Below are 56,143 nucleotides of genomic sequence, written 5' to 3' on the forward strand. Positions count from 1 at the left end.
GCGGTCGGCGTGCAGCACCAGGACACGGCGGCGCGAGCCCGTGGCGGCCAGGTGGTCGAGCATCGCCACGATGGGCGTGCAGCCGATGCCCGCAGAGATGAGCACAAGCGGCTCGTCCCCGTCCTCCAGCGTCACATCGCCGAAGGGCGCCGACAGAGTCAGCTCGTCGCCCACCCGCACGGTGGTGTGCAGCAGCGTGGACACCTCACCGGCCGGATCGCCATCCACACGCTTGATGGTGATCCTGCGCAACCGGTCCCCGTCCGCGCTGGACAGCGTGTACTGGCGCAGCTGATGCACCCCGTCAGGCATCCGGAGGCGGACGCTGACGTACTGACCGGGCTGCGTGGGCGGGACCGGGGCATCGTCGACCGGACGCAGCAGGAACGACACCGCGTCGGGGGTCTCCTCCCGACGGGCGACCACCCGCCACTGCCGCCACGTAACCCCGTTGCGGGCGCCGGCCTCGGCGTAGATGCGGGCCTCCATCGCGATCAGCGCACCGGCCATCAGCCAGTACACCTCGTCCCAGGCCGCGGCCACCTCCGGGGTGACGGCCTCGCCGAGCACCTCGGAGATGGCGCCGAACAGGTACTTGTGCACGATCACGTACTGGTCGTCGGTCACGCCGACGGCCGTGTGCTTGTGGGCGATGCGGGCGAGCAGTTGGTCTGGCCGCTGGTCGGGGTGGTTCAGGAGCATGGTGGCGAATGCGGCGATGGACCCGGCCAGCGCCTTCCGCTGCTCGCCGTTGGCCTGGTTACCGCGGTTGAAGAGACCGTCCAGCAACTCGGGACGCTCGGCGAACATCGTCTCGTAGAACCGCGCGGTGATGGCGTCGAGCGAGGCGCCGACGACCGGCAACGTGGCACGGACGATCGCGGCTGAATCCGCGGACAGCATGGGAACCTCCGGACAGAAGGGGACATGAGGCCCGAGAGACTCAGTGGGCCCGCGAATCACACTAGGAACCGGAGCAGACGGATCATCTGGGCAAACGTCCGCACTTTCGGGGCCGAAAGTCCCGAATCGGGAAGCGTGGCTGAGGGACTTTCGTCCCTGGAGCTCCGAGCTGGGCCCTTACGGCAGAGAAGCGGACTCGACAACGTCGGACAGCGGGCGGCGGACCGCGCCTTTGGTGTCGAACGTGATGCCAAGCCGCATGATCATCTGCGGGTACTCTCCGAAGCAGAGCTCCTCGCGCAGGAACTCCCGCAGATGGTTTGTCTCCAGCGCCTGGGTGTGGAAGGCAGCGCTCACCCCGTATGCGCTGGCGTGCAGCAGAACCCGTTGGAGGGCCTGTCCCGCGGCGATCCATTCCTGGCGGGTGTCGCCGGGGGTGGTGAGTAGGGCCACGACTCCGGTGGAGGTCGACGCGGCTTGGCCGGCCGTCGTGCCCCAGTCATGCCGCCAGGCGTAGTCGCGTTGGGCGAAGGGCGGATGGATCAGGACGTGCTCGGCGGGGTAGGCGTCGGCGGGCACGCCGTCGGTGCGGGCGCTGCCCGGCGGGCGGGCCCAGCGGATGACCTCGAGGGCGAGCAGCCGGTTCTGCGACTGCGCGTTCTGGGCGGCGTGGGTCAGCGAGGCGATGACCCGTATGGCTTCCGGCTCGCGCACCGGCGTCAGCCTGGCTCCTTCGGCTGCCGCCTGCTGGATCAGCGTCTCCACCAGCCGGTCCGGGACGGGTAGATCGGTGAAGGCCGCCCGATGGGTCCGGCGCTGTTCGATCTCGGCGTTCAGCGCCGCGGTGTGCTCGTCAGGTGTGCTGCCCTCGCCCAGCCGTACCGTGGCCAGCAGCGCGGGCCGGTCCGGGTCGGGCAGGACCCGCACCACGGGCTCGTACCCGTGGCAGCGCAGCGCCGTGGTGAGGTTGAACAGCGCGGCCCCACAACTGATCAGCTGCTGCCTGCCCTCGGGGTCGCTGAAGCGTAGTTTCCTGTTGGCGTCGGCGCGTACGCTGACCTCCTCGCCGGAGACGGCGAACGTCCACGGCTGGGTGTTGTGGACGGACGGCGCCCAGGCGGCGGCCTTCAGTGCCGCGTGGATGGCGAGGGCGTTCTGCTGTGCCGTACGGGTGCTCATGGCGATCCACCTCCTGCTGGATCCAGCACATCACCGGCCGTCAACCGGCATCAGAGACGAAGGTCCCACGTCCGGCGGGCCAACGGGCACGTCGGACGGTCCGGTGAGGCGACGGCGGAAGACCCAGTAGGTCCAGGCCTGGTAGGCCAGCACCACGGGCGTGAAGACGGCCGCCACCCACGTCATCACCGTCAGCGTGTACGGGGTGGAGGCGGCGTTGGTCACGGTGAGGCTGTTGGCCGGGTCGAGGGCCGGCAGCACGTTCGGCCACAGCCCGGTGAACAGCGCGGCCACGACCGCGACCACGGCGAGCGCGCTGGCGGTGAAGGCCCATCCGTCGCGGCCGCGCATCGTCGCGGCCAGGGCGCCGATCAGGCCGAGCGCGACCAGCGCGACAGCGGCCCACCAGACCGGCCTGCCGCCACCGCCCGCGGCCAGCAGGAACGCCATCACGACCAGGATCGTCACGGGGGCCAGGCTCTTGGCCATGCGCGAGGCACCCAGGCGCAGCTCACCGGTGGTGCGCAGGGCCAGGAAGATCGCGCCGTGCAGGGTGCACAGCAGCAGCGTGGCCAGCCCTCCGAACAGCGCGAACGGGTTGAGCAGCGTCAGCAGGGTGCCGGTGTACTCGTGGTTGGTGTCCAGCGGCACGCCGCGCACGATGTTGGCGAAGGCGACGCCCCACAGGAAGGCCGGGCCGAGCGAGCCCCAGAAGAAGGTCCGGTCCCAGCCGCGCGTGCTGTCGGATTTGCTGCGGTATTCCAGTGCCACCCCGCGCGCGATCAGGGCCAGCAGGATGAGGAACAGCGGCAGGTAGAAGCCGCTGAACAGGGTCGCGTACCACTCGGGGAAAGCTGCGAACGTGGCCCCGCCGGCCACCAGCAGCCACACCTCGTTGCCGTCCCACACCGGGCCGATCGTCTTGACGATCGTGCGCCGCTCCGCCTCCGCGCGACCCAGGAACGGCAGCAGAATGCCCACACCGAAGTCGAAGCCCTCCAGCACGAAGTAGCCGGTCCACAGCACGGCGATCAGGACGAACCAGACGGTGGTCAGTTCCATGGCGGGTCCTTCAGTAGCTCAGGGCGGGCAGGGCGGCTTCGGGCTCGGCGGCCTGCTCGTGCGGCCCGATCCGGATGAACTTCAGCAGCAGCCGCACCTCGATGACCGCCAGCACGGCGTAGACGAGGGTGAAGCCGGCCAGCGTGATGGCGACCGAGGCGACGTCGGCTCCCGGGGAGACCGCCGCGGCGGTGCGCATGAGGCCGAAGACGGTCCACGGCTGGCGGCCCATCTCGGTGAAGATCCAGCCCATGGTGTTGGCCAGGAAGGGCAGGCCGATCCCGGCGATGGCCAGGCGGTAGGCCCAGCGCCCCGCGGGCAGCCGGCCGCGCCGGGTCAGCCAGAGGCCGGCCAGCGCCAGCAGCGCCGCCAGCGCACCGAAGCCGATCATCAGCCGGAACGACCAGTACGCCAGGCCGACGACCGGCCGGTAGTCGCCCGGCCCATAGAGAGCCTGGTAGCGGGCCTGGATGTCGTTGATGCCCTCGACCTTGCCGTGCAGGGTGTTGGTGGACAGCAGGCTCAGGCCGTACGGGATCTGCAGGTTGACGTGGTTGCGGCCGTTCTCGACGTCGCCGACGGCGAACAGGGAGAACCCGGCCGCGCTCTCGTCCTCCCACAGGGCCTCGGCGGCGGCCATCTTCATCGGCTGCTGCTCGGTCATGATCTGCGCCTGCCAGTGGCCGGAGAACGACACCCCAATCGCGGAGACGAGGCTGACGACCAGGGCCAGGCGGGCGGAGGTGCGGAAGAGATCGACGTCCCTCTTGCGGAGCAGGAACCAGGCACTGATGCCGAGGACGAAAGCCGCGGCGGTCAGGAATGCGCCGAAGATCACGTGGGGGAAGGTGACGAGCGTGGTGGGGTTGGTGAGCACGGCCCAGATGTCGGTCAGCTCGGCCCTGCCGTTGTTGATGCGGTAGCCGACCGGGTGCTGCATCCACGAGTTCGCCGCGAGGATGAAGTAGGCGGAGACATTGGTGCCGATCGCCGCGACCCAGATCGTGGCCAGATGGAGCTTCGGCGACAGCTTGTCCCAGCCGAAAATCCACAGTCCGAGGAAAGTGGACTCCAGGAAGAACGCCATCAGCCCTTCCATGGCCAGCGGCGCGCCGAACACGTCACCGACGAAGCGCGAGTAGTCACTCCAGTTCATCCCGAACTGGAACTCCTGCACGATCCCCGTCACCACGCCCATCGCGAAGTTGATGAGGAACAGTCGCCCCCAGAACCGGGTCAGCCGCAGGTACTCCGGCTTCTTCGTCCGGTACCAGGCCGTCTGCAACCCGGCCACGATGATCGACAGCCCGATCGTGAGCGGCACGAACAGGAAGTGGTACACGGTCGTGATGCCGAACTGCCAGCGCGAAAGGTCCAAGACATCCATGGTCGACAGCGTCGATCACGGCCCCGCGATCTCGTAGAGTCGAGCGTCCCCGTCCTCAAGGGACCTTCGGCACCTGTCCCGGAGCCATCCGGCCCTGACGCCTCACAGCCCCGGTGCGGCAGCGTCAGCGGCGGGAGGTGTGTCATGTCCCCTGCACTCGCCACCGATCGCGGCATCGGGCGGCTGCTCGTCGCGGCCGGTCACGCGCCGTCGGTGCACAACACCCAGCCGTGGCGCTTCCACGTGGCCGGCCGCGAGTTCCTCGAACTGCTGGCCGACCAGGACAGGCGGCTGCGAGTGAGCGATCCGCGCGGCCGATCCCAGATCGTCAGCTGCGGGGCCGCCCTGTTCAACCTGCGTCTGGCCGCCCGGGCGGCTGGGCAGCGCCCGCAGGTCTGGCTGCTGCCCAACCCCGAGGAGGAGCCCGACCTGCTGGCGGCCCTGCGCATGACACCTGCGGCACCCGCCTCCGCCGAGCAACTCGACATGTACGACCTCATCCCGGTACGGCGCACCTGCCGCCTGCCGTTCACCTCCCGGCCCATACCACCGCGGGTGCTGGACGATCTGCGTATCGCGGCCTCCCGGGAAGGCGCCGGCCTGACCCTCCTTGACCCGGACAGCGTGGCCGAAACGCTCGAGTACGCCGCCATGGCCGAGGACGAGCTGGCCTGCGATCACGCCTACCGAGCCGAGGTGGCCGCGTGGACCATGCCGGGCGCGCGGTTCGACGGCCTACCCGATTACGCATTGGGACCGCGCCCCGCACGCGAACCCGCGCCGGTACGCGATTTCGGGCGGCACCAGACGACGGCGCGTTTCGAAGAACGCCCCCAACTCGCAGTGCTCACCACGCCGGGCGACCGGCCCCTCGACTGGCTGCGCGCAGGCCAAGCCCTGCAACGGCTGCTGCTGCTCGCGACCAGGCACGGCCTGTCGGCGTCGTTCCTGAACCAGCCGCTCGACCTACGCGACATGCGCCACCGCCGGGATCCGTACCACCGGCGCGGCCACCCGCAAATGATCATCCGGTTCGGGTACGGACCATACGTGGCCCGCAGCCCCCGCCGCCCCGCCACCGAACTGGCGACCCTGGAGGCATGACGGCGACGGTTCAAGCCTGAGATTCGGACATCTAGCGCTGATCTTCGCTTTTGTTGTGATCGGCGATATGTCTACCGTTGTCGCCCGCGCCTGTGGGGTCTTTATCTGATGACCATGTCAGGGCGTACACGGCGTTCGAGGAGTTACCGTCGGGCCTGAATGTTCCGTTGGGCCCGTGTTTGGGGAAAGGCGTCGCGAAGGAGACGTGGCCAGCATGTTCGCCAAGCCCGAGTTGCCCGAAACCCCTGACGACAACCGGCGGGTGCGGCGGTACTCGCCTACCTGCGCAGCACGGTATGGCAGTGCCAAGCCGACCACGTTCTCGCCTCAAGACCCAAGCGGACAGTAGCCGCTTCGTCGTCGTGAACGCACAGAGCCCGCTCAACGCCGTGACCGTCAACCTCTTACGGGCAACCGCCTGTCTGGCGGCCGCGAGCGTCATCGGCATGTGGTTCGCCACAGCCCGGAGGCAACGGCCCGCCACGAGGCAGCAGCGGAACGTGTTCAGCCGTGACCACCTGATCGTCGTCGCCGCGGAGGCAATCCTGCTCTTCGGCGGCCTTCGGGTGCTGGCCGCCTGGAGAAGGCCTCAACAGGCCAACGTGGCTTGGGTGGCAACGGCGGTCGGCGTGCATTTCATCGCGTTGGCGCCCGTCTGGATGGGCTGGGGCATCGCCGTGCCCGGCGTGCTCCTCACCCGGCTCGGCGCTGGCGGTCTGGTTCTGGCGTCGAGGGCCGCCGTCGCCTGGGTACCCCTCCTCAGCGGCAGTGCTGTCCGGGGTGGTGCTGCTGACCGATGCCGGCGCCTTCGGCTGGCGCGCTGTGACGACTGGATAGCTTAGTGGTCCAGTTCGTAAGTCATTCAAGGTTTCACGTGGTTGCTGGTAGTGCGGCAGGCTGGTGGCCGCAGCCAGCGAGCTGCTGGAAGTGGCGCTCTTTCTGTTCGTGCCGCTCGATCCGGGCCATCAGGTCCTCGAGGTCGGCCGGGGTGAACTTCCATTTGAAGGGCCGGGCGGTCTCGTTGTAACGGCGCTCGAAGGCGATCAGCCGGTCTTCGACCTGGTCAAGGCTGGTGAAGTCGTTGGGTGTGACTACTTTGCGCTGCACGATGGAGAAGAAGATTTCCACTTGGTTCAGCCAAGACGCGTGCACAGGGGTGTGGACCATCACCCCATTGGGGAACCGCGCGGTGAGCCGGTCGGTGGCCGCCTTGCCACGATGGGAGGAACCGTTGTCCACGACCCAGAACACCCGCCGGGCCGAGGCGTACGGTTCTTGCGTCATGACCTGCTCGACCAGGTCCATGAACGGGATGATGCCGGTTTTGGGCGAGGCCCGGAGGAGGTCGACGAACGGGCGGAGCGCGACATCGGCGAGCACGGCGTGCAGGACCTCGCGCAATTGCTCGCGCTCGTCGGCCTCGGGGCGACGATGACCCTGCTTCCGAGATCGGTCGCCGCGCGGTATCCCCGGCAGGCGGTGGCGTACGTCCCCGTCGAGGACTGTCCTCCCGCCTCGCTGGTGATCGCCTGGCCGGAGCGGTCCCGCAGCCGTGCCGTGGCCGCGCTGGTGCGCGCGGCGGTGGCCGTCGCCGAGTCGCGGGGGATGGTCGCGGCCGTCGAGGCGTCGGGGTGAGGGCGGTGCGTCCGCTGCGGCACCCGGGCGGACGGCCTGCGACGCCTGCTACCTCGTCGGTGGTTCAAACACGCGCGCCGTTCGCCGTGAGGACTGTCGAGGCGTCCTCCTCGAAGTCGAACCTTGGCTATTCACGCTGCCCCACGCGAGCCTCCGCGGGTAGGCGTTCGCCATCACTTTCAGGCCCCAGTGCTACGATCTCCACCATAATTCGTACATGCTTGTTCGAGTTGCCGGAGAGACTGTCCGATCATGGATGGAGGCGCGCGGTCGTGGCGCTGAGCATGGCTGCCAAGATGGTTCTGCTGGCGGCGGGCCTGACCTTTCTGCTGGCGTTGCTGCTGGGCGTATGGAAATACCGCCAGATGGCCACCTCGGCGGAACACGTGGCTCACCCCTATGTGGACATCGCACATCGAACCGCCTTGCTCTATTCGTTCGCGACGCTGCTGCTCACGGCGTTCGTCGCGCTGAGCGACTGGCCGTCGTTGGTTAACCTGGCGGCGGCGGGGATCATGATCTTTTTCTTCGTGGCCGCGATCGGGACCTATGTTTATCACGGCTGGCGTCGTGACACTGACAATCAGTTGCGCCATCCCGTACGCGGCACGAGCGCGTTCATGGTCTCTCTGATCGTCGGTGAGGTCGGCGGCTTCGCCGTACTGCTGGCTGGATTCGTTAGGGCACAGCTTTTGTGAGTTGGGCGTCCTCATGAACGCTGGAGCTCCGGCGCAGCCAGCGGGCCGAAGCCCTCGACTGCGCCCTTGCGGCCTCTACCTCGGCCAAACGTTGACGGCCCCACCCCCGACGGACTTAAAAACGGGACCACTTAGGACGGCGATGCCCTCGGACGACGGCGGTCACCGCTCTCCTCAAGCTCGGTCCCAGATCGGCGGTAGCTCGAGCCGGTCGTCCCGTTCCCAGGAGAGACTCTCGCGGACACCGACGATACCGCCGAGCCCTTTGGCCATGTGCACCGCGGCCGCCGCCTCGGTGCGGGTCGAGGTGTGGCCGGACAGCGTCACGATGCCGTCCTGCACCTGCACCACGATCCCGGTGTGGTCGTTCCACCGGGCCTGCTCGGGGATGGCCTCCTCGACCCAGCTCTTGAGCTCCGCGTCGTCGCGCACGTACGCCTTGAGCAGGTCTCGCCTGCTCACGATGCCGATCAGCCGCTCCTCCTCGTCCACTACAACCAAGCGCTTGACGCCGTGCTCGTCCATGAGCTGGGCGGCCGTCACGGTGGAGGTGTCCGGCGCGACCGTCACCGCCGGCGCCGACATCAGCTCGGCCGCCGTGGCTGCGTCGGCCTTCTCCTGTCCGTCCTCACCACGCCCGGCGAGCCTGCGGCGCAACCGGGCACGCAGGCGGGGCCGATAGTCCTCCCCGTAGTACTGCTCCCGGAACTCCTCCTTACGCAGCAGATCCGCCTCCGACACCACGCCGGCGACCCGCCCGTCCTCTTCCAGCACGGGAACGGCACTGACCCCGCGCCGCACGAGCAGCTCGGCGACGTCCTTGAACGGCATGTCCGATCTCACCGAGGCCACATGTGTGGTCATCACGTCTCTCACACTGATCCGCACCATCGGTTCCTCCCTTCCTCTGCATGGCCATGGCACCATCGCTCCGAAGCCGGCCTACAGGGCCGGAAGTCCCCTATGCCGGAGCTTCGGTCAGGGTGCTTTTCCGCGACAGGACCCCGGCATACAGGACGAACGACCATGCGGAGCGGGACTTTCGCCCCTGATTCCCGGGCCACCCGACGGCGAAGGTGAGCACAGGACCAAAGGAGAGTGAAGAGCATGCGCGCTGCCGTCGTGACCGGCTTCGACAAGCCCCTCGAGATCCAGGAACTGCCTGTCCCTGAGCCGGAGCCGTACCAGGTGCTCGTCCGCATCGAGGCGAGCGGCCTGTGCCACACCGACATCCACGCCGCTCACGGTGACTGGCCGGTCAAGCCGTCCCTGCCTTTCACTCCGGGGCACGAGGGCGTCGGGGTCATCGAGAAGATCGGCTCTGCGGTGACCGGCCGCGAGGTGGGCGAGCGGGTAGCCATCCCGTGGCTCGGCTCCGCCTGCGGCACCTGCGAATACTGCGTCAGCGGCCGCGAGAACCTGTGCGAGTCCCAGCAGAACACCGGCTACGCCCTCGACGGCGGCCACGCCGAGTACGCCGTGGCCCACGCCGGATACGTGGTCCCGGTCCCCCAGAGTGTCTCTCCCGTCGAGGCCGCGCCACTGACCTGTGCGGGCGTGACCACGTACAAGGCCGTCAAGGTCTCCGGGCTGCGCCCGTCCGAGCGAGCGGCGATCTTCGGCATCGGCGGACTGGGCCACCTCGCCCAGCAGTACGCGCAGATCTTCGGTGCGCAGACCATCGCGGTCGACGTCACCGAGGACAAGCTGAGGCTGGCTCGGGAGCTGGGTGCCGCGCACACGGTCAACGCCGCCACCGGCGACCCGGTTGCGGAGATCAAGGCGCTGGGCGGGGTGGACGTGGCCGTCGTGTTGGCCGCCAACCCCCGCGTACTGGAGCAGGCCCACGCCTGTCTGCGGCGCGGCGGCCGCCTGGTGCTGGTCTCACTGCCCAAGGACAACGCGATGAGCGCCTTCGGAAGGACCACACCATGTGCAACTACTGCGGGTGCAGGGAGTTCCCGCTGATCGGCCGCCTGTCCCAGGAGCACTGGGACATCGCCGAGTGCGCGGGAGCCCTGCGCCGAGCCATCCACGAGGACCGGCATGGCGACGCAGCAGCCCTCCTGGATGAGCTACTCAACCGTCTGCTCCCGCACACCGCCACCGAGGAGAGCGGGCTGTTCGCCGAGCTACGCGCGGAAGGATCCCTGGCTGACGAGGTGGAGCGGCTCTGCGCCGAGCACGCCGACATCCATGGGGTACTGGGGGCGATCGACCGAGCTGCGCCCGACTGGCACGCCGTGCTCAAGGCCTTGGACAGGCTGCACCAGCACATCGATCACGAGGAACACGGCCTGTTCCCCGCGGCCGTCATCATGCTGCCGCTCCCCGCCTGGGACCGCATCACCCCTGCCGGGCTTCCTTGAGGGCCGAACGGCCCTGGAAGACAGGTCCAAAGTCCCTCCGCGGGGTGACCTGTGGCCGTGACGGCGGGTCCGGCTTCGGATCTACCGTTTCGGTCATGTCCGATGAGCGCCACCTGATCTGCCGCCTACCTGGCAGGTGGCCGGTGGCGTCCATGACGGGCCTGCACCCCGACGGGCGGCGAGTCACACTTGTGAAAGGCCGGGCCGCCGCCCAGCACCGCGGGCAGCAGGTGCAGCAGCGAGCCAAGCAGCACTTGACCGACGAATCCGACGAGCACCAGGGGCAGCAGCGGCTCCAGCGCCGCGGCGACCTCGGCTGCCGGGCGGGCCGCGATGACCACCAGGTTCGCGGCCAGCGTCAGCTCGAACCAGACGATCGCCGCCCCCAGCATCCACGAGGCCCCGGTGTGCGGCCGTCTGCGCCGCAGCGCGTCGACCAGCGGCGCGAGCACCGCCAGCCCTCCTACCGCGTACGCCACCAGGCCCATCAGGGCAACCCACCGCCAGCCCGCCAGCAACCCGCCGACGGCCACCGCCAACCCCGGGCGCGGCCAGCCGCAACCCCACGCGTGACGCCCGCCGCGTCCCATCAGACATGCGTGTGCGCAGGACCGTGGGCCAGAGCGTGAACAGCGTGCCGAGCACGGTGAGTCCGATCCAGCCGAACAGGTTGACCTCGGCATGCGCGGCATGCAACCGCTCGTGCAGCGCCCCGTGCCCGACGTGCGCGGCCAGCAGCCCGCCCAGGGTGCCGCCCGACGGCGAGCGCTCCAGCGGCCGACACGTACCAGCAAATGACGTGCCCGAACCGGCCGGGCAGCGCCTGCCGCACCATCCGGACGAGCACGGCGGCGTGCCACAAGACCACCCCCACCACCAGCGCCGCCCCGGCGGCGGCCACCTGCCACGGTCCCGCCGACACTCCAGCCAGGACCGCGACCGTGGCGGCCTTGAGCAGGGCGAGCCGGGTCAGGCTGCCGCGCTGAGGCGGGGTGCGAACGCGTAGGAGCGCCACGGTGAAGTGCTCACTCCAGATGAGGATGGCGGTGCTGACCGCGCCCAGCAGGAACACGTGGATCAGCAGCCAGCGCGGCGCCGGCAGCACGTCGCCTGCTAGCGCCGCCACGACGGTCAGGGCGAGCCAGCCGACGACGATAGCGTTCGCTCGCAGATGCCACGAGGCGCGGGGACGCTGCGGCGTCGGCGCCTGAAGCGGCGGTCTGCCCCTTTCTATACGGATATCAACCGGACCCACTTCGAGGACCTCCCTATCGTGACCGGAGCGCGCGATCGCGATCACGCATCCGGCGAACATCAGCAGAGCGACCGCCGCAAGCACGCCACCCAGCGTGCGCACGACCCGGACGGCGGCCAGGTCCCCGGCCACCCGCACCGCCACCGCCGCGTGCAGCGCCACCAGCGGCATATAGAGAAGGGGCCGGTACGGCAGCCGCAAGCGCAACAGCGCTGGAAGGATCACCGGGGCATGCCCGAACACCATCGACATGACGAAGCCGAGGAAGAGCGCGTGCAGCGCGGCGTCGTACAGATACCGTCCCGACGCCAAGCCGGTGGCCGCCCACAGCACCCCGGACACCGCCAACCAGCAGTACCCGGCCAGCAGGCAGACGGCCGCGTACCGGGAGAGCCCAGCACCGCGCACGGTCCGCCGCGCCACGTCGTAAAAGCCGAGCCACCCGGCGACCACAACCATCCCGGCCCCGGCCGTACGCGCGCGCCCGCGACCGGCGCGAAGATCGACACCACAGCCCCCACACCCACCACCCCTGCGGCGGCCAGCAGACCGACCCAGGCGATGGGCCGCAGGAACACGACATGCGCCAACTCCAGCCGCTGCTCGATGAACGACGCCGGCGCCGGAATCTCGCCCACCAGCAGCGCAAGTCCGCCGACGACCCCGGCGACCAGTGCGACGACCGCTCCGCCCATCAGAGGCAAGCGCCTCCAGGCCACTCGCCGGCCGGATCGCTGTGTGGCCTGTCCCAACTGACCAGAGTGTCTAGGTTGCGCTGCCTGTGGCGGCGCGCTGGGAGTCTGCGGTATCGCCACGGTCTGTCAAGCCCTCCGTTGCGCGAATGGGGTGGTCAGCGGACGCCGACTTGCTTGGCCTTGCGATGGACGGCCACCGAGCGGATCACAGTCACCGTCAGGGCCAGAGTGAGCGTGGCGGTGACGGCCAGCAGAGCCAGGCCGAGGCCATAGGAACGGAGCTGTCCGTAGATGAAACCCATCACCAGCGGGGGTACGAAGCCGCCGAGGCCGCCCGCGGCGCCGACCAGGCCGGTCACGGTGCCGACCTTGTCGGGGGGTGCGATCTGGGCGACGAGGGCGAAGGTGGCTCCGCTGCCCGCGCCGAGGGCGGCGGCCATGGTAAGGAAGGCGACCGTGCCGAGCGGCATCAGTCCCGGCGTGAGCGCCTGCACCCCGGCCATGACGGCGATGAGGATGAATACACCGGTCAGCACGGGGATGGGGCCGATGCGGTCGGACAGCCAGCCACCCAGTGGCCGGGCCAGGACGGCCAGCACCACGAACCCGGCCATGCGGTTGGCGGCGTCGGCCTGCTCGAGCCCGTAGCCGGTCTGCAGGTAGGCGGGCAGGTAGACGGAGAAGGCGACGTAGCCGCCGAAGGCGACCGCGTACAGCACGCACGCCTGCCAGGTGATCGGCAACTTCAACGTGGCCGCCATGCGCGCTATCAGGGGCTGGGTCGCGACGGTGCGGCCGGGGGCGTCCCGCAGCACCAGCCACGCGACGACGGCGTAGGTGGCGAGAACCATGGCGGTGATCAGGAAGGGGGTGGCCGGGCCACCCGCCCGCACCAGGGGGACGGTGGTCAGCGCGCTGATCGCGGTGCCTCCCATTCCGGCCCCGAAGATCCCGACTGCGAGGCCGCGCCGGTGCGGCGGGAACCAGGCGTTGACGAACGGCACGCCGACGGCGAAGACGGTCCCGCCTATGCCGAGGAAGAACCCGCCGAGCAGCAGCGCGGCCAGGGAGGTCTGCCCGGCCACGCCGATGAACAGCACAGGCACGATGGTGGCGGCGGAGATGAGGGGAAACATCACCCGTCCGCCGAAGCGGTCGGTCAAAGCGCCGACCGGGATACGGCCGAGCGAGCCGACGATCACGGGTACGGCGACCAGCAGCGCCTGCTGCCCGGCCGACAACCCGAGCAGCTCTTTGAAACGCGGCCCCAACGGGCTGAGCAGCGCCCACGCCCAGAAGTTCACCGCGAAGCCCACGGTCGCCAGGCCGAGCATCAAAGCGGGCCTGCGGCCGGTCGGTGCGTTGGTCATGTCGTCCTCACGTGATCGTTGATTCATGGATGGCCGCGGCTGCGTGCCGCGCAAGTGTCCTGGTCTCATCCCAGCTGACAGGTCCTGCGGCGGCCTATGGACCAAGGTCCCGACCTTCGGGGACTTACGGAGTGCGGATGTGCCGGCCGAGGTCGCTCTGGTAAGGGGAGCTGCCCGGCTCGTTGCCGCACCACGGCTCTTCGGCGAGCACGTCGCCGGTACGCGTACGCGCGGGACCGGGAACCGCCGCAGATAATGCGGAACTCGCACCCCCGCACCGTCCGCCCAGCCGGTCAGGGTGGCGCAGCGCAGCGAACAGGGGCGCGGAGCGATAGATCTCGGTCAGTGGTCGATCGCGCACGTCGCCCGCGTCCAGCGGCAGGAAGCCCGAAGGGCGCACGGTGCCGGTGTGGGAGACGAACACGAAGCCGCGTCCGGCGTTCACGTCGACGGGCGGACGGCGTACCCGCGAGTCCCCGATCAGCCCGGACTGCCGTGCCCGTCGGCGCAGGTCCTGGTAGAGCGGACCCAGCGTCTCTGCGTGATCGGCGCCGTGCTGGGCCATGATGAGCCGCTGGACGGCCACGCGCCGGAAATGGTGCGCCTCGGTGGTCTTGACCGCAATCGTGGTGCCGAGGTCGAACAGGAAGTGCAGCACGTCCTCGGCCTCGGCCGAGCTCAGCGCCGACAGCGCGCGGCCACGGCCGGTGGGCACCAGGAAGAAGACGCTCCACAGCAGCGCGCCCTGAGCGCGTACCAACCGGTCGATGTCCGGCAGCCGGGTCAGGTTGCGGCGCGTCACCGTGGCGTTGATCTGCACCTTGAGTCCAACCTCGCGGGCCGCTCGCCAAGCCGCCACGGTACGGGCGAACACGCCGTCGTAGCCGCGGAAGCTGTCGTGCCCGGCGACTGTCGCCCCGTCGAGGCTGAGCGAAATCGCCGCGGCGCCCACCTGGCGCAGCCGGGCAAGGTTGCCCGGGGTGAGCGCCGCGGTGGCCGACGGTGACACGGCCGGGGACAGCCCGACCGCGCGGGCCCGCCGTACCAGCTCGAACGGAGCGGGCCGCTCGAACGGATCGCCGCCTGTGACCACGAACAGGGGCGCGGGCCGGCCGAAATCGGCCACCTGACGCATCGGCTCACCGGCCTCGGCGGTGGTCAGCTCCTCGGGGTGCCGCTCGGGCACGGCCTCCGCTCGGCAGTGCAGGCAGGCCAGCGGGCAGGTCCGGGTGGCCTCTCAGATGACGATGAAGGGACGGTCCGCGACATCTTGCCGGACCCGCCGCAGCGGCGATCTGTCGGACGGTTGCCTGCCGGAGTGCCGGGTTCCGCCCGGCCTCCGGTCTCCCGCGCGGTCATACCCGGGCTCCCAACAGGATGTGGGCCACCACGTCGGCGGCCGAGTGGTCGTCCGGCAGGCCGGCGAGGAAGGCCGCGTCCTGGCCGAGGGTGAGCAGTGGCGGCTCGTCGTACCCGTCGGCGCGGTGCTGACCGAGACCTATCGCGGCGAGCAGTCCGTTGCACAGGCAGCGGCGGTCGGCCGCCTCCTCCGCCGGGCGGCCCTTACGCACATAGGTGTCCACTGGCTCGGCGGGCAGCGGTAGCCGATCGAGCCGTCCGCCTTCTGGTACGGCGTGCGCAGGTAACCCAGGTCGCACAGCCGCGGGCGCGCCTGGTACACCTCCTGCTCCGACAGCGTCCCCGCCACGGCGGCGACCTTGAACGGGAACCCGGTGGGCGAGGCTCGCGGGTCGTTGCGTACCTGGAGGGCTCCGCTCGCGGCCTGCTCGCGCAGGCGTCTGCGCAGGCCGGGGTCGAGGCCGGACTCCCGGCACAGCGCGAACGCCGACCCGACCTGGATCCCCTCCGCACCCGCAGCCCAGGCCCGCCCGAGCCCGCCGGACGTGCCGTACCCGCCGGCCAGCCAGAACGGCAGCCCAAGAGCGGCGACCTTGCCCAGGTCGACCTCGTCGCGCGGCCCGTACACCGGCTCTCCCGCCGGGTCGAGCATCATCCGGCCACGCGGCGGCGCACTGTGCCCGCCCGCCGCTGGCGTCTCGATCACAAATCCCCGGGCCTGGTTACCGGGGAGCGGGCCAGGTAAGCGGCCAGCACGTGCGACGACACGATCGCCAGCAATCTGGGCCTCGGCAGCGGCGTCAGGCGATGGCCGAGCAGCCGTACCGGGTTGATCCCGATCGTGTGCCCGTCGCCGCCCGCCACGGCAACCGAGATCCGCGCCGGACGGTGCTCGGCCAGGTCGTCGAGCAGCCGGGGGATCTCCGCCGGGATGCCGGCACCGACCAGCACGAAGTCGGCGCCGGCCAGCATCGCGCCGTAGACGGCGGCCGGGGTGGCGAGCTGGATCTTCTCCAGGAAGTTCACTCCGACGGGCCCGTCGTGGTCCTCCTTCGCGAGGAAGACCTCCGCGAAGTTGGCCAGCACGGCCAATTCGTCCCGGGCGCGGTTCGACCGCATACCGAGCCGGGGCACCGGCCGGTACGGCACGTCCGGGCCGATCCCGCCGGGCACGAAATAGCGGCCGAGCACCCGCTCTGCGACCTTGGGCACGGGGAAGCAGGCCAGCGCGCGGCGCAGGTGGCCGCCTGGGTCGCCGCGCTGCAGTCTTCTGGCCAGAGTGACGTCCAGCGCCGTGCCCGACACCACACCGAGTTGCCCGGTCGCGGCGACCGCCCGGGCCAGCCGCCATCCCGACACGCCCACGCCCATCCCGCCCTGGATCAGGGCGGGTCGCACCGGCTCAGCCACGCCGCGCCTCCCGCGTGCGCCGGTCGAGAACCTCGAACACGGGTCGGCGCGGCACGCGCGGGACCGGCGGGCCGTACCCGAACCTGACCAGCATCTGCACGTAACCCAACGGCCCGGCTTGGTCGAGGAGCTGGCCCCGCTCGCTCCCCTGCACAACCCGGTCAACGTCACCGGCATCCGCGTCGCGCGCAAGGCGTTCCCCGAGATACCGCAGGTGGCCGTGTTCGACACTGCCTTCCACCGCACCCTGCCGCCCGAGGCCTACACCTACGCCGTGCCCCGGGAATGGGGCGTGCGGCGCTTCGGCTTCCACGGCACCTCGTGCGCGTACGTCTCCCGCCGCGCCGCCACCTTCCTCCGCCGCGACCTGGCCGACCTCAACCTGATCGTGCTCCACCTGGGCAACGGCGCCAGCGCCACCGCCGTCTCCGGCGGGCGCAGCATCGACACCTCCATGGGCATGACCCCCTTGGAAGGGCTCGTCATGGGCACCCGATCCGGCGACATCGACCCGGCCCTCACCGGTTATCTCGCCCGCGTGAACGGGCTGGACGCCCAGCAGGTCGAGCACGCGCTCACCCACCACAGCGGCCTGCTCGCCCTGGCCGGCACCAGAGACATGCGCGAAGCACGCGCCCGCGACGACGACACCGCCCGTTCAGCCCTGGACATCTACACCCGCCGCATCCGCAAATACATCGGCGCCTACTACGCCCTGCTCGGACGGGTGGACGCGATCGTGTTCCCCGGCGGCGTAGGCGAACACGACACCGCCACCCGCGCCGAATCCCTGACCGGGCTCGAACGGCTCGGCATCGCCGTGGACCCGGCACTCAACCAGGCCGACACGGCCGGCGAGCGGCTCGTCTCCCCCGCGGGTGCCGAAGTGCCCGTGCTGGTCATCCCCACCGACGAGGAATGGGAGATCGCCCGCCAGGCGCACGCGCTCGTTTCGCCGATCGTGGTCCCGCCGGCCGGCCGTTCTTCAGTCCAAGGGGACGTGCCAGCGTAGGCGGGTGCCGCCGCCCTCCTCAGGCGTCTCCAGTTCGGCGGTGCCGCCCAGGCGGCCGGCCCGCTCCTCGATGTTGCGCACGCCGCTGCGGCGTCCTTCCTCTCCCAAGCCGACGCCGTTGTCGGTGACCACAAGCGTGAGCCGCTGATCGGCGACCTCCACCGAGACCTGCGCCCGGGTCGCGCGGGAGTGGCGCACCACGTTCGACAATGCCTCGCGCAGCACGGCCAGCAGGTGCTCGGCGACACGCTCGGGCACCACGGTGTCGATCTGGCCCTCCATGCGCAGCCCCGGCATGAACCCCAGATGCCCGCCCGCTCCCTCCACCAGTTCGACGATCTGCGTACGCAGACTCGGAGCAGCCTCCTGTCGCGGGGCCTGCAGGGCGAAGATGGACGAGCGGATCTGCCGGATCGTCTCGTCGAGCTCGTCGATCGCGTGCTGCACCCGCTTGCCCGCCTCCGGCCACTCGATCAGCCGTACTGTGCTCATCAATGTCATCGCGGTGGCGAACAACCGCTGGATGACCACGTCGTGCAGATCCTTGGCGATGCGGTCCCGGTCCTCCAGCAGGCCGAGCCGCTCGGCATCACGCCGTGCCTCGGCCAGCTCCAGTGCGACCGCCGCCTGACCCGCGAACGACTCCACCATCTGCTGATCGGCCCCGCTGAACGGCAGCCGCCCGCTGCGCTTGGCCAACGCCAGCACCCCGCGCACCTGCGGCGCCGTACCCAGCGGCACCATCAGGGCGGGCCCGTAACCCAGCCGCCGCAACGGTGAGTCGGGGTAAGGATCGCTCGGCAGATCCCGCTCCGACACCGGCTCGCCCCGTCTGAACGCCTCGCCGGCCGGCGTGGCCGAGACCTCGAACGTCATCCCCAGCAGCTCGCCGGCTCCCTCGCCCTCCGCCACATCCACGACGAGCGTCTCACCCGACGCCTCGGGCAGCAGCACCTGCACCAGGTCGGCGTCGCACATCTGTCCGGCACATGCCGCCATCGTGGTCAGCACCTCATGAAGGCCGGCGCCGGACAGCAGGCTCGTGGTGATCTCTGACGACGCCTTCAGCCAGACCTCGCGCCGCCGGGACTCCTCGTACAACCGGGCGTTCTCCACCGCGACGCCCGCGGCGGTCGCCAGTGCGATGACGACCGCCTCGTCCTCCTCGTCGAAGTCGCCGCCGCCGCGTTTCTCGGTCAGGTACAGGTTGCCGAACACCTCGTCCCGCACCCGTACGGGCACTCCGAGGAAGGTGCCCATCGGCGGGTGCCCCGGTGGGAAGCCGTACGACTCCGGATGGTCGGAGATGCGGCTCAACCGCAGCGGCCGCGCATCCTTGATCAACAGGCCGAGCAGCCCGAGCCCGTGCGGCCAGTGCTCGATCTTGGCGATCTCCTCCTCGCTCAGCCCCACCGGGATGAACTGGACGAGCGTGCGCTCCTCCCCCACCACGCCCAACGCGCCGTAGCTGGCGTCCACGAGCTTGGTCGCGGTCTCCACGATCCGCCGCAGCACGGTCTCCAGGTCCAGGTCGCTGCCCACCGACACCACGGCCTCAAGCAGCGCATGCACCCGATCCCGCGTGGCAAGTACGGCGTTCAGCCTGGTCTGCAGCTCTGCCAGCAGTTCATCGAGCCGCATCTGGGGCATCAGCGGACGATGCTCAGTCTCGGACATACGGATCAGTGTCGCAGCAGGGAGGGTAGCGGCGACACCGCTGCGGGGCGGCGTGTTCGGGCGCAGCGCGACGCCCGCCTCCGGCGGCCGGAGGCGGGCGTGTTGCCGCGAGCACTACTTCAGCCAGGCGTTGCGCTGGACGATCGGCAGGTCGCCGAGTCCCAGCGTGGTGCCGGCGTTGGCGAGGGCGAGTCCGACCAGGACGATCGAGTAGACGATGTGGTCGTCCATGAAGGGGTTGGTGTCCAGGGGCAGCTCGGCCGCCCACATGAGAACCAGCATCAGCGTGCCGGCACCAGCGGCGATCCTGGTGCCGATGCCCAGGATCAGAGCCAGGCCGATGCCGAGCAGGCCGGTCATGAACAGCCAGTCCACCCATGCCTGCCCGGCCAGCGAGCCGAAGAAGCCGCCGAGCGCGTTCTCGCCGGTGCCCTTGAGGAAGCCCGTCGTGGGGCTGCCGCCGGAGATCCAGGCACGGTTGGCCGGGGTCGCGAACCCCCAGCCGAAGGTCTTGTCCAGGAACGCCCACAGGAAGATCCAGCCGATCGAGATCCGGGCGATCGCCCAGACGTAGTCGACCGGACGACGTGGCTGCGTGCCCGTGCCGGCCGGGATGACGGGCCTGTTGATGGTGGCGGCCATGATGGCCCCCTTTCGCTGCTCGTCGGTAATGACGAGATCGGAGTTCTTCTCGCGCCAGGGAGTGACGCGCTCCCGCGCCGCGTGGGCCTCGTGTCGCATGCGTTCCTCGATCAGGCTGCCGTAGGCGACGGCGTACGGCGAGAGCACCGGAAGCTGCCAGGCGGAAACGACGTGCGACTGCGCTCCACGGGCTCTGGCCTGCTCGATGGCGTAGGCCATCGCGGCCTCGGAATGCGCGGAACCGTCGTAGCCGATCACGACCCTGTCATGCCGCAGCGCGCTGGGAGCCCAGACGATCACGACCGGTCCGGTCGCGTGCCCGGCCACGGCCATACCGACCGACCCGAGCACCAGCCCAGCGAACCCGCCGAGCCCTCTACTGCCCAGCACCAGGCTGTCCGCCAACTCCGACTCCGCGACCAGGACATTGATCACATCACCGCTGAGCAGCTCCGACGCCACATCGACATCCCTGGTCAACTCACGCGCTCGGGTGGCGGCAGCCTCGAGCGACTTGGCGCAGTACTCGGTGCTCCCGCTGTGCGGCCACTGCTGGCACACGTGCACGATCCGAAGGGCCAGGCCGCGGCGCTGCGCGTCGGCGGCGGCCCACTCCACGGCTGCGGTCGCCGGTGCGGACCCGTCCACACCGACCACGATGTGATCGACCATCAGGCCACTCCTTCACAAGCTGGACTCCTCACCTCCACCTTCGCGACAACGACACCGCCGCGCCCGGGGACGAAGTCCCGAATCGGGGTGCCGTTGGTCCTCTCAGGAGGCGTGCGGGTCGAGCATGAACTCCGCGTCCAGCGCGCTGAGTTGCCGCATGCTTCCACCTGGGACCGGCTCTATATGTGTGGCCGGGTGTCAGCACCGCCCCTACGAGTACCCGCCCTTGACGGTGACCTCGGCCTCCTGCACCCTGCCACGCATCTCGGCCAAGTGGCTCTTCTTGGGACCGAAGAAGTACCAGGCCAGGAAGATGATCAATCCGGCGGACGCGGCGATAACCATGACATCAGCCCCGGCCGCGATTGCGACCACGGGAAGGACGGGATCCTGTTTCAGCATGACTCCCTCCACCCTTCCAAGAGCGAAGTTCGGAGCTATGCAACCCAGACTGTCTCACTACCGGGTCCCGCCGGAACGGTGAAAAGCACCCAAATGCCAGGGCCTTGGCACAGTGACATGTCACATAGCTTGTCGGGGCCTGTCACGACGGTCTGCGGCCATGAGCCACGCGTGCGGCACCTTTCGAGATCGTAGCTGCGGGCTGTCCAGGTTCGTGCCTAGCCGGCAGGATCGTGACAGGTCATGTGCTGGTGCATCATCTGGTGGCAGTGGCAGTCGGCCATCATGCCGTCGTCACCCTTGTGCTGCCGCATCATCCGATGGCAGTCCGCCATCATGCTGTGGTCAGCGCAGGGTGCCGGTCCATCTGGCGGTTTCTGAGCGAGCGCCCACGCCGGAGACGGTAGCGCGGTCATGATTCCTACCATTGCTCCGGCGGCGATGCCTATGCGGAGGTTCATGCAAACCACCCCCTCTCCTTTGAGGTTACGGTCAACATCGGATCCGCCGCCCGCTGGGCATTGACGATCATCGCTTCGTCCGGGTGGTCACCGTGGCAGCACGATGAGCAGGACCGTAAGCACCTTCCGGGGCCCCGCGAGCGTCTCAGCAACGTGATCGCCGGGCCTCGAGCCGTTCCCGGGCTGAGTCATAGACCGCCTCGTCGATCTCGCCACTGGCGAACCGGCGGGCCAAAATCTCCTCCGGTGCCTCCACCGGCGCCTGATCGCGCCGCTTACCTTCCCGATCCTGCGTGAGCTGGATCACCGCCCAGACGACCGCCCCCACAAGCACGATCCAGATGACGGTCATCATGATCATCCAGGCCATACCTGGCCCGTACCCGTACATCATTGTGACCACCTCCGGCATCCAGTCTTCGCCGGATGCGGAGCGTCAAGGAGGGGCTTTGGTCATGGCGTTATCGGTCCAAGGTCCTGCGGGGACGGTCAAGGCGCCGGGCACACCCCTCCAGCACAAAAGCTGCCGATCGTCTGCGCGCTTCGTATGACCTGGCCACTCCCCGAATGGGGTCGAATAGAAGCATAAGTTTCGTCGTGTCCAACCTAGCCATGGCGGTTCACGTCGCCGGTAGCGGGTCAGGTTCGGGTCCACTGTTGGTTGCTGCCGTTGCAGGACCACAGGACGATCTTCGTACCGTTGGTGGTGCCGGCGCCGTTGGCGGCCAGACACAGCCCGGACTGCACGCCGGTGATCGTGCCGTCGGAGTTGACGTTCCACTGCTGGTTGGCCTGGCCGTTGCAGTCCCAGATGAGGACGGCTGTGCCGTTGCTGGTGCCCTGGCCGTTGGCGTCCAGGCACTTGCTGCCGTACACCTGGAACTGCTTGCCCGTGGTGTACGTCCACTGCTGGTTGGCTTGACCGTTGCAGTCCCACAGGTTGAGCTGCGTGCCGTTGGTCTGGGACTGGCCCGGCACGTCCAGGCACCGGCCCGAGTTTCTGTTCACCAGGGTGGTCGTCGACCCGGGCGGATTCCCGGATCCGGGCACCACCGAGAGGTTGTCGAACTGCGCTGTCACGCCCTGTCCGGTGCCGAAGCCGACCTGCCCGGCTGCGAAGCTTGAGTCACTTGCTGTGCCCACGACGGCACCGTCGATGCTGGCGGTGATGGTGCTGCCGGAGAAGCCGAGGGCGAGGCTGTGCCAACGGTTGGTGCCCAGCGCCGCGACGTTGCCGCTGCGCAGCGTGCTGAGTTGTCCGCTCGTGTTGTTGCGCAGAATCGACCAGGCGCCGCCGTCGGTGACCCGCAGGAAGTACCCGTTGTAGTTGCCGATGGGATCCAGGTTCGTGCTGCCCACCCGGCCCTCCAGTTGGGCGTAGCCGGACTTCTCCAGCAGCGCGTCGGCGGAGACGGTGTAGTTGTTCCAGTTCAGGTTTCCGCCGTAGGTCGCGGGGTCGGCCAGGGTCTTCCAGGTGATCGGGGCCATCGGGGAGGATTGGCGCAGGCACATCCCGGCGCGGCCGCCGCCGCACGCGCTGGCCTCGAAGGCGCCCTGCATGTCCTGCAGGTACCTCGGAAGGCCGGCCGCCGGGTAGCTGTCGAAGTTGTCGCTGTAGGGCAGGTTCAGCGAGCCCTGGGCGGGGCTGGTGGCGGTGCCCCTACCCTGGCCGGTGGTCGTGGTGATGCTGTAGATGTAGCCGGGCTGGACGGTCAGGCTGAACCGGCCGCCCGACGGGGTGATGTCGGCGGTGTGCACGAAGAAGTCGGCCTGGTTGTTGGAGTTGAGGTTGGTCGCCCAGACGTGCACCTGGCCGGTGGACAGGCCGCCGGCGAGGGTGAAGTCCAGCTGCTGGGCAGCGGTGGCGTCCATGGTCTCGATGATCGTGCTGTAGTCGGAGTTGTTGGGGGACTTCAGCGAGACGTAGCTGCCGTTGTTGCGGCCACCGTTGATGTATCCACTGGACGAGTCCAGGTAGCGCCAGCCCGGGGCGGTGAACTGCGTGGTGTGCGCGAGCGCCCACGAGTCCTTGCCGACCGAGTACCAACCCGACCATGGCTGGTTGGCCAGGATCAGCCCGACGGTGGCCCACGGGAGGTTCGGGGTGATCGCGGCGATCAGGTCCCAGTTGAGGTAGGCGACCATCCGTCCGTCGATGTAGCCGCGGTTGATGCCCCGGGCGAGCGGCTTGGCGCCGTCGTTGTAGTCCTGAGATCCGCCCTCGCTGTCCCAGAGCGTCACGCCGGTGTTGGTGGCGGTCGACGAGACCGAGCAGGAGGTCTGCGCGCTGAGGTAGCCACAGGGGTAGTGGCCGGACAGCACGGCGATGGAGTTGCGCAGGGTGGCGTTGCTCGCGACCGCGTTGGCCGGGCCCCAGCTTCCGGGATAGTCGTCCCCGAAGATGATCTTTACCGCGCTGTAGCCGGCGTTGTTGAGCGCCTGACGCAGGCTGATGGTCCAGTTGGCGTCGGTGCGCTTCTCGTTCTGCGCGGCGGTGATGTAGTCCATGGTCAGGTTGTGCTGCTTGGCGCAGCCCAGCCAGGCCACGAAATAGTCAATCATGTCTTGGGACATGAAGTTGCCGTTGCCGATCCAGCCCGGAGCGCCCCACGGTAGCGCCGCCAACTTGATGTTGGGGTTGCGGGCCTTGGCCTGCTCCATGATCCACCACTCGTAGCCGCGGTTGCAGTTGAGGTCGCCGCGGAAGTGCTCGTGGCTGGGCTCGGCGCCGGAGGTGGAGTTGGTGTCGCCGCCCATCTCCACCTTGAGGATCTGCAGTGCGGCGCCGTATCCGGGCTTGAACAGGTAGTCCAGGATCTGCCCGCGCTGCGGCTCCGGATAGTCGATCAACAGCCGGCTGTTGCCGCCACCGCCGCTGACCGCGCCAACACCGTCGAAGGTCTTCCCCCCGGACCCGCCATTGATGGTGATGGCCGTGGCTGCCTGCGTCGGGCCGCTGGTCACTGTCAACAGGCCGGTGGCCGCGAGGAGGGAGCCGACTGCTACGACCGTAACCGATCGCAGGCGGCGAAGCGAGCGTTTCGTTCTTGGCATGAGGTCAGTTCCTCTCGCAGCGGATGCGGTCTGCGGGACACCGCCTGTCGCGACCCGGTCACCTGGGCCGGACCGGGGACAGGGTGCGGCACTGCCCGGAGATCCGTAGTTTGGCGGTTGACATTCATGTGATCGCTAACATTCGTGCAGAGCAATGGCCACCGGAATCGTTGACTACCGCTGGCCGAGGAGACCGCTCGTGCTGTTTTTGGGTTCGCCGAATCGATTCGACCGTAGCGAAGAGGCCGTTCTCATATATGTCAATGCATGATCGGGTGGCGGGGCATTCGCAAGCCGACCTCGGCAATGCCGTGTTCGGGTAAGGATCCGGCCATGGCCCTGTGCGATCACCTGCGGAAGCTCCACTGCTGGTTCGTGCCGCCGTGGCACGACCAGAGAATGATCTTGGTGCTGCTGGCCGTCCCCGCCCCGTTGGCGTCGAGGCACAGGCCGGACTGCACGCCGGTGATGGTGCCGTTGGCGTTGACGTTCCACTGTTGGTTGGTTTGACCGTGGCAGTCCCAGATGATCACCTGAGTGCCGTTGCTGGTGCCGTTGCCGTTCGCGTCAAGGCACTTGTTGCCGTACACCTGCAGCGTCTTGTTGGAGGTGTAGGTCCAGCGCTGCCGGTCGGCGCTCTGGCAGTCTGCCAGCTGCACCTGGGCCCCGTTGGCAGTGGAACTGTTCGGCACCTCGATGCACCGGCCCGACTGGCTGCCGACGATCTGGCCGGCGCCCGGCTGTGGGTTGCCGCCGCCCGGAGGCGCGTAGCCGGCGGCGACGATGTTGGCCTGGACGGCTTCCTCCGTTGCGTTCGACGGGTAGCCGGTGGTCATCACCCCTTCGTAGAAGGTGCCGGCGCCGGAGACGCTGTTGTCGCCGCCGATGCCGAGCAGGATCGCGCCCTGCTTCTTCATCGGGTTGTAGCCGTTGGGTCGTCGCCCGTCGAACATGGTTGACAGGCTGCCCGCTTGTGCGTCGCCGCCTCGGATGGACCAGTGGTTGGGCTCGCCCTTGACGATGGCGGTGACGAAGCGGTGGTTGATCGCGGGGTCGGGGTTGTAGCCGGAGTTGACGCCGGACCACAGCCCGAACTCGAGGTCCCCCATGATCCACGGGCCGGAGCCGTCGCCCCACCCCCACTGCCGGTCCGCACCGAAGTAGACGGTCTCCATGATGGCCGGACCGTCGGCGCTGTTGGTGGTCTGGGCGTTGCCGTAGTCGAAGCAGCACCAGTTGTTGTAGTGCACGCCGTCGACCACGGCGTATATACCCTCGGGCTGGTCGCCGGTGGCGATGCCGTTGGTCTTGTTGTTGCGGTAGCCGGTGCCCGGCGCGATGAAGACGCCATACGCCTTCTGGCCGCCGATGCTGACCGGGGCGGCCTTCGCGTCGGCGAGGTTGTCCCAACCGCCGGGTTGCGGGCCCTTCCACGTGCCGGGAGGCGCTTGGGTCAGGTGGTTTCCCCGGCCGGACTGGTCGTAGATGATGCTGATGAGGCAGGTGGTGTTGGCGCAGAACGAGTCCTGGGCGTCGGCGTTTGCCACACCACCCGGGCTGAGCACGCCGATGTCACGAGTGGTGTTGTCCGAGGAGCGCCGAACCTGATACAGGGAACCGTTGTATGCGCCGTACAGGGCACGGGTGGTGCTGTGCGCCGCCACGCACGGTGTGCCGCCGGAGGCGTAGATGTCACACGGCCCGGAGATCGCGGCGTGGACCTCAGGCGCGCCCGACACGACACCGAATCCGATGCTGACGATGAAGGCGAGTGGCGGCGCCGCAGCGGCCAGGAGTCGGCCGAGTCGTTGCTTCACTCTTGATCACATCCCTTCGTTGCCCGGAATCAGGACGGCAGGCCGCTGGGCGGGTGTTCAAGAGTTGCGGACGAGTCGCCACCGGTTGTCGGCCGTCCCGTTGTCCGAGTCCTGGACGGCGAAGGCGCCGTTGGCGGTGGAGTTGTTCTGGATGGCCAGGAGCTTGCCGCTGTTGACGTTGCGGATCTTGTACGTTCCGTCGCCCTGGTCGAGCAGGGTCCACCGGTGGTCGGCGGTGCCGTTGTCGGCCCATTGCAGGACAGCGGCGTTGTCGGCGGTGGACATGTTCTGCACGCCGAGCACTTTGCCGCTGTTGACGTTGCGGAACCGCACCGCACTCCCGTCGCTGATCATCTCCCAGTTGTGGTCGGCGGTGCCGTTGTCGGTCCACTGCAACGCCAGGCCGCCGTCGGCGGTGGACATGTTCTGGACGCCCAGCACGAGGCCGCTGCCGGCATTGACCAGCCGGTAGCTGCCGCCTGCGGGTCCCTGGCCATTGGCGGCCCAATAGACGGTGTAGTTGTAGCCCTGCGCGTCATAGAACGGGCCGAGGTTGACCGGCGAGCCGTTGGCGGTGGCGGTGAAGGCCAGCGCGCTGCTCGAGGTGCGGGTGACCGAGGAGATGGTCAGCGCGGGCAGCGACGACAGCGTGCTGTTGCCGTAGTTGCCGGCGAGGACCGTCGGGCCGTAGGTGAGGGCGACGACGTTGGCGTTGTCGTTGGTGGCGCGGGCGACCACCTGCATGGGCAGCCGGACCGTGACCGTGTCGCCGGACGACCACGAGCGGGTGATCGTCGCGTAGCCGCCGGGGGTGGTGGTGACGCTCTGGGCAACGCCGTTGACGCTGATCGTGGCACCGTTGGCCCAGCCGGGGATGCGGATGCGGATCGACCACGGGTCGCTGACGCTGCCGGTGATCTGCAGGGTCGTGGTGTCGCTGACCGGGTAGGAGGTGGTCTGGGTGACCCTGATCCCGCGCTGGCTCCAGTTCAGCACCGAGGGCATGAACAGGTTCACGGTCAGCGTGGTGCCGTTGTAGAAGTAGATCGAGTCCATCAGCTTGGTGTTGACCTCGATGCCCGTGCCCTGGCAGCACCAGAAGCTGTTGTAGTCGGTGCTCCAGGTGCCGCCGCCCCAGGCCGGGCCGACGCCGCGCCGGCCGCCGGGGTTGAGCGGCGTGAAGTAGGTGATGTGCCCGTGGGCGTCGGCCGGGTTCTGCGCGCCGATGACGTGGTTGAGCAGCGCCTGTTCGTAGAAGTCGAAGTAGGCGGCGTTGTCGGGGTTGAGCAGCCACAGTTCCCGGGTCAGCTTGAGCATGTTGTAGGAGTTGCAGTGCTCGCACGTGTCCTTGGCCAGGTAGCCGGCGATCGCGTTGGGCGCGTGGAAGTGCTCGGCCTGGCTGTTGCCGCCGATCACGTAGGTGTGAGCGTTGACGGTGAAGTTCCAGGCGTTGACTGCGATGTCGCGGTAGCGCGTGGTGCCAGTGGCCTTGTACTCGCGGGCCGCGCCGACCCACTTGGGGATGTTCGTGTTGGCGTGCTGCCCGTTGAGCTGGTCCTGGTTGGACGCCAGCGGGTTGAACGCGGCGGCGTGGTCGAACCGCTGGGCGGTCGTCAGCCAACGGGCGTCACCGGTCTGCTGGTAGATGTCGGTCAGCACCGCGTTCATCCCGCCGAACTCGGTGCCCAGCACGGTCTGCATCTGGGCGTAGCTGAGCCGGCCGGTGCGCCAGTCGACCCAGCCGGCGAGCCGCAGCAACACGTCGCGGGCCTGGGTGCTGCCCACGTATCGCCATACATCCAGCAGGCCTGCCAGCGTCTTGTGGATGCAGTAGTACGACACGCTGACCGCGCGGCCGGCCTCCAGAGCGGTGAAGTCGGACTCCGGAAAGCCGGACAGGTATCCGGTGTTGAACCCGGCGACACCGTTGTTGGCCTGACACTTCGCCAGCTCGGCGACCATGGAGTTGGCCTTGTCCCGGCACGTCGTGTCGCCGAGCACGGCGTAGGCCTGAGCCCAAGCGGACAGGAAATGGCCCTGCACGTGGGTGCGGAACGGGAAGTCCGTGGCATCCCAGCCGCCGTTTGCCATAGCACCGTTCGTGGGTAACCGGTGGTTGGCCCGGAAGTTGTACAGCAACCGGTCGACGTCGACGAACCGCAGGTACGACAACGTGCGGTTCTGGTTGTCCAACCACCGGCTCGCCGTCAACTGCACCTGCCCCAGGTCGAACGCGTACGCCGACACGCCGATGTCAGCGCGGACCGGCGCCACCGACGCCTCCGCACGGCGAACGTCCACGACGCCGGTCGCCGCGGCGACGCCGGCCACAATGCCGGCCCCGGTCGCCTGCAACAACCGACGCCGACTGAAGGGCACAGATGACACTTCGACCTCCCGAAAGGCACGCGCATCGGCGCCGCGCCCCCGCACCGCCATCGCGGATCGCAGTGCGTTAGCGCTAACATCGGCCTGCCGGAACGGCCGGGCGGCTCTGCGCAGCCGCCGACAGACACTGGAGTGTGATGAAGATGCCAAATCGGCGGACATCACACAACTACCAAATGCCGACGGTGCGGCCCGCAAGATGATCGAATGGCCCCGATGTCCAGGTCAGCGGCGTCGCCGGCGGTCAGAGCAGCCTTCTCGGCGCACCGCGCCGGAGTGAAACTTTCAACGCCACCTCCACTCGGGATGAGTTGTCCTTGCCTCGACCAACATCGATGCGTCGCTGCCCGAGCGCACCTTCGCCTTCGACGAGTTCGGTCCCCTGTGCATTCGTCCGACCGCCGGGACGGGCTGGGCGCCGCAGGGCCGGCCGGACCGGCTGCCGGCCACCTACCACCGCACCCACGGCGTGAGGTACTTCCACGGCTGCTACTCCGTCGGCGACGATCTGCTGTGGGGCGTCAACCATCGACGCAAGGGCATCGATCACACCTGGGCCGCGTTGCGTTCGATCCGGGCGGCCCGCCCGGACGGCGCCCCGATCTATGTGATCCTGGACAACCTGTCGGCGCACAGGAACTGGCGCATCCGCGCCTGGGCCGAGAAGCACAAGGTCAGGCTGCTGTTCACGCCGACCTACGCCTCCTGGGCCAATCCGATCGAGGCGCACTTCGGCCCGTTGCGCCAGTTCACCTTGGGCAACTCCGACCATCCCCACCACACCGTGCAGACCCGCGCGCTGCACGCCTACCTGCGGAACAACCGGCCGTCCTCGGACACCCCGTGCTGTTCGATGTGGCGAAGCAGGATCTCGACGAGTTCGGGCGGGATCGGCACCGGCGTGTCTCTTTCACATCGCGATGCTTCAGGCCCCGCTCGTCATGGCTCTCGCCCGAGTCGGTGTAGCGCCTGAGGCTCTCTGGCCGGGTCTTCTCCAGCGTGAGCAGGCCCCACCCCTCGGCCTGGGGGCCGGTCCCGAACGGCGGCGGGACACCGGGCCGGGCGCCGCACGCCTGCCCCGCCGTACCGATCGAGCGCACCGGCCGGGGTTGCCGAGCCGCCGCACAACTGGAGCCCTTACGATCGCCACGGCCTGGTCGCTCGCCGTATGTGCTTGGGGGCGATCGACGATCCGTGCTTCGTTCCTCAGCACGGCTCACCGCGAATCTTGGTGCTGTCCGCAGTCGGTACTGAAGAGCTTGGCCCCTCCAACGAGCGATGAAGAGCTGTCCCCTGGGGTGTCACCACGACGCGACCGGGCGGCGGAGTACTCCGTGGCGTTGTTGCGATCTAGGTGCCAGTGAGGGCGCGCGTGACGGCGACGTCTTGGTCGGTGGTGCATTCCCATGGGACTCCGTACCGGCGGCTGCGGGGCTCATCGCAGACGGTCGCGCCGTTGCTCAATTGTTCCCAGGTGGCGGGTCGCCAGTATGCCTTGTCGTTGTGAAGAAGGGTTTCCGCGATGTGGTCGGGGTCTGGACTGCTGGTCAATTCGGAAAGTGCCGCAGCGACGGTCGGGACGGCGGTGTCGGGCAGGTCAGCGTCACCGAGGGCGGGCAGGAGGATGAGCAACCGGCTGGCAGCGTCCATCCGTGTTCTGTCACCAGCAGCGGGCGGATGGTTGGCGATGGTGAGGAGCTCAGGCCAGGACATGCCTGGGCCAACGAAGTCTGCGGCGACTGCGGCGAGACCGAGATCGTGGGGCAAGTCGGGGTACGTCAGGACATAGTCCAGGCCCATGTCGCCATCCAGGTTCCGGTAGATGACGTGGATGTTGCCGGTGCTCCGTAGTGGAACAGTGAAGACAGGCCAATGGTTGTGATCGAACATCTGATTCTCGAGTTCTTCGGCGTAGGCGATGTCCACGCCGAATGCTTCCTCGATGTCAGTGAGCCCGATTACCCCGATCTGCAGGACATGGAGGGCCCAGAACACCGGATCGTCCAGGAAGACGGGAGCCATCGACGAGAGGGCAGTCCTCGAATCCAGTGAGCAGCATGCCGAGGATCCTTGCAGCTCAGGTCTGCAGCCAGCAATCGGACCCGGTCACCGTCCTCCGGAGAGGATCGCTCATGTACCCGTGCTGTACCCCAGCCACGGCGGGAGACACGGAGGATCAGTGGGGCACCAGCGGGAAGGCGTTCGCTGCGCTTGGTTCGGCGAGCTGAACAAGATCGACGTACGCCTATGCGGGCAGGTGGTCCATGGTGCTTTCTGGGAGCCACCTCGGGAGCCACACGCGCGGATGATCAAGAACTGAGGTGAACGGATACGAACGCCCGGACACCTCGGGACCAGCTCGGCGAACGCGCCCGCACGGCTGTGTAGATCGTTTGGGGACCTTGTAAATAGAAGGTTCCGCGCACCCTGATCCGTAGCGAACGAAGCAAGTTGCGGCCGGCGGATACCTCGAGACGCACGAAGCGACAAGTACCGAGTACGGGATCAAGATCCGGCATATAGGTGGAATGGCTGGGACCCATCACGAGACCATCTGTCGTGAGGCGCAGGCCAGGCGACCTACCAGGCGACAAGATCACTTCCACTCCTCATCCGTGGGTCGTGGGTTCAAGTCCCACCCGCCCTACTCTTCAATACCGCGTTCGACCTGGGGCCGGTACTGGACTACACCGCGGCGTCGCTGAGCGAGCGTCGGCCCGGATGAGAAGCCGCAGGCGGCGCAGGACGTCGCGGGGCAGCGGTGCCAGGAGGGCGGCGAGGAAGGCCCGGTCCTCCGGGGCGAACCTCAACGGCCGACGTCGCGCGGGCCTCGCCGTCGTGGGGCTGCCCGGCGTTTCGGGCGCGGCCGGTCCTGATGCCCCCGGGTGTGGCCGGGGGCCGAAAGCGGTCAGTGGCGCTGGCGGAGTTCTTCGTTGATGCGCAGCGCGTCGGCGAGCTGGTCTTCCAAGATGATGATGCGGCAGGCCGCTTCCAGCTGGGTGCCGGCGTCGACGAGTTCGCGGGCGCGGGCGGCCAGGCGCAGCTGGTAGCGGGAGAAGCGGCGGTGCCCGCCCTCGCTGCGTAGCGGCTCGATCAGCTTGGCGGCGCCGAGGCTGCGCAGGAACGCCGGGGTGACGCCGAGAATCTCGGCGGCCCGGCCCATGCTGTAGGCGGGATAGTCCTCGTCATCGAGCCGCTGCCCGAGGCTGCCGGCCGCTTCGACCGCCTGGACCGGGTGATCGGCTGGCTGAGCGCCGGTGGGGCGGGGCCGCTCCCGCCTGGAGGCGGAAATCATTGCCTGAGGTGTTTGATCCATTCAACCTTCCCGAATGCGAACAGGGGCCCCGGCGGCATGATGCGCCGGGGCCCAGAGGTTAACACCATCGACCGGCCCTGCCTGCTTGCTGCAGGGGCGGTTCACTTATGCCGCACCAGCCGCCCGATGCGGAGGTGCGGGGATCGCGTAAGCGTGACCGTAGACCACCGTCCTGTTCGTGGAGCTGCGGTACCCGTGCGGCGACATGCGGCCGGCGACGGGCGATCCTGATGGCGTTCAACACTCCCTTCCAGTTATCCGTACCTCGGCACCCCGACCGCTGGCGCCGACTTCCTGCAAGCGGCAGCGCGTCCACCGCCCCGGCCCTCTTGCTCAACCACACTGGCCGCGGCAGTCCGACCTTCTGCCCATTACCTCGTTCTGTACTGCTGTGTTCTGTACTGCTGTCCACGTCCGTCCGGGCAGCCCCATCGTGGTGCTCGTGCTGCGCTGCCCTCGTGGATCCGTCCCTTGCGATGTCAGGAACTCTAGCCGCCCGCAGCGCGAATGTCTACCGTGGCGACTACAGATTTCCTTTCGCTTTTGAGGTAAGAACCCGCCGCCATGCCACGTGGTCGATGCGAAAGCGGGCAGAGCCGGGGGTGAGGCGATGGCGATGGCCGAGCACGACCAGAACCACGACGGGGCGCGGCTCCTGGGCTGCCCCGATCTTCGTCGGCTTGATCGCGCCGGATTGATGATCCTTGATCTCCATGACCGACGGTTCTCCGATGGCCGGGGCCTTGATGCTCGGGTCAGACCCTTCTTCTCGCCCGGTCCATCCGAGGCGCCTCAACGTCGTTCAGCAACTTGCATCCATTCATAGATGGAGCTAACATGCGAACCAAGTTGGAGGTTCTTCTCGGAGAGCTCGCGAAGGGAGCTGGACATGCTGCTCACATCCCTCGACCCGTTCATCCAGGAGTTCGAGCGCCAGTTCGACCAGCTGGCCCGCCGGACCTTCGGCACCGGCACGGGCGCCCTCATGCCGATGGACGGTCTGCGCCGCGACGACGACGTGCTACTGACGTTCGACCTGCCCGGCATCGACCCCGAGTCCATCGAGGTCACCGTCGACCGCGGAGTGCTGAGCGTCAGCGCTCGCCGCGAGGAGGAGATCCCCGAGGGCGAGCGGGTCTTCGTCCGCGAACGCCCCATGGGCACCTTCACCCGCCGCGTCTACCTGTCGGAGTACCTCGACAGCGACAAGATCGACGCTGGGTACGCCAACGGCGTGCTGAAGGTCCGCATCCCCGTGCTCGAGCGGGCCAAGCCCCGCAAGGTCGAGATCCAGCAGGGCGACGTCAAGGCCATCCGGGCCTGATACGCACGTCCATGGCAAGGGCGGGTGCCGACGGGCCCGCCCTTGCCATTCGAGAGGAGGTCCGGATGGCCGGCATGCCGTTCGACGACGAGCACGCCCCGCTGTACTCCCTGGGCCAGGTCGCGGAGATGCTGCATGTGCAGCAGGCCTTCCTGCGCCGGCTCGACCAGCACGACGTGGTCAGCCCGCACCGCTCCCCCGGCGGGCAGCGCCGCTACTCCCGCCACGACATCGGGCTGCTGCAGCACGTCACCACGATGACCGGCCAGGGAATGACGCTCAACGCCATCCGCCGCATCCTCGAACTGGAGCAGGAAGTCCGCGAACTGCGTGCCGCCCTGAAGCGACTTACCTAGGAAGGAGGCACCTGCCATGATCGAGACCGCTCCGGCGATCGCATCTCCGGTCGCAGGCGGAGACCGGCCGGTGGTCGGCTCCTACGACACCTGCGAACAGGCCCGTGAGGCGGTCGCCTTCCTGGCCGACAACGGTATTCCGGCGCACCGGGTGGGCATCGTCGGTAAGAACCTGCGCCTGATGGAGAACGTTCTGGGCCGGATGACCACTCCCCGTGCGGCGGGCATGGGCGCTGCGCTCGGCGCCTTGTTTGGCCTGCCTTCCAGCCTGATGGTCCTACTGGTCGCGGGCCCGTGGGCGGCGCTGCTGGCGGGGATGGCCTTCGGCGCGCTGCTCGGCGCCGCCTTCGGCGTAACCGCGTGCTGGGCCGCGCGCGGCCGAGGCGACCTGTTGATCGACCAGTCGCTGGTAGCCGCCCGCTACGCTGTCGTGGCCGACGTGGCCATCGCCGACGACGCGCGCAACCTCTTGATCAAGCACGGCTGGCGCACCGGCTGAGCCGGCAGGCGCCTCCCTTGACGATCAGATCCGATCAAGGAGTTCTCGGGGCAGGCCAACGATCCAGCGTTCGGCGAACACATTGGCCTGCGGAGCCCGAGGTGGCGTCTTGAGGATGCGGATGCCTGCGGTCGTGAAGACGTCGTCGAACATCGCGGTGAACTGGCATTCCGATCGCGGATCGCATGCCAAGATCCCCTCAGCTTGAGCATGCAGGAACTCGCCCCAGGTCGGTCCCGCGCGTCGCGGCGCTGGGTCGATGCCAGCCTTCTTCAGGATGAGCCACACGGTGGAGGCCCCGACCCGGTAGCCCAGAGCGGCGAGTTCCCCGGCGATCCGCCGGTACCCCGACAGCGGATTCTCCCGGGCCCGACGAAGGACCAAGGTCCGGATGGAGGTGCGTGTGGGAGGCCGCCCCTGGCTGCGGCGCTTGAAGGTCCAGCGCCGCCGTACCAGATCGGCGTGCCAGCGCAGCAGCGTGCCCGGCGTCACGAACAACCGCCGGCGACAGCAGGCGCGCCAGCGCGCTGATCAACGCCCAATCGGCCCACGACGGCCGAGGCCTTGTCACCTGCCGACGCAACACCGCGAGCTGATTCGCAAGACCAGAATCTCTGCCTCCTTCGACCTCTGCGAACGAGCCAGCAGCACCAGCCAACCCGCGAGCCGAACGAAGATCAGATAAACCAGCCGTAGCGCCATGGACGCGATCATGCCTGCCAACGCTGAAACGCCAAACCCCCAGGTCAGCCTCAACAGCCGAGTTTCGGGCAGCCGACAATTCCGATACCCAGGGTGGGGCAGCGAACTCGTCGTCATGTGAAAGGCCCGTCACTATCTCTGCTCCGGAGTCAGGACGTGTCGGGTCCGGTCCCCGAGCCAGGCCGCTTCGAGGATCGCGGTCAGGCTGGCGGTGTCGGTCGGGCCTGGATGGTTCTGGATCAAGCGGGTGACGCCACTGGCCATCTCCGCGAAGCGCGGGAGGTCGGCGCGTGCCACGCCGATGTCCGCCAAGCTGGCAGGGATGCCGATGTCGGCAAGGAGCCCGTCGAGCCAGGTGAGGAACGTATCTGCGGCCTCGGCATCCGAGGCGTCGGTCACGTCGAGCCCGCACACCCCGGCAAGGATGGTCAACCGGTCGCCGATGGCATCCCTGGCCGCGTCCAGCGCGTAGGGCAGCAGCAGCCCGACGCCCAGGCCGTGCGGTGTGTGGGTGGCTGCGCCGATGGGGTATTGGAGGGCGTGCGGAGCCGCGTTGCCTGCGTGGGAAAATGCGAGCCCGGCTAGCATGGACCCATACGACATGTCCGCGCGCGCGTCCTTGTCGCCTCCGTCCCTGACGACATGGGGCAAGCTGCGGGCGATCCGCTCCGCGGCCAGGAGCGCGTAGTGATCGGTGATCGGGTTGCGGCCGAGGAAGACCTGCTCCACCGGGTCGCGCGGTCCGTGGGCCCGGGGTCGCGCGGTGTAGCTCTCCACCGCGTGACAGAACGCGTCGATGCCGGAATGGGCGGTGACGGTCGCAGGGCAGGTGTAGGTGAGCTCGGGGTCGACGATGGCGAAGTCGGGCACGATGTGGACGCTGGAGACCCCCACCTTCAGCTCGCGGTCCGGGTCGGTCAACACCGAGACGGGCGTGAGCTCGGAGCCGGTGCCTGACGTCGTCGGGACCGCGACGAGAGGAATCGTCGGCCCCGGCACCTTCGACTCGCCGTAGAAGTCGCGCGGCGTCCCACCGTGGCACCGGATGACGCCGACGATTTTGGCGAGGTCGATCACAGTGCCACCCCCGATGGCGAGGATTACGTCGGCTTCCACCTCTGCGGCGACCGAGACGGCCAGGGCGACATCGGCGAGTGGCACGTCCGGAGTCGCGTCGGCGAACACCCCGACGACTTCGACCTTCTCCCGCACGGCGGCCACGATCTCGGCCACGCCCGGCTGTTCCAGAAGAACCCGGTCGGTCACGATGAGGACTCGCGAGCCACACTCGGCCACCACTCGTGGGATGTTCTGCGCGACCCCTTCGCCCACTATCAGCTGGCGTGGTCCGCGGACGGTCTCAAGCATGTCAGTGCCTCTCTGGAACGTCGGCGGTGATTTGCTGGGCGGATGTCCAGGTCACCTGCTAGACCGGGACGGCGTCGGCAAGGTTGGCTGCCCGGTGGCGCAGGCGCGCGCGCTGCCAGCGGATTCGTGCCGGCCATGGCCCGGGTCGCGCCCCACGGGTGGAGGCCGGTCAGGTCATGTGTGCACAGGGCGCGATGATCCTCGGCGGGCACCCGGAGCAGCAGGCCGGTCACGGTAGGTCGATCGCCGCGTAGGTGACGTCGAGATACTCAAGGATGCCCTCGTGCGACCCCTCCTTGCCGATCCCGGACTGCTTCACGCCTCCGAACGGAGCTGACGGGTCCGAGATCAGACCACGGTTGATGCCGATCATCCCCGTCTCCAGCCCCTCGGTGAACCGGAGCGCCCGCTGGAGGTCACGGGTGAAGACGTATCCGACCAGGCCGTGCTCGGTGTCGTTGGCCTTCGCCATTACCTCGTCGTCGGACGTGAACGAGATGATCGGCGCCACCGGGCCGAAGATTTCCGCCTTCAGCAGCCGCGCGTCCTCGGGCACGTCGACGAGGACCGTAGGCGGGTAGAAGTAACCCGGCCCATCCGGACGCTCGCCGCCCACCAAGACACGGGCGCCGCGATTGACCGCGTCGGCGACGAGCTCGTCGAGCTTGGTTACCGAGGCCTCGTCGATCAACGCCCCGACGTCCACGCCGTCGTCGAGACCATGGCCCACCGAGAGCGCGCCCATCCGCTTGGCGAAGCGCGCCGTGAACTCCTCGCGCACCGGCTCCTCGACGTAGATGCGGTTGGCCGCGATGCAGGACTCCCCGAGGTTGCGCATCTTGGCCACCATGGCACCGTCAAGCGCGACGTCCAGGTCCGCGTCGGCACACACGATCAAGGCCGCGTTGCCGCCCAGTTCCATGGAGGTGCGCAGCACGTTGTCCGCCGCCTGCCGTAGCAGCACGCGCCCGACCTCGGTCGACCCGGTGAACGAAAGCTTGCGGGTCCGGCGGTCGGCCAGCAGTGCTGAGACCACCTCGCCGGCACGCTCGGTTGTCACGACGTTGACGACCCCCGGGGGAACGCCGACCTCCTCCATGATGCGGGCCAGGAACAGCATGGTGAGTGGCGTCTGGGCTGCCGGCTTGGTGATCGTCGTGCAGCCCGCCGCCAGCGCAGGAGCGATCTTGCGGGCACCCATGGCCAACGGAAAGTTCCAGGGCGTCACGAAGACGCACGGTCCGACCGGCTTCGGCACCGTGAGGATGCGATATCCACCAGCGGGAGCGGTGTTGTAGCGCCCCTCGACGCGCACCGCCTCCTCGGCGAACCAACGGAAGAACTCGGCGCCGTAGGCCACCTCTCCCCGGGCCTCGGCGAGCGGCTTGCCCATCTCGAGCGTTATCAGCCGGGCGACCTCCTCGGATCGCTCGGTCAGTGCGCGGTACGTCTCGGTCAACAACTCTGACCGTTTTCGCGGCGGGGTCGCCGCCCACTCCGCCATCGCCTGGCTCGCCACGTCCAGAGCGGCGAGCCCGTCAACGACGTCGGCGTCGGCCACCTCGGCGATGATCTTGCCGGTGGCCGGGTCCTCGACGGCAAAGGTGGCTCCGCTGGCGGCGTCGCGCCAGGCGTCGCCAATCCGGAGCCGCCGGTGCTCGGGGGCCAGGACGTTCATCGGGTCACTCATTGCGTCGCCTCCTGTGATGTTCTTGGTGATGTCCAGCGTGACCTCAGCGATCGCGCCACGCGCGTTGACGAACGGGTCGCACGACCTCGTCGGGGCCGAGGTTGACGAGCGGGCCGAACGTGGCCTTGGCCCTGGCTGCAGGGCGACGCCCCGCGCCACCGATCGCCTTCTCGGGCCATGGCTGCTTCAGCGTCGTCAGGCCGTCCTCACCGGTGACGGTCCGCCGAGGCTCGATTGCCACGTGCCGGCGCATGTTGACGTCGCCGCCCCGCGCGGTTACCTCCCGGCCTCGGACAGCGCCAGCCCGGTGCCCGCATCGAACAGGTGCGCACGGTCCAGGTCGACCGTGACAAGCAGCCGCTCGCCCGGCGTACCGGTGACGGTGGTTCGTGCCTTGACCTTGAGGATCTCCGTTCCCACTCGGACGTCGACCACCGTTCGGTCACCGAGCGGCTCAAGCCCGTAGAGCTCACCCGACAACGACGCGTCCCCACGCTGCTCGACGGACAGGTCCTCCGCGCGCACGCCCAGCAGCAGCGGACGACCGTCCTCAGCCGTGGTCCAGCGGGGCCGCGGCAGCGTCCAGCCTTCCGCCCCGACCAGACGATCTCCCTCGGCGTGGCAGGCGAGCAGGCTGATCGGCGGGCTCCCGACGAATCCCGCGACCCACTGGTTGGCTGGACGCTCGTACACCTCGGTCGGCGTTCCGACCTGTTGCACCTTCCCCTCCTTCAGGACCGCGACCTGGTCGGCCATGGACAGGGCCTCGACCTGGTCGTTGGTCACGTAGACGAAGGTTGCTCCGAGGCTCCGGTGGATGCGGGTGAGCTCGGTGCGCATCTCGACGCGGAGCTTGAGGTCGAGGTTCGTCAGCGGCTCGTCCATGAGAAACGCGCGCGGGCGACGGACCAGCGCCCGGGCCAGGGCGACACGCTGCATCTCACCGCCCGACAACTGCGCCGGACGACGCTGCAGCAGACGTTCGATGTGCAGCAGGCTCGACATCTGCTCGACGGCAGCGGCGATCTCGCTCGAAGAACAGCGGCGTGCCCGCAGCGGCGAAGCGATGTTCTCGTACGCCGTGTGCCGCGGGTAGAGGGCGTAGTTCTGGAAGACCATGGCCAGGTCGCGTGCGGCCGGGGCGTCACCGGTCGCGTCCCTCCCGTCCAGATGCACCGACCCGGCGTCAAGCTTCTCAAGGCCGGCGATCGCTCGCAGGGTCGTCGTCTTGCCTGCCCCGGAGGGCCCGAGCACGACGAAGAACGATCCGTCCGGCACGTCCAGCGTCACCCCGTCCAGGGCCTGGACTTTACCGAAGGACTTGCACAGCCCGTGCACTGCCACGGTTCCCATCAGGCCACCAGCGCTTCCGTGCTCACGTCGTAGACCGCCGGGGTCCCGCCGGTGTGCCGCAGCCCGACCGGTGCGTCAGCGGCGAAACGGACAATCGGTGGCATCCGAACACGTACGTCGCGCTGGCCGCCGTGGTCAACCACGTAGATGATTTCGTCGCCCAGCCACTCCGCCGAGACCACGCGGGCCGGGACCGAACGTTCCGCCCCTGGTTCTGTGACTTCCAGCGCCTCCGGCCGGACGCCTGCGACCAGGCAACGGTCGCGCGGCAGGCCTGGCGGTGGCGTGAGGACCAGTCCGCCCTGACTGCGCAGCTTCCCGTCGGCCACCTCCACCTCAATCAGGTTCATCGGCGGGGAGCCGATGAATGCGGCGCAGAAAAGACTCGCCGGACGGTCGTAGACTTCCAGCGGCGTGCCGATCTGCTCGACGCGGCCCTTGTTGAGGATGGCGATTCTGTGACCGAGCGACATCGCCTCGACTTGGTCGTGGGTGACGTAGACCATCGTCGTCCCCAGCTCCCCCTGTAGGTGCTTGATCTCCGTGCGCATGTCCGCCCTCAGCTCCGCGTCCAGATTGGTGAGAGGTTCGTCCATGAGGAATGCGCGCGGTCGTCGCACCAGGGCGCGAGCAAGCGCGACGCGCTGCTGCTCCCCGCCGGACAGCCGGCGCGGTCGCCGGTCCAGGAGCGGACCGAGCCGCATCAGCCGGGCGGCCTCGTCGACCCGCTCGCGCACCTCCGCCTTGGGCAGTCCCTCGGCCCGCAGTGGGAACGCCAGGTTGTCGCGGGTTCTCAGATGCGGGTAGAGAGCGTAGAACTGGAACACCATGGCGATGTCGCGCTCGGCGGGCGGCAGGTCGTTGACCAGCGTGTTGCCGATGCGGATGTCGCCCGTCGTCTGCCTCTCCAGGCCGGCTATGGCCCGCAGCGTGGTCGTCTTGCCGCAACCCGAAGGGCCGAGCATCACGAACAGCTCGCCGTCGCCGATGGACAGGTCCACGTGATCAACTGCGACCGTCCCGTCCGGGTAGCGCTTGTGCAGGGCGGTCACCTCGATGCCCGCCATCAGCGTCGCACCGCCCCGAGCGTCACACCGGCGACGAGGTGCTTGCGCACCAGGTAGGCGAAGACGAGCACCGGTAGGGCGAACACTACTGAGGCGGCGGCCACGAGTCCCCAGTCCACAGTGGTTCCACCGATGAGGCCGGCGATGGCAGGTGGGGCCGTCCGCACGTTGTCGCTGGAGGTAAGGAAGATGGCGAACACGAACTCGTTCCACGAGAAGATGAGTGCGAAGACCGCCGTCGCGGCGATGCCGGGCAGGAGCAGGGGAAGGGTAAATCGCCAGAACGCCTGCAAGCGGGTGTAGCCGTCGAGCATGGCGGCATCCTCGTACTCTGCGGGCACCTCGTCGACGAACCCCTTCATCATCCAGATCGTGAACGGGACGTTGAACGCGGCGTAGATGAGGATCAGGCCGAGCTTGGTGTCGATGAGTCCGACTTGGCGGTACATGAGGAAGATCGGGATCACGACCACCACGGGCGGCATGAAGCGGGTGGACAGGATGAAGAACAGTTGGTCCTTCTTGGCCTTCACGGCGAAGCGTGAGTAGGCCCAGGCCGCCGGGACCCCCAGCACGGTGGCCAGCGCCGTGGAGACCCCGGCGACCACGACGGAGTTGAGGAACGAGACGGACAAGGTCGAACGACCGCCGCCGGAGGCGACGAACACGTCCTTGAAATGGTCCATAGTGACCTTGAAGTCGAAGAACTTGGCCGGGATGGCGTAGACGTCCCGGTTCTCCTTGATGGACGTCTCGATCATCCACAGCACCGGAAAGAGCATCACGACGGCCAGCACGGTCAGCAGCGCGACCTCCAGCACGGAGCGGCCCCGGCCGCCGAAGCGGCGCGCGGGGGGCGTGTGATCCCGGGCAGGACCTGTGGACACGGCCTCGTCGACGGAGACGGCCATCAGTCCTCCTTGAGCTTGTTCAAGTAGCGCAGGTAGAGCTGCGTAAGGACGACGACGACGAGGACCATGAGGATCCCGTACGCCGAGGCGGTTCCGGTGTTGAAGCCCAGGAACGCGACCTTGTAGACGTGGAACGACAACGTCTCGGTGGAGACCCCCGGACCTCCGCTGGTGAGGATGTAGACGAGGTCGAACAGCCGGAAGGCCTCGATGGCCCTGAACAACACGGCAATGAGGAGCAGCGGCCACACCAGCGGAAGAGTGATGGTGCGGAACCGGAACCACTCGGACGCCCGATCGATCGAGGCGGCCTCGTACAAGTACTTGGGAACCGCGGTAAGGCCCGCAAGTGCGATGAGCATGATGAACGGCGTCCATTGCCAGGTGTCGACCACGATCAGGGAAATCAGTGCCGTTCGCTGCCGGGTGAGCCACTCCACCTGCCCCAGGCCGAGCGAGCCGAGCATGCTGTTGATCACGCCGAATTGCGCGTCGAGCATAAATCGCCAGAACAGCCCGACCACGACCGGCGACAGCATCATCGGAACCAGGAACAGAGTGGTCAGCAGTCCTCGCCCGTGCGTGCGCCGTGAGATCAGGTAGGCGATGGCGAAACCGAGCACGGTCTGCAGGGCGACCGCGCCGAACACGTAGATCAACGTCGTCAAGGCCCTCAGGTGGACCTGCGCCGAAGCCAGGATGGCGGTGTAGTTCTCGAACCAGATGAAATGGGCGGGCCCCCCGCGGGTGGCCGAGTAGTCGGTGAAAGACAGGTACAACGCCCACAGCAACGGGAACACCGACATTGCGAGCAACAGCAGCAGCGCGGGGGAGATGAAGGCCACGGCGAGCCCGCGGTCGCTCAAGCGGCGGGACCGACCCGGTGCAGGCGGCGTCACAGACGCCACCTGCCCGGGGTGGTCGGTCGTCAGAGGGGCGGAGTCACTCACAGTCCGCCGCCGCCCTTGCGGCTGCTGGAGTTGAGCACGCCCTGCTGCTCCTTGGCGATGTCGTCGAGCGCGTCCTTCGGCTTCTTCGCGCCGTTGAGAGCCGCGTTCACGTTGGTGTTCTCGATGTCGACGAGGCGCGCGTACTCGGGCACATTCCACATGTCCCGCATCCGCGGAACCGAGTCGGTGTACACCTGGTTGAACGGCCCGGCGTTGAGGAACTCGGGCGACTCCAGGGCGTCCGTACGTGATGGCACGCCACCAGCCGCGGCCCACTTCTTCTGGATGTCAGCCTGCTCGAACCACTTCATGAAGTTCAGGGCCTCCGCCTGGTTCGCCTTGGGGGAGTAGGCCGACACGTGCATCCCCATGCCGCCGAGAGGCACCAGGTTCGTCTTCTGGCTCGGCAGGGTGGCAAAACCCAGCTTGTCGAGAATCTGCTCCCGGGTGGTGCCGAGCGTCGACTGCTTCGGGTCAAGCAGGCCGCCGCTCGCGGCGATCCAGTTGAACGCGATGCATGCCTTGCCCTGGGCGACCGCCGCGTTCACCTCGTCGATGAACCAGTTGCCGGAGCCCTTGGCGGTCAGCGGCTTCATCTTGTTGACCAGGACGTCCATCGCCTCCTGGCCCGCAGCGTCGTTGAGGACGCCGTCGATCTTGCGCGTCTTGGGGTCCCAGAGGTTGCCGCCGTAGACGCCGTTGACCGTGTTGTAGGTTACGGCCGCGGCGTCGGAGCCGTTGGCCTGGTGGAAAGCCAGCCCGCTGACGCCAGGGTGGTCCGCCTGGCACTTCTCGGCGACTGAGATCATCTGGTCCCAGGTCTGCGGTGGTTTGTCGCCGATCAGGTCCTTGCGGTAGATCATCGTCCAGGTGTCGCCGAGCAGCGGCAGTCCGTACAGGCTGGCGTTTTCGTCGCGCTTCCCGGTCTCCGCCTGGGGGAACTGGCCGTAGGCCGCCAGGAGATACGGGTTGTAGGCCTTGACATCGATGTTCTTCTTGACGAAGTCGGTGATGTCGAGGATGTTGCCGTTCGTCACGGCCTCGCCGATGTGTTGCGAGTCCAGGATCGGGATGTCGAAGTCGGTCTTGTGCGCGGCGAACTGGGTGAACATCGCGTCGTGCCAGTTCGCGTTCGGCACGGTCTTGACCTTGATGGTCACGTTCGGCCGCTCCTTGGCGTACTCCGCGTTCGCGAAGGCTTCCAGCGCGTGGGCGGGGGGCCAGTCGAACCAGATGAAGCTGAGGGTCAGCGGATCCTTGGTGAGCTCCGGGATGGTCGCCGGTGCCTTGGGGGCGCTGTCGTCCTGGCCGCCGCAAGCCGCCATGGTCGTGGCCACTAACATGGCCGCCGTCGCCAGCTGCACCTTTCGACCGGGAACGGACAGCCGTCCTAACCGCTTTGGATACCGCATCTTCTTGCCTGCTTTCTGGGTGGGGACTTCTGGAGCCCTGCTGCGTGCTTCGCCGAGCAGTTGCTGGGGTGTTCAGGCGTGTTGCCGGCTGTCGCAGGGGCTGACCCGCAGACCGGCGTCACGAGTACGCCACGACGTCATGGGGCTTCAGGCAGTCGAGCAGTCCTTCGGCCCTTGTGCGGCCCGGTGGCGAACCGAGAAGGATGTCGAGCATGCTCATGGGAGCTCCAACTGATCGAAGCGGAGCGATGGCGGGCGGTTCCCCGATGGGTGAAGGATGGCTGGCATCCGCCACCTTTCCTATACGATCCGAGTGGGGGCGTCAACATCCCGCAGCGTTGCGACCGATGTCAACAGGTTCCCGAAAACGCAAGAAAGGACCTCATGTCACGATGGACGACGAGGCGATGATCGCGCGGCGCCGTGGGGCCATGACGGCCGGAATGCCACCGGGAAGATCTCGCGGCCGGCTTGCCGACGAGGTGTACGACACGCTGCTCGGACAGCTGATGTCGCTACGGATCGAGCCTGGCTCTCGCGTCACGATCGACGCCCTGGCGCGAGAGCTGGGGGTCTCGCAGACGCCGATCCGAGACGCTCTGAACCGCATGGAGGCCGAGGGCCTGGTCGTGCGTGTGCCCCATGCCGGCTATCGCATTCCCCCCCAAATCACCCGTCACCGATTCGAGGACATGCTTGAGGTCCGCCTGCTCCTCGAGCCGGCAGCGGCGCGCAGATCCGCCGAACGCGCATCCCCGAAGCAGGTGGCCGGTCTGCGACGACTGCTGGAGGAGATGGCGGAGCTGGAGGGGGGCGACGGGCTCATGGCCTATGGCGCCTTCGGGCTACGCGACGCCGCTTTTCACGATCTCGTCGCCCTGAGCGCGGAGAACGAGGTCATCCGCGAAGCGCTCGCTCGCCTGCACACGCATGTGCACCTGTTCCGGCTTCTCCACGACACCCAGGTCACTCACTTGGCCATGGCCGAGCACGAAGAAGTTCTGGCCGCGATCGCCGCGCGTGACCCCGACGCCGCCGCCTACGCCATGCGTCGGCACATCCTGCTGTCCGGCGAGCGGTTCCGACGATTGTTCGACGAGACCAAGGGCGCGGACGGAATGGCGGACATGGCTTGACGGGCGGGCTGGGCCGAGGAATGCTAACTCAATCCGATCGGATCGGATTGGATCCACCTCACCCGCCCCAGATGCGAGGAGAAGCAGGTGCCCAGAGCGCTGCTCCTGACCGGCGACGCCGCCGAGGAGCTCGACACCATGTATCCCTACTATCGCGTGCAGGAGGGCGGCTGGGACGTTGACGTCTCGTCACGGACGATGCGTGACGTTCAGCTGGTCATCCACGAGTTCGACCCCAACTCCGACGCCTACGTGGAGAAGAACGGCCGAAAGTTGCCGGTCGACGTGCCCTGGGCCGAGGTCGACGTCGAGCGCTATGACGCCCTCATCATCCCTGGGGGACGTGCCCCCGAGTGGATCCGGGTCGACGCCGACGTCAGGCGCATCACCGAGCACTTCTTCGCGCGCGACCTCCCGGTCGCGCTGGTGTGCCACGGCGCGCAGGTGCCGGCTGTGTACGGGCTGCTGAAGGGTCGAAAGACCGCGTGCTTCCCCCCCATCACCGGTGACATGGAGAACGCGGGCGCGACGGTCATCGACGCTCCCGACGTCGTGGACGGCAACCTCGTCTCCTGCCGGGGGTGGCCCGACATGCCGCAATTCGGCAGGGCGATGATGGAGCTCTTTTCGAAGTCCATCAACTCCGCATCGGCATGAGCACACCTGGCCTGCCCCGGTGACGGCACTTCGGACCGTCACAGTCGACGGCTCCCCCGTCCACGTCCTGGAGAGCGGCACCGGGCCCGCGGTGCTGATGCTGCACGGCTCCGGACCCGGTACGACCGGATCCGGCGCCTGGGCAACGACGGCACAGGCGCTGGGCACGTCCTGGCACCTGGTGGCTCCTGACCAGGCGGGGTTCGGCCGTACACCGATCCCGGCGGGCTCCAGGGGTGGGCTCCGGCTGTGGACGGAGCAGGCCGCGGGCCTGATGGCTGCTCTCGGTGTCGAGCACTACGCCGTGGTGGGCCACTCCATGGGCGGTGCCGTGGCGCTGGCGTTGGCGGCCGCGCGTCCCCAGCAGGTCACCCGTGTCGTGGCGGTCTCGACGATGGGCGCCCCCGGGGCGCCGCTGTCCGCCGAGCTCGACGCGGTCTGGGCCGCCCCCGCCGGCCCGCTCGGGGCACGAGACATGTTGAGTCGCCTCGTCCTCGACCAAGCGCTCGTGACCGAGTCGGCCGTCGCCGCCCGTGCAGCTGCGATGCGAGCGGGGGCGGCCGCATTCGCGTCGTTGTTCCCTCCACCTAGGGCACGTTGGGCCGACGACCTCACCCTCTCGGCGAAAACGCTGGCAGGGGTCCGCGCGCCCGTGCTGCTCGTCCACGGCGCCGAGGACCGAGTCACCCCGCTCGGGACGGCAGCCCTACCCCTGCTCGAGCACCTGGCCGATGTCCGTCTGTACGTGCTCGGCCGATGCGGGCACGTGCCGGCGCTCGAACACCCGCACGAATTCAGGCGACTCTTGTCGTGCTTCCTCGGCCGGGAACAAGGTCCCTAATCGAGTTCAAGCGCGGCATCCGAATACCGGTCGAGCACCGTCTTGATGCCGGCCTCGGCGAGGGCCCCGTCGCTTCTGCCGGTTGTTTGCCTCTCTTGGCGGCCATCTCTCGTCGTCCCCATGTTGACGGCGACTTGGCAGTTGAGCGCTGATCAACGGCGGCGGTCGCGCACGGTAGCGGGGAACACCGGCCAGCGTCGAGAAAGGTGCTGACGCCTAATGTTTCGGCGTTCCGTAAGGGTCGTGCGGCGTGTCGGCGTAGGCCCACTGATGGTCACGGGCGTGACGGCAGGCCACCTCGATGTCCCCGGCGCGCATGACGTCCAGCAGCTCGCGGTGCTCGTCGGCGACCCGCTCGAGTTCCGGCCTGGTGACCATGAGAGCGATGGCCGTGCGCGCCTCGATCTGCAGCGCCTCCCAGGCGCGGGTCAGCAGCACGTTGCCGCCGGCCTGCACGACGTGCCGGTGAAATCGCGCGCTGGCCAGGCCGATGCCGTGCGCGTCGCTGTCCTGGGCGCTGCGGTACATCTCCTCGACCGCCTCCCCCAGCCGGTCGAAGGGGAGGGTTCCGGCCAGCATGGCGAGCCGCGTCGCGGTCTCCTCAAGGGCCGCCCGCACGATGTACGCCTCGCGGATGGTCTGCTCGGCGAAGGGAAGCACCCGGCTGCCGTGACGAGGCCGGCCGTCGATGAGGCCGAGGCCCTCAAGCTGCCGAAGCGCCTCCCGGACCGGGGCCTGACTCGTTCCGAACTCGATGGCGATCTTCGTCTCGATGAGCCGGTCGCCCTCGCCGAGTTCGCCGGAGACGATCCGTTGCAGCAGACCGTCGCGGATCTGCCGGCTCAGCGTCGGTCGCGCGGAGCGCGGGCTCCCCGTGGGTTCCGACAAGAAACCTCCTGACGTTGAGGGCCCAGAGGGCCCTTGACTCTTCGATCATGCCACGTAAGTTAATTATCGATATCGATAAGTGGAGTGCACATGCTGACCTCCGTTCAGACACCCGAGAGTCCCGAAGCGGCTTATGCGGCGCTTCAGGCCGGGGCCGTGCCTCTCGGCGGCGGCACCTACCTGCTGGCCCGCCTGGACGATCAGGCCGGCCGCGACCTGCGGCTGGTCAGCCTGCGCCGGGCGGGATTGTCCGGCATCGACGTCGAAGGCGACACGGTGACCCTGGGCGCGGCCACCACTCTCGCCGACATCGAGGACGACGATCGGTTGAGCTACCTGTCCGGCTGTGTGCGGTCGATCGCCGCGCCGCCGGTCCGCAGCCTCGCCACCGTGGCCGGCAACCTTTTCGTGCCACAACCGTACGGCGACCTGGCGGCGGCCCTTCTGGCCCTGGACGCGGAGCTGGACGTGCTCGGCTCCGACGGCGCCCGCCGCGAGCCGCTCGAGCGGGTCGTCACCGATGGCCTGCGGGCGGGCGACCTGGTGACCCGCGTCCGGTTCACCGCTCCGGCCGAGAACGCGCTCCGGTTCTACAAGGCGAGCCGGCGGCGGCTCAACTCGGGATCCATCGTGACGGTGGCGGCCCGGATGACGATCGAGGACGGCCTGGTCGGTGACATTCGTCTCGTGCTCGGCGGCCTGGCGCGGCGCTTGGTACGCGCGGTCGGCGCCGAGCGCGTTCTGCTGGGCGCGCCGCTGAACGCCCAGGTCGTCGCCCAGGCGGCCGGAGCCGACGTCATCGAGCCGTTCGACGACGCCTACGCCTCCGCCTGGTACCGCGCTCGGGTCTACCCCGTCCACCTGCGTCGCGCCCTGCTGGGGGCCTGAAAGGGGATCGCATGCCCTCGACAATCGTCACGCTCAAGGTGAACGGCACCGAGCGGGAGCTCATCGCCCGGCCGTCGACGACGCTGCTGAGCGCACTGCGCGACACATTGGGCCTGATGGGGGCCAAGCGCGGCTGCGCGCAAGGGGGCTGCGGCAGCTGCACGGTGCTGCTGGACGGCCGGCCCGTGGTCTCGTGCCTGATCCCCCTCGTGACGATCGACGGCTCCGCCGTGGAGACGATCGAGGGCCTGGCCGAGGGCGACCGGCTCGGCGATGTACAGCAAGCGTTCGTCGACCTCTTCGCGACGCAATGCGGGTTCTGCACGCCAGGGATGATCATGTCCGCCACGGCCCTGCTCAACCGGAAGCCGGATCCGACCCGCCAAGATGTCACCGAGGCGATCTGCGGGAACGTCTGCCGCTGCACGGGATACGAGCCGATCATCGCCGCCGTCCTCGCCGCCGCGCAACGCCGCCGCAGCGCCCCGCTCACGAACGCGGAGGCCGAGGTCTGATGGCGCGCCTCACCCCGATCGACACCGCGTACTTCAAGAGCGAGCGCGCGGGCGACTTCGCCGTCATCGGCTCCGCCGTCCCGCGCTCGGACGCCCGCGCTCACGTCACCGGCCGCACGGTCTTCTTCGAGGACATGGCGCCGCCGGAGATGACGCACGTCAAGATCCACCGGTCCACGCGGCACCACGCTCTCATCAACCGGGTCGACGTCTCCGGCGCCCTCGGAGTCCCGGGCGTGCTTCGGGTCATCACCCACCAGGACGTGCCGAACAACTGGTACACCGTGCTGCGCCTGATCGGCGTGGGACCTGACGACGAGCCGGTGCTGGCCGAGGATCGGGTCCTCTACCGCGGCGAGCCGATCGTCGCCGTCGTCGCCGAGACCGAGGACGCCGCCCGCGAGGGCGCGGCCCGGGTCACGGTCGACTACACCGACCTGCCCGCCGTCTTCGACGTCGAGGAGGCGCTGGCCGACGGCGCCCCGATCATCAAACAGGCGGGCGCCAACCACTTCGCGTACGAGGGACATCACTGCCGCCGGATCCGCTTCGGCGACGTCGAGCGAGGTTTCGCCGAGGCGGACCGCATCATCGAGGGCCACTACAGCTCCTCCCCCATCGAACACGCGCCGACCGAGCCGACCGGCTGCATCGTCGTCCCTCAGGGCGACGGCCGGCTGCGCATACACACCAACACCCAGGCCGCCTTCTTCACCCTCGACAACACCGCGCTCATTCTCGGCGTCCCGCCTACCAGCCTGCGCGTCGTCGGGGGCACCGTGGGAGGCGGCTTCGGCGGCAAGGTCGATGTCATCGTCGAGCCACTCGCGTGCATCGCCGCCATGCTCACCGGCCGGCCGGCCAAGTACGTCTACAGCCGCGCCGAGGAGATGCAGGTGTCGTCCCCCCGAGCGGCCGAGCGCATCTCCATCAAGGACGGCGTCATGGACGACGGCCGGATCGTCGCCCGCAAGATCACGCTCTACGTGGACGCGGGCGCGTACTCCCGGCACAGCCCGTACGGCACCACCAAGGCGGCGGCGCACATGCCCGGCCCATACACGATCCCGAACGTCCATGTCGACGCGTACTGCGTCTACACCAACCGCACGCCGTCCAGCGCCATGCGCGGGTTCGGCGTCACGATCGGCGACTTCGCGCTGGAGTCGCACATGGACCGCATCGCCCGGGAGCTGAACATGGACCCGCTGCGGCTCCGGCTCAAGAATGCCTACCGGGACGGCGACATGAAAGCTCATCGCAAGATCGCGTCCGGCACGGCGTTGGTCGAGGTGATCCAGAGCGCCGCCGACCTGGTGGGGCACGACCTTCCGCCGGAGTACCGGGCGATGTCCTCGACCGAACGACCGGAGGGCTGAGCGATGGCGTTACGGCACGGCCGCGGATACGCGGCGGTCAACTACCCGACCGGCATGAACCTCGGCGGCGACCCGTCGCAGGCACTCGTCCACGCCACCACGATGGGCGGATTCGTCGTCACGCTCTCCTCGGTGGATCTCGGCCAGGGGCTGCGGACGGTCATCGCCCAATGCGCGGCCGAGACACTCGGCATCCCGATCGAGAACATCATCGTCGACACCGCCGACACCGACACCGGCCCGCACTGCATGGGAACGTTCGCCAGCCGCGGCACCCACCGCGTCGGCAACGCCGTGATCATGGCGGCGCGCGAGGCCAGGGAGGTCATGCTCCAGGTCGCCGCCGACGAACTGGAGGTCGACGCGGAGGACCTGGAGACCGACGGCACGGGCTTCGTCCGCCTCAAGGGATCGACGGAAAAGAAGATCCACATCAGCGACGTCGCGCTCGCCGCGCACTTCCGGCAGGGCCGGACCATCTCCGGCCGGGGCATCTACCTCAAGGAGCCGAGCTCCCCGGTGCCGGAGACCGGCGAGATGGACCCGGACTCCTGCCAGGCGCACGCGTGCACGGTGGCCGAGGTCGCGGTCGACGACGAGACCGGCGTGATCGAGGTGCTGCGGCTCTTCAACACCTACGAGATCGGCCGGGCGCTCAACCCGGCCCTCGCGACGCAGCAGGTCGAGGGCGGCGCCTGGATGGGCCTGTCGCACGCGTTGTTCGAATCGACCGAACCGTACTATCCGCACTCGCGCGAGCACGGCCCGGTCGATTTCACGGAATACCTGATGCCCGGGCCGGCCGACATCCCGGCGCAGACCAGCCTGTTCCTCGAACGGCCCGCCGGCAACGGGCCGTTCGGGGCCAAGGGGATCGGCGAGATGACGGCGAACGCGCCGATCCCCGCGATCGCCAACGCCGTGTACGACGCGGTCGGCGTACGGCTGACGAGTATGCCCTTCACCCCGGAGAAGGTGCTGCGCGGACTCGACGAGTTGCGGGCCGGCCGTGCTGGTTGATCAGGACACGCTGGGCCGGCGACTGGGCGCGGAGGGCTACCTCGCCGACGAGGGCCTGCTCACCGCCCTCCACCTGGCAGGCACGCTCGGGCTCCCGCTGCTGCTGGAGGGCGAGCCGGGGGTCGGCAAGACCGAGGTCGCGAACGCCCTGGCCCGGGTCCTCGGCCGCGAGCTGATCCGGCTGCAGTGCTACGAAGGGCTGGACGCCTCCCAGGCCCTGTACGAGTGGGACTACCCCAAACAGTTGCTGTCCCTGCGGGCCGCCGAGGTGGAGGGGCGCGGCATCGGCGACCTGTACCGCGAGGAGTTCCTGCTGCAGCGGCCGTTACTGCGGTCGCTGCGGGCGGCATCCGGCGCGGTGCTGCTGATCGATGAGATCGACCGGGCGGACAGCGAGTTCGAGGCCTTCCTTCTGGAGTTCCTCGGCGACTTCCAGATCACCATCCCGGAGATCGGCACCATCACGGCGGCGAGCGTCCCGTTCGTCGTCCTCACTTCGAACCGGACCCGCGAACTGCACGACGCGCTCAAGCGCCGGTGCCTCTACCACTGGATCCCCTTTCCCGACGCCGAACGGGAGCGAGCGATCATCCGGGCGCAGGCGCCGGGCCTGGACGAGAGAAGCGCGGCCCGCCTCGTGGCCGCCGTGCATCGCATCCGCGGACTGGCTCTGCTGAAACGCCCCGGCATCGCCGAGTCGGTCTCCTGGGCCCGTGGCGTGCAGACGCTGACCCGCGAGGGTTCAAGTTGGCTGGAGGCGATGCGCCGGTCCGCGGGGCTGCTCGTCAAGCACGAGGAGGACCTCGCGCTCCTCGGCCGCCACACCGCGGAGGTGTTCGGTGACTGAGCAGTCCCTCCTCGTACGCATCGGCGATCATGTGCACGGGTTCCTGCGGGACCTGCACGATCGCGGCCTGCCCGTACCGGTGCCCAAACAGCGGGTCTTCCTTCAGGCGATCGAGGCCGTCGGCCCGCGCGACGCCACACACCTCTACTGGATCGGGGTGGCCACGCTCACCACCTCCCACGAAGACCTGGAGGTGTACTCCCCCACGTTCGAGCACTGGTTCGGGGAGGCTACGGCACGGCGCGTCCCCGATGACGAGTTCCCCGATGACGAGGCCCCCGCGCCGCGCGGCAAGGGGGACGAGGCTCCTCTCACGGCGGCATTGGGCGGGGAGGCGGGCCTGAAGGCCGGCTCCTCGGAGCGCGAGAGACGCCCGGTGTTCGGCCCGGCGAGCGAGGACGACCGGGCAGTGCTCTCGCTGCTGCGGAAGGAACTACCCGGAGCGGTGCCGACGATCCGGTCGCGACGTCGGCGGCCTGCCCGGCGAGGTCCGTGGATCGACGTCGCCAGGATCTGCCGTGAGTCCAGGCGCAGCCACGGGGAGATCGTGACGTTGCGCCGGCGCAACCGTCCGCGGCGGCAGCGCCGTGTGCTGCTGCTCATCGACGTGTCCGGGTCGATGAAGCAGCACAGCGCCCACTACCTCCGCTTCGCCCACGCCGTGGTCGGCCGGCTCGACCGCGTCGAGGTGTTCACCTTCGGAACCCGGCTGACCCGCGTCACCGAGCTACTGCGCGCACGGCACGTCGACGCGGCCGTCGGCTCGCTGAGCGCCGTCGTCCTGGACGCCGAGGGCGGGACGCGGATCGGCGCTTCGCTCCAGGAGTTCCTCGCCAACGCCCGACATGTCACCGTGGCGCGCGGCGCCCTGGTGATCGTGCTCTCCGACGGCCTGGAACGCGGCGACTGCCGACCCATGCAGGCGGCCGTACGGCGGTTGTCGCTGCTGAGCCACCGGTTGCTGTGGTGGTCGCCGCTCGCTTGCGACCCGGCGTACCGGCCGCTCACCCGCGGCATGTCGGCCGTGCTCGGCAGCGTGGACGCGCTCGCGGGCGTGCGCGACCTGCGTACGGCGTACGAGCAGGTACAGACCTTGATCAGGGAGTGATCGTCATGCCGGAGGCGACCCGCTACTCGGGCGACATCGTCGACTCGCACCACCACATCTGGCGGGCCGGGGACCTGCCCTGGCTGTCCGGACCGATGGTGCCGCGGATCTTCGGCCCGTACGAGCCGATCAGGCGGGACTACCTGATCGACGAGTACATCGCCGACGCCACGGCCTCAGGCATCAGCGAGTCGGTCTACGTTCAGACGAACTGGCCGCTCGACCGGGTTGTGGACGAGGTGCGCTGGCTTCACGAGGTTCATCAGGAGGCAGGCCGGCCGATGGCCGTCATCGGATCGGCCGACATGTTCGACGAGAGCGCTCCGGACACCATGCGACGACAGGCCGCGCTCACGCCGCTGGTCCGGGGGATCCGTCAGCAACTGCACTGGCACGAGCGCCCGGAGTTCCGGTTCGCCACTGCGCCCGATCGTATGAAGGATCCGGTCTTCCGCAAGAACATCGGCGCGCTCGCCGACCACGGCTGGCTGTTCGAGCTGCAAGTCTTTCCCGAACAGATGCCGGATGCGGTCGAGCTGGCGGCGGCCTTCCCTGACGTCACCTTCGTCCTGGTGCACGCGGGCATGCTCATCGGGCTCGAGTGCCTGGAGTCGTGGCGGGCCGGGATGGCCGCGCTGGCCGAGCGGCAGAACATCGTCGTCAAGCTCACCGGGCAGGGCACCTTCGTCCACCGGGTGGATCCCGACCTCATCTCCTTCGTCGCAGACGAGGTGATCGGCTGGTTCGGTGCCGGCCGAGCCATGTTCGGCACCAACTTCCCGGTCGAGAAGATCTGGACCACGATGCCGCACCTGGTCGACGCGTGGAAGAACGCACTGAATCATCTCCCACCCGCCGACCAACACGACATCTTCGCCGGCAACGCACGACGGGTGTACGGGCTGGAGGGCTGACCTGAAACTGCTGGGACTCGGGCCGCGGGGCTCGGAGGGCTTCGACCGGCAACGTCAGACGGTCCCGGTCGCCAACGGAATTGATGTCAAAAGGAGTATCTCGGCATGGCACTTTTCGTCCTGACCTACGGCTACAACGACACCCCGCTGAGAGCGGAGTGCCGCGACGACCATCTCGCACACCTGAACAAGCTCTTTGAGCAGGGCAACCTCGTCGCGGCCGGCCCTTACACGGACCTGACGGCCGGCATGATCGTCCTACAGGCCGAGGACGAGACCGCGGCGCAGGCGCTCGTCGACCAGGACCCGTACACACGACTACAGGTCACCAGGGATCGCCAGCTGCGCCAGTGGCGCGTGACGGTCGGCTCGCTCGGCTCTGGCTAGAGTTCACCCCATCTGCACCGCGGCCTTCCTGTCCAGGGGGATCGAGGAGATGTCCTGGCCGCCGAAGACCAGCTCTCCTATGCCGGGAAGGGCGTCGCTGGTGTCTCCTCTCGCGATCGTTCACCGGGAGGGTGGGCGGCGTGATGGGTCATTCGGAGGAGAAGGCGGTGTCGAAAGCCGCGGCCGGTGGGGTGATGGCGTTGAGCGAGCGGATGTAGGCGAGGGATTCCGGCGCGCCGTGCAGCGGTGGCCACCACCGGCCCGGAGCGCGAGGACCTCGGCCGCGCGGAATGCCTGCGCCTGATCGGGCAGCGCGGCTCGGGCCGGATCACCTTCGACGACACGCTGCTCCCCGTCGGCTACGCGGTGCGCCCCCACACGGTGACCCTGCGGTCACTGCACACCGACCACGCCGTCCACTCCGACAACACCGACCACGGCGACCTCGCCGACAGGACGTCCTTCGCCTCAGGGGCGGCCGTCGTCCTCCAGGTGCACCAACATCGACCCGCACCGGCTGCACGGCTGGAACGTCCCCATCCAGGGCCCGCCCGCCCGCTGCACGCGGACGGGCTGCCCGGGCTCCGCCTCGAACTCGTGCCGCACCAGGTCACCGGACACCTGGTCTACGAGCCATCCCTGTTCTGAGGCCCTATCTCAGGCCGCCGACGGACAGGCCGCCGCGCCAGTGTCGCTGAAGCGTGAAGAAGGCGATGACGAGCGGGATGACCGACACGAGCGCGCCCAGGATGATGAGGCTCCAGAGGGACGTGCTGCCCGCGTTGTTGGCCGAGGCGATGCCCTGCCACATGCCGAGCCCGACGGTGACGGGGAAGAGGCGGTTGTCGGAGAGCATGGCGAGGGGCAGGAAGTAGTTGTTCCAGGAGGCCACGGCGGACAGGAGCAGCACCGTGACCACCGCCGGCCGCATCAGCGGAAAGGCGACCTGGACGAACGTCCGGATCTCCCCCGCCCCGTCGGCCCGCGCCGCGTCCAGGATCTCGTCGGGGACCGCGTCACGCGCATATACGTGCATCAGATAAACGCCGAACGGGTTGAGCAGTGAGGGCAGGATCACCGCCCAGATCGTGTTGGTCAACCCCAGTTGCGAGAACATCATGAAGGTAGGAATCACCAAGGCCGTCGCGGGCACCATCAACGCGCCGAGCACGAGGGCGAAGGAGAAACGCCTGGCGGCGAAGCGGTATTTGGCGAATCCGTAGCCGGCCATGACGGACAGAACCGTGGCCCCGACCCCGCCCGCGATCGCGTACAGGGTGGAGTTGAGGATCCACCTGCCGTAGATGCCATTGTCGTAGGTGAACAACTGCCGCAGGTTGCCGAGATAGTCGATGTGGCCGGCGAACCACAGGGTGTTGCCGCCCCCGAACAGTCCGGGGGCGTCCTTGGAGCTGTTAACGATGACCCACCAGAACGGCACCAGGAAATAGACGACCAGAAAGCCGAGGAGCACCTGCAGCGGGAGGTGGCGTGACGGCCGGCGGCGGGCGCCGGCCAGGGAGCGGTCACTCATCACAGAAAGCTCCTCCGCTTGCGAGTGAAGAACAGGAAGGCGTAGACGCCGACGAACACGATCCCGCCGAGAGCGAAGGAGATCGCCGATCCGTAGTTGAAGTTCGCGAGTGCGAACGCCTGCTGGTACGCGTACATGTTGGGGGTGAAGTCAGGACCGATCGTGCCGGCCGCGAGGGAGCGCAGGATTTGCGGTTCGTTGAAGAACTGCAAGGTGCCGATGAGCGAGAAGACCAGGATCAGGACCAGCGCGGGGGTGATCAGCGGGATCTTGATCCGCAGCGCGATCTGCCACTTGCCGGCGCCGTCCATGCGGGCGGCCTCGTAGAGCGCCGGGTCGATGCCCTGGAGCGCCGCGTACAGGATGATCATGTAGTAGCCGGCCCACTGCCAGGTGACGACGTTGACCAGGCCGTAGAAGATCAGGTTGGTGCTCAGGAAATCAGGCGGCGTGGCGCCGAACCAGTCGAAGACGTCGGCGAGCGGCCCGAAGCTCTTGCTGTACAGGAATCCCCACATGACCGCCCCGAT

Annotated in this window: 57 protein-coding genes and 2 pseudogenes (2 of these 59 only partly in view); 23 read left to right on the forward strand and 36 right to left on the reverse strand. The window is 68.4% G+C overall.

Going from position 1 to position 56,143, the window contains the following annotated elements; genetic code table 11:
- From ABD830_RS07025 to ABD830_RS07040, 4 genes are all read right to left on the reverse strand, one after another.
- Positions 1-903, reverse strand: the 5' portion of a protein-coding gene (locus ABD830_RS07025; RefSeq protein WP_344985606.1) for a globin domain-containing protein. The gene continues 267 nt to the left of window position 1, outside the view; 903 of the gene's 1,170 nt are visible here — the first part of the coding sequence; the start codon lies at positions 901-903; its stop codon lies off the left edge, out of view.
- Positions 904-1,080: 177 nt separating this feature from the next.
- The gene (locus ABD830_RS07030) at positions 1,081-2,082 is read right to left on the reverse strand and encodes an Acg family FMN-binding oxidoreductase (RefSeq protein WP_344985607.1); all 1,002 of its coding nucleotides are present in this window, start codon (positions 2,080-2,082) and stop codon (positions 1,081-1,083) included.
- A gap of 30 nt (positions 2,083-2,112) precedes the next feature.
- A complete protein-coding gene (gene cydB, locus ABD830_RS07035; RefSeq protein ID WP_344985609.1) occupies positions 2,113-3,144 on the reverse strand; it encodes a cytochrome d ubiquinol oxidase subunit II in 1,032 nt (343 codons plus the stop codon).
- A 10-nt stretch (positions 3,145-3,154) separates the two neighbouring features.
- A complete protein-coding gene (locus ABD830_RS07040; RefSeq protein WP_344985610.1) occupies positions 3,155-4,531 on the reverse strand; it encodes a cytochrome ubiquinol oxidase subunit I in 1,377 nt (458 codons plus the stop codon).
- A 144-nt stretch (positions 4,532-4,675) separates the two neighbouring features.
- Here ABD830_RS07040 and ABD830_RS07045 point away from each other — a divergent pair, with 144 nt between their 5' ends.
- Together ABD830_RS07045 and ABD830_RS07050 are read left to right on the forward strand one after the other, a co-directional pair.
- Positions 4,676-5,635, forward strand: a complete 960-nt coding sequence (locus tag ABD830_RS07045; protein ID WP_344985611.1) for an Acg family FMN-binding oxidoreductase — start codon at positions 4,676-4,678, stop codon at positions 5,633-5,635.
- Positions 5,636-6,024: 389 nt separating this feature from the next.
- A complete protein-coding gene (locus tag ABD830_RS07050) occupies positions 6,025-6,477 on the forward strand; it encodes a hypothetical protein (protein WP_344985612.1) in 453 nt (150 codons plus the stop codon).
- A 28-nt stretch (positions 6,478-6,505) separates the two neighbouring features.
- On the opposite strand, the gene ABD830_RS07055 is transcribed toward ABD830_RS07050, so the two are convergent.
- Positions 6,506-7,036 (reverse strand): transposase, encoded by a 531-nt coding sequence (locus ABD830_RS07055; RefSeq protein ID WP_344985613.1) that lies wholly within the window; start codon positions 7,034-7,036, stop codon positions 6,506-6,508.
- Between the two features lie 30 nt (positions 7,037-7,066).
- On the opposite strand from ABD830_RS07055, the gene ABD830_RS07060 reads away from it, so the two are divergent.
- Both ABD830_RS07060 and ABD830_RS07065 read left to right on the forward strand, forming a co-directional pair.
- Complete coding sequence (locus tag ABD830_RS07060; protein WP_344985614.1) at positions 7,067-7,270, forward strand: hypothetical protein; 204 nt, start codon at positions 7,067-7,069, stop codon at positions 7,268-7,270.
- Positions 7,271-7,542: 272 nt separating this feature from the next.
- Complete coding sequence (locus tag ABD830_RS07065; RefSeq protein WP_344985615.1) at positions 7,543-7,968, forward strand: hypothetical protein; 426 nt, start codon at positions 7,543-7,545, stop codon at positions 7,966-7,968.
- A 174-nt stretch (positions 7,969-8,142) separates the two neighbouring features.
- Here ABD830_RS07065 and ABD830_RS07070 read toward each other — a convergent pair whose 3' ends face one another.
- The gene (locus ABD830_RS07070) at positions 8,143-8,832 is read right to left on the reverse strand and encodes a CBS domain-containing protein (protein ID WP_344987646.1); all 690 of its coding nucleotides are present in this window, start codon (positions 8,830-8,832) and stop codon (positions 8,143-8,145) included.
- A 243-nt stretch (positions 8,833-9,075) separates the two neighbouring features.
- On the opposite strand from ABD830_RS07070, the gene ABD830_RS07075 reads away from it, so the two are divergent.
- Both ABD830_RS07075 and ABD830_RS07080 read left to right on the forward strand, forming a co-directional pair.
- The gene (locus ABD830_RS07075; protein WP_344985616.1) at positions 9,076-9,936 is read left to right on the forward strand and encodes an alcohol dehydrogenase catalytic domain-containing protein; all 861 of its coding nucleotides are present in this window, start codon (positions 9,076-9,078) and stop codon (positions 9,934-9,936) included.
- Positions 9,900-10,337, forward strand: a complete 438-nt coding sequence (locus ABD830_RS07080) for a hemerythrin domain-containing protein (protein ID WP_344985617.1) — start codon at positions 9,900-9,902, stop codon at positions 10,335-10,337. Before ABD830_RS07075 ends, ABD830_RS07080 begins: the two co-directional genes overlap by 37 nt.
- 125 nt (positions 10,338-10,462) lie before the next feature.
- On the opposite strand, the gene ABD830_RS07085 is transcribed toward ABD830_RS07080, so the two are convergent.
- The 7 genes from ABD830_RS07085 to ABD830_RS07115 all read right to left on the reverse strand — a co-directional run bounded on the left by ABD830_RS07085 (position 10,463) and on the right by ABD830_RS07115 (position 16,426).
- On the reverse strand, positions 10,463-10,927 hold the full coding sequence (locus tag ABD830_RS07085) for a hypothetical protein (protein ID WP_344985618.1): 465 nt from the start codon (positions 10,925-10,927) through the stop codon (positions 10,463-10,465).
- Entirely contained in the window at positions 10,927-12,051 is a 1,125-nt protein-coding gene (locus ABD830_RS07090; RefSeq protein WP_344985619.1) for a hypothetical protein, read from the reverse strand. Before ABD830_RS07090 ends, ABD830_RS07085 begins: the two co-directional genes overlap by 1 nt.
- 391 nt (positions 12,052-12,442) lie before the next feature.
- Positions 12,443-13,657, reverse strand: coding sequence for an MFS transporter (locus ABD830_RS07095; RefSeq protein ID WP_344985620.1), 1,215 nt, complete (start codon positions 13,655-13,657; stop codon positions 12,443-12,445).
- A 124-nt stretch (positions 13,658-13,781) separates the two neighbouring features.
- Entirely contained in the window at positions 13,782-14,843 is a 1,062-nt protein-coding gene (locus tag ABD830_RS07100) for a radical SAM/SPASM domain-containing protein (protein ID WP_378520796.1), read from the reverse strand.
- A 169-nt stretch (positions 14,844-15,012) separates the two neighbouring features.
- Positions 15,013-15,228, reverse strand: coding sequence for a hypothetical protein (locus tag ABD830_RS07105; protein WP_344985621.1), 216 nt, complete (start codon positions 15,226-15,228; stop codon positions 15,013-15,015).
- The gene (locus ABD830_RS07110) at positions 15,156-15,722 is read right to left on the reverse strand and encodes a beta/alpha barrel domain-containing protein (protein ID WP_344985623.1); all 567 of its coding nucleotides are present in this window, start codon (positions 15,720-15,722) and stop codon (positions 15,156-15,158) included. The genes ABD830_RS07105 and ABD830_RS07110 overlap by 73 nt, the downstream gene beginning before the upstream one ends.
- A complete protein-coding gene (locus tag ABD830_RS07115; RefSeq protein WP_344985624.1) occupies positions 15,719-16,426 on the reverse strand; it encodes a beta/alpha barrel domain-containing protein in 708 nt (235 codons plus the stop codon). Before ABD830_RS07115 ends, ABD830_RS07110 begins: the two co-directional genes overlap by 4 nt.
- 118 nt (positions 16,427-16,544) lie before the next feature.
- Here ABD830_RS07115 and ABD830_RS07120 point away from each other — a divergent pair, with 118 nt between their 5' ends.
- Complete coding sequence (locus tag ABD830_RS07120; protein ID WP_344985625.1) at positions 16,545-17,438, forward strand: acetate/propionate family kinase; 894 nt, start codon at positions 16,545-16,547, stop codon at positions 17,436-17,438.
- Here ABD830_RS07120 and ABD830_RS07125 read toward each other — a convergent pair.
- The 8 genes and pseudogenes from ABD830_RS07125 to ABD830_RS07160 all read right to left on the reverse strand — a co-directional run bounded on the left by ABD830_RS07125 (position 17,412) and on the right by ABD830_RS07160 (position 28,521).
- Positions 17,412-19,115, reverse strand: coding sequence for a sensor histidine kinase (locus ABD830_RS07125; RefSeq protein WP_344985626.1), 1,704 nt, complete (start codon positions 19,113-19,115; stop codon positions 17,412-17,414). The genes ABD830_RS07120 and ABD830_RS07125 overlap by 27 nt on opposite strands.
- Positions 19,116-19,229: 114 nt before the next feature.
- Positions 19,230-19,757, reverse strand: a complete 528-nt coding sequence (locus ABD830_RS07130; RefSeq protein WP_344987647.1) for a hypothetical protein — start codon at positions 19,755-19,757, stop codon at positions 19,230-19,232.
- A 48-nt stretch (positions 19,758-19,805) separates the two neighbouring features.
- Positions 19,806-20,429: pseudogene (locus ABD830_RS07135) on the reverse strand (universal stress protein); the annotation flags it as partial.
- 210 nt (positions 20,430-20,639) lie between these two features.
- Entirely contained in the window at positions 20,640-20,831 is a 192-nt protein-coding gene (locus tag ABD830_RS07140; RefSeq protein ID WP_344985629.1) for a hypothetical protein, read from the reverse strand.
- 606 nt (positions 20,832-21,437) lie between these two features.
- Positions 21,438-21,686, reverse strand: coding sequence for an SHOCT domain-containing protein (locus ABD830_RS07145; protein WP_344985630.1), 249 nt, complete (start codon positions 21,684-21,686; stop codon positions 21,438-21,440).
- Positions 21,687-21,931: 245 nt separating this feature from the next.
- Positions 21,932-24,256, reverse strand: coding sequence for an RICIN domain-containing protein (locus tag ABD830_RS07150; protein ID WP_344985631.1), 2,325 nt, complete (start codon positions 24,254-24,256; stop codon positions 21,932-21,934).
- A gap of 437 nt (positions 24,257-24,693) precedes the next feature.
- Positions 24,694-26,163, reverse strand: coding sequence for an arabinofuranosidase catalytic domain-containing protein (locus ABD830_RS07155; RefSeq protein WP_344985632.1), 1,470 nt, complete (start codon positions 26,161-26,163; stop codon positions 24,694-24,696).
- Between the two features lie 57 nt (positions 26,164-26,220).
- A complete protein-coding gene (locus tag ABD830_RS07160) occupies positions 26,221-28,521 on the reverse strand; it encodes a beta-L-arabinofuranosidase domain-containing protein (protein ID WP_344985633.1) in 2,301 nt (766 codons plus the stop codon).
- Positions 28,522-28,900: 379 nt separating this feature from the next.
- On the opposite strand from ABD830_RS07160, the pseudogene ABD830_RS07165 reads away from it, so the two are divergent.
- Positions 28,901-29,395 (forward strand): annotated as a pseudogene (locus ABD830_RS07165) (transposase); the annotation flags it as partial.
- Positions 29,396-29,901: 506 nt separating this feature from the next.
- On the opposite strand, the gene ABD830_RS07170 reads toward ABD830_RS07165, so the two are convergent.
- The 3 genes from ABD830_RS07170 to ABD830_RS07180 all read right to left on the reverse strand — a co-directional run bounded on the left by ABD830_RS07170 (position 29,902) and on the right by ABD830_RS07180 (position 32,582).
- Positions 29,902-30,573, reverse strand: coding sequence for a hypothetical protein (locus tag ABD830_RS07170; protein ID WP_344985635.1), 672 nt, complete (start codon positions 30,571-30,573; stop codon positions 29,902-29,904).
- Between the two features lie 886 nt (positions 30,574-31,459).
- A complete protein-coding gene (locus ABD830_RS07175; RefSeq protein WP_344985636.1) occupies positions 31,460-31,846 on the reverse strand; it encodes a MerR family transcriptional regulator in 387 nt (128 codons plus the stop codon).
- A 544-nt stretch (positions 31,847-32,390) separates the two neighbouring features.
- On the reverse strand, positions 32,391-32,582 hold the full coding sequence (locus tag ABD830_RS07180) for a hypothetical protein (protein WP_344985637.1): 192 nt from the start codon (positions 32,580-32,582) through the stop codon (positions 32,391-32,393).
- 174 nt (positions 32,583-32,756) lie between these two features.
- Here ABD830_RS07180 and ABD830_RS07185 point away from each other — a divergent pair, with 174 nt between their 5' ends.
- From ABD830_RS07185 to ABD830_RS07195, 3 genes are all read left to right on the forward strand, one after another.
- Positions 32,757-33,191, forward strand: a complete 435-nt coding sequence (locus ABD830_RS07185) for an Hsp20/alpha crystallin family protein (protein ID WP_344985638.1) — start codon at positions 32,757-32,759, stop codon at positions 33,189-33,191.
- A 65-nt stretch (positions 33,192-33,256) separates the two neighbouring features.
- Entirely contained in the window at positions 33,257-33,547 is a 291-nt protein-coding gene (locus ABD830_RS07190; RefSeq protein ID WP_344985639.1) for a MerR family transcriptional regulator, read from the forward strand.
- 16 nt (positions 33,548-33,563) lie between these two features.
- Entirely contained in the window at positions 33,564-34,046 is a 483-nt protein-coding gene (locus ABD830_RS07195) for a general stress protein (RefSeq protein ID WP_344985640.1), read from the forward strand.
- Between the two features lie 24 nt (positions 34,047-34,070).
- Here the strand turns inward: ABD830_RS07195 and ABD830_RS07200 are convergent, their stop codons facing one another.
- From ABD830_RS07200 to ABD830_RS07240, 9 genes are all read right to left on the reverse strand, one after another.
- Complete coding sequence (locus tag ABD830_RS07200) at positions 34,071-34,538, reverse strand: hypothetical protein (RefSeq protein WP_344985641.1); 468 nt, start codon at positions 34,536-34,538, stop codon at positions 34,071-34,073.
- Positions 34,539-34,880: 342 nt separating this feature from the next.
- The gene (locus ABD830_RS07205) at positions 34,881-36,116 is read right to left on the reverse strand and encodes an iron-containing alcohol dehydrogenase (RefSeq protein WP_344985642.1); all 1,236 of its coding nucleotides are present in this window, start codon (positions 36,114-36,116) and stop codon (positions 34,881-34,883) included.
- Positions 36,117-36,345: 229 nt separating this feature from the next.
- Entirely contained in the window at positions 36,346-37,806 is a 1,461-nt protein-coding gene (locus tag ABD830_RS07210) for an NAD-dependent succinate-semialdehyde dehydrogenase (protein ID WP_344985643.1), read from the reverse strand.
- A 43-nt stretch (positions 37,807-37,849) separates the two neighbouring features.
- Positions 37,850-38,047, reverse strand: coding sequence for a hypothetical protein (locus tag ABD830_RS07215; RefSeq protein ID WP_344985644.1), 198 nt, complete (start codon positions 38,045-38,047; stop codon positions 37,850-37,852).
- Positions 38,048-38,082: 35 nt separating this feature from the next.
- A complete protein-coding gene (locus tag ABD830_RS07220) occupies positions 38,083-39,159 on the reverse strand; it encodes an ABC transporter ATP-binding protein (protein ID WP_344985645.1) in 1,077 nt (358 codons plus the stop codon).
- A complete protein-coding gene (locus ABD830_RS07225; RefSeq protein ID WP_344985646.1) occupies positions 39,159-40,226 on the reverse strand; it encodes an ABC transporter ATP-binding protein in 1,068 nt (355 codons plus the stop codon). The genes ABD830_RS07220 and ABD830_RS07225 overlap by 1 nt, the downstream gene beginning before the upstream one ends.
- Entirely contained in the window at positions 40,226-41,137 is a 912-nt protein-coding gene (locus ABD830_RS07230) for a carbohydrate ABC transporter permease (RefSeq protein ID WP_344985647.1), read from the reverse strand. The genes ABD830_RS07225 and ABD830_RS07230 overlap by 1 nt, the downstream gene beginning before the upstream one ends.
- Positions 41,137-42,003: a carbohydrate ABC transporter permease gene (locus ABD830_RS07235; protein WP_344985648.1), complete on the reverse strand. Its 867-nt coding sequence runs from the start codon at positions 42,001-42,003 to the stop codon at positions 41,137-41,139. The genes ABD830_RS07230 and ABD830_RS07235 overlap by 1 nt, the downstream gene beginning before the upstream one ends.
- Positions 42,004-42,083: 80 nt before the next feature.
- Complete coding sequence (locus tag ABD830_RS07240; RefSeq protein ID WP_344985649.1) at positions 42,084-43,430, reverse strand: extracellular solute-binding protein; 1,347 nt, start codon at positions 43,428-43,430, stop codon at positions 42,084-42,086.
- A 461-nt stretch (positions 43,431-43,891) separates the two neighbouring features.
- On the opposite strand from ABD830_RS07240, the gene ABD830_RS07245 reads away from it, so the two are divergent.
- The 3 genes from ABD830_RS07245 to ABD830_RS07255 all read left to right on the forward strand — a co-directional run bounded on the left by ABD830_RS07245 (position 43,892) and on the right by ABD830_RS07255 (position 46,133).
- Complete coding sequence (locus tag ABD830_RS07245) at positions 43,892-44,635, forward strand: GntR family transcriptional regulator (protein ID WP_344985650.1); 744 nt, start codon at positions 43,892-43,894, stop codon at positions 44,633-44,635.
- 87 nt (positions 44,636-44,722) lie between these two features.
- The gene (locus ABD830_RS07250) at positions 44,723-45,292 is read left to right on the forward strand and encodes a DJ-1/PfpI family protein (protein WP_344985651.1); all 570 of its coding nucleotides are present in this window, start codon (positions 44,723-44,725) and stop codon (positions 45,290-45,292) included.
- Positions 45,293-45,311: 19 nt separating this feature from the next.
- The gene (locus tag ABD830_RS07255; RefSeq protein WP_344985652.1) at positions 45,312-46,133 is read left to right on the forward strand and encodes an alpha/beta fold hydrolase; all 822 of its coding nucleotides are present in this window, start codon (positions 45,312-45,314) and stop codon (positions 46,131-46,133) included.
- A 216-nt stretch (positions 46,134-46,349) separates the two neighbouring features.
- On the opposite strand, the gene ABD830_RS07260 is transcribed toward ABD830_RS07255, so the two are convergent.
- Complete coding sequence (locus tag ABD830_RS07260) at positions 46,350-47,021, reverse strand: GntR family transcriptional regulator (RefSeq protein ID WP_344985653.1); 672 nt, start codon at positions 47,019-47,021, stop codon at positions 46,350-46,352.
- A 90-nt stretch (positions 47,022-47,111) separates the two neighbouring features.
- Here ABD830_RS07260 and ABD830_RS07265 point away from each other — a divergent pair, with 90 nt between their 5' ends.
- The 9 genes from ABD830_RS07265 to ABD830_RS07305 all read left to right on the forward strand — a co-directional run bounded on the left by ABD830_RS07265 (position 47,112) and on the right by ABD830_RS07305 (position 54,727).
- A complete protein-coding gene (locus tag ABD830_RS07265) occupies positions 47,112-47,909 on the forward strand; it encodes an FAD binding domain-containing protein (protein WP_344985654.1) in 798 nt (265 codons plus the stop codon).
- A gap of 11 nt (positions 47,910-47,920) precedes the next feature.
- The gene (locus ABD830_RS07270) at positions 47,921-48,424 is read left to right on the forward strand and encodes a (2Fe-2S)-binding protein (protein ID WP_344985655.1); all 504 of its coding nucleotides are present in this window, start codon (positions 47,921-47,923) and stop codon (positions 48,422-48,424) included.
- Positions 48,424-49,803 (forward strand): xanthine dehydrogenase family protein molybdopterin-binding subunit, encoded by a 1,380-nt coding sequence (locus ABD830_RS07275; protein WP_344985656.1) that lies wholly within the window; start codon positions 48,424-48,426, stop codon positions 49,801-49,803. The genes ABD830_RS07270 and ABD830_RS07275 overlap by 1 nt, the downstream gene beginning before the upstream one ends.
- Positions 49,804-49,806: 3 nt before the next feature.
- Positions 49,807-50,823: a xanthine dehydrogenase family protein molybdopterin-binding subunit gene (locus ABD830_RS07280; protein WP_344985657.1), complete on the forward strand. Its 1,017-nt coding sequence runs from the start codon at positions 49,807-49,809 to the stop codon at positions 50,821-50,823.
- Positions 50,813-51,670: an AAA family ATPase gene (locus ABD830_RS07285; protein WP_344985658.1), complete on the forward strand. Its 858-nt coding sequence runs from the start codon at positions 50,813-50,815 to the stop codon at positions 51,668-51,670. The genes ABD830_RS07280 and ABD830_RS07285 overlap by 11 nt, the downstream gene beginning before the upstream one ends.
- A complete protein-coding gene (locus tag ABD830_RS07290) occupies positions 51,663-52,778 on the forward strand; it encodes a vWA domain-containing protein (protein ID WP_344985659.1) in 1,116 nt (371 codons plus the stop codon). The genes ABD830_RS07285 and ABD830_RS07290 overlap by 8 nt, the downstream gene beginning before the upstream one ends.
- A 5-nt stretch (positions 52,779-52,783) precedes the next feature.
- Positions 52,784-53,692, forward strand: coding sequence for an amidohydrolase family protein (locus tag ABD830_RS07295; protein ID WP_344985660.1), 909 nt, complete (start codon positions 52,784-52,786; stop codon positions 53,690-53,692).
- 105 nt (positions 53,693-53,797) lie between these two features.
- On the forward strand, positions 53,798-54,079 hold the full coding sequence (locus ABD830_RS07300) for a YciI family protein (protein WP_344985661.1): 282 nt from the start codon (positions 53,798-53,800) through the stop codon (positions 54,077-54,079).
- Between the two features lie 246 nt (positions 54,080-54,325).
- Positions 54,326-54,727, forward strand: a complete 402-nt coding sequence (locus tag ABD830_RS07305; RefSeq protein ID WP_344985662.1) for a hypothetical protein — start codon at positions 54,326-54,328, stop codon at positions 54,725-54,727.
- 4 nt (positions 54,728-54,731) lie between these two features.
- Here the strand turns inward: ABD830_RS07305 and ABD830_RS07310 are convergent, their stop codons facing one another.
- Both ABD830_RS07310 and ABD830_RS07315 read right to left on the reverse strand, forming a co-directional pair.
- Positions 54,732-55,613, reverse strand: a complete 882-nt coding sequence (locus tag ABD830_RS07310) for a carbohydrate ABC transporter permease (RefSeq protein ID WP_344985663.1) — start codon at positions 55,611-55,613, stop codon at positions 54,732-54,734.
- A protein-coding gene (locus tag ABD830_RS07315; protein WP_344985664.1) for a carbohydrate ABC transporter permease crosses the window boundary here: on the reverse strand, positions 55,613-56,143 show its 3' portion. The gene runs 387 nt beyond the window's last position; the window shows 531 of its 918 coding nt (coding positions 388-918); its start codon lies off the right edge, out of view — the gene reads right to left on this strand; it ends in the stop codon at positions 55,613-55,615. The genes ABD830_RS07310 and ABD830_RS07315 overlap by 1 nt, the downstream gene beginning before the upstream one ends.

Source organism: Nonomuraea helvata, from assembly GCF_039535785.1.
Lineage (GTDB): Bacteria > Actinomycetota > Actinomycetes > Streptosporangiales > Streptosporangiaceae > Nonomuraea > Nonomuraea helvata.

Excerpts from the sequence above, each read along its gene's own strand:
- ABD830_RS07270 (WP_344985655.1), top strand. The coding sequence starts at position 47,921 with ATGCCCTCGACAATCGTCACGCTCAAGGTGAACGGCACCGAGCGGGAG.
- ABD830_RS07240 (WP_344985649.1), bottom strand. The coding sequence starts at position 43,430 with ATGTTAGTGGCCACGACCATGGCGGCTTGCGGCGGCCAGGACGACAGC.
- ABD830_RS07095 (WP_344985620.1), bottom strand. The coding sequence starts at position 13,657 with ATGACCAACGCACCGACCGGCCGCAGGCCCGCTTTGATGCTCGGCCTG.
- ABD830_RS07180 (WP_344985637.1), bottom strand. The coding sequence starts at position 32,582 with ATGGAGATCAAGGATCATCAATCCGGCGCGATCAAGCCGACGAAGATC.
- ABD830_RS07190 (WP_344985639.1), top strand. The coding sequence starts at position 33,257 with ATGGCCGGCATGCCGTTCGACGACGAGCACGCCCCGCTGTACTCCCTG.
- ABD830_RS07205 (WP_344985642.1), bottom strand. The coding sequence starts at position 36,116 with ATGCTTGAGACCGTCCGCGGACCACGCCAGCTGATAGTGGGCGAAGGG.
- ABD830_RS07230 (WP_344985647.1), bottom strand. The coding sequence starts at position 41,137 with ATGGCCGTCTCCGTCGACGAGGCCGTGTCCACAGGTCCTGCCCGGGAT.
- cydB (WP_344985609.1), bottom strand. The coding sequence starts at position 3,144 with ATGGAACTGACCACCGTCTGGTTCGTCCTGATCGCCGTGCTGTGGACC.
- ABD830_RS07130 (WP_344987647.1), bottom strand. The coding sequence starts at position 19,757 with ATGGCCGCCACCATCAACAGGCCCGTCATCCCGGCCGGCACGGGCACG.
- ABD830_RS07090 (WP_344985619.1), bottom strand. The coding sequence starts at position 12,051 with ATGGTTGTGGTCGCCGGGTGGCTCGGCTTTTACGACGTGGCGCGGCGG.
- ABD830_RS07040 (WP_344985610.1), bottom strand. The coding sequence starts at position 4,531 with ATGGATGTCTTGGACCTTTCGCGCTGGCAGTTCGGCATCACGACCGTG.
- ABD830_RS07080 (WP_344985617.1), top strand. The coding sequence starts at position 9,900 with ATGTGCAACTACTGCGGGTGCAGGGAGTTCCCGCTGATCGGCCGCCTG.
- ABD830_RS07140 (WP_344985629.1), bottom strand. The coding sequence starts at position 20,831 with ATGCTGAAACAGGATCCCGTCCTTCCCGTGGTCGCAATCGCGGCCGGG.
- ABD830_RS07145 (WP_344985630.1), bottom strand. The coding sequence starts at position 21,686 with ATGATGTACGGGTACGGGCCAGGTATGGCCTGGATGATCATGATGACC.
- ABD830_RS07175 (WP_344985636.1), bottom strand. The coding sequence starts at position 31,846 with ATGATTTCCGCCTCCAGGCGGGAGCGGCCCCGCCCCACCGGCGCTCAG.
- ABD830_RS07195 (WP_344985640.1), top strand. The coding sequence starts at position 33,564 with ATGATCGAGACCGCTCCGGCGATCGCATCTCCGGTCGCAGGCGGAGAC.
- ABD830_RS07295 (WP_344985660.1), top strand. The coding sequence starts at position 52,784 with ATGCCGGAGGCGACCCGCTACTCGGGCGACATCGTCGACTCGCACCAC.
- ABD830_RS07085 (WP_344985618.1), bottom strand. The coding sequence starts at position 10,927 with ATGGGACGCGGCGGGCGTCACGCGTGGGGTTGCGGCTGGCCGCGCCCG.
- ABD830_RS07075 (WP_344985616.1), top strand. The coding sequence starts at position 9,076 with ATGCGCGCTGCCGTCGTGACCGGCTTCGACAAGCCCCTCGAGATCCAG.
- ABD830_RS07220 (WP_344985645.1), bottom strand. The coding sequence starts at position 39,159 with ATGGGAACCGTGGCAGTGCACGGGCTGTGCAAGTCCTTCGGTAAAGTC.
- ABD830_RS07170 (WP_344985635.1), bottom strand. The coding sequence starts at position 30,573 with ATGGCTCCCGTCTTCCTGGACGATCCGGTGTTCTGGGCCCTCCATGTC.
- ABD830_RS07125 (WP_344985626.1), bottom strand. The coding sequence starts at position 19,115 with ATGTCCGAGACTGAGCATCGTCCGCTGATGCCCCAGATGCGGCTCGAT.
- ABD830_RS07060 (WP_344985614.1), top strand. The coding sequence starts at position 7,067 with ATGACCCTGCTTCCGAGATCGGTCGCCGCGCGGTATCCCCGGCAGGCG.
- ABD830_RS07070 (WP_344987646.1), bottom strand. The coding sequence starts at position 8,832 with ATGACCACACATGTGGCCTCGGTGAGATCGGACATGCCGTTCAAGGAC.
- ABD830_RS07280 (WP_344985657.1), top strand. The coding sequence starts at position 49,807 with ATGGCGTTACGGCACGGCCGCGGATACGCGGCGGTCAACTACCCGACC.
- ABD830_RS07030 (WP_344985607.1), bottom strand. The coding sequence starts at position 2,082 with ATGAGCACCCGTACGGCACAGCAGAACGCCCTCGCCATCCACGCGGCA.
- ABD830_RS07045 (WP_344985611.1), top strand. The coding sequence starts at position 4,676 with ATGTCCCCTGCACTCGCCACCGATCGCGGCATCGGGCGGCTGCTCGTC.
- ABD830_RS07275 (WP_344985656.1), top strand. The coding sequence starts at position 48,424 with ATGGCGCGCCTCACCCCGATCGACACCGCGTACTTCAAGAGCGAGCGC.
- ABD830_RS07310 (WP_344985663.1), bottom strand. The coding sequence starts at position 55,613 with ATGAGTGACCGCTCCCTGGCCGGCGCCCGCCGCCGGCCGTCACGCCAC.
- ABD830_RS07210 (WP_344985643.1), bottom strand. The coding sequence starts at position 37,806 with ATGAGTGACCCGATGAACGTCCTGGCCCCCGAGCACCGGCGGCTCCGG.
- ABD830_RS07300 (WP_344985661.1), top strand. The coding sequence starts at position 53,798 with ATGGCACTTTTCGTCCTGACCTACGGCTACAACGACACCCCGCTGAGA.
- ABD830_RS07225 (WP_344985646.1), bottom strand. The coding sequence starts at position 40,226 with ATGGCGGGCATCGAGGTGACCGCCCTGCACAAGCGCTACCCGGACGGG.
- ABD830_RS07265 (WP_344985654.1), top strand. The coding sequence starts at position 47,112 with ATGCTGACCTCCGTTCAGACACCCGAGAGTCCCGAAGCGGCTTATGCG.
- ABD830_RS07245 (WP_344985650.1), top strand. The coding sequence starts at position 43,892 with ATGGACGACGAGGCGATGATCGCGCGGCGCCGTGGGGCCATGACGGCC.
- ABD830_RS07185 (WP_344985638.1), top strand. The coding sequence starts at position 32,757 with ATGCTGCTCACATCCCTCGACCCGTTCATCCAGGAGTTCGAGCGCCAG.